Here is a 45327-nt window from a genome sequence, read left to right as displayed (position 1 = left end):
CCTGCTCTGCATCGGCAAACACCCGCACCGGCAGCTTCTCGTAACGCGTCTCTTCCAGTAAATTTAATCGCGACATAATAGCAAAAATTAAGAAGTTTCAATTTTATACTCCCATTTCTGGGCTCACTAGTGACTTTGATAGCATTGCACCCGGGCAAAAGGCATGCGTTAGCAGTGGAGAGAAGATCAAGCGCGTTTATACTTCCACGTCCACCAAAGTGCCAGCCTGTGCCTCAGATAGCAAGCGTTTACATGTAAGCGAATAAAGGAACAAGGCCTTACCGGGAGAAAAGCGCACAGGGGTCCCAATCCCTTTTGGTGCAAAACCACGATAAGTATAGCTACTAATTCCTTGCCCCAACACTATACGCCTGTTACAGTAAGCCCTAACACCCTGCCATACTTATAGTACGCACAACGCCTGCCAAAGGCATTTCTCTTGCCTTTGTAGTTCTGTAAAGCAGATGCCTTGATCCGGTAAATCCGCCGGTTTATACTTGCTGACGGCGCAACAACGTGCTATAGAATTTACTTGGATGCGGCCACCCGCCTGGTAGTAGCATGCAGCGCTTCTTCTTCTCCGGTAGCTGTCCGGCTGGTCAGGAGCAGGCAGAGGTAAGTGATCAGACCATTGATAATGATCAGTTCAAAGCCCATCGAATAGCCGATCCACGCCATGGAATGACTATCGAGCACATAAGTGAGCAGCGGCGACAACAGGCAAATGAACGGCACCAGCTTGTCTGCTACGGTGCGCCGGGAGGTCATGCCAAAGACAAACAAGCCAAGCAAAGGCCCATACGTATAGCCCGCTGCCCGGAAGATGGCATTTACCACTGAGTCGTCGTTTATCACCCGAAATACCAGAATCACCAGCAGCATGATCACAGAAAAGACCACATGTACGATGTGCCGCATCCGGATGAGCCGGCGATCGTTGCTATCCTCCTTTTTATCAAAGTTCAGAAAATCGACACAAAAGGAGGTGGTGAGCGCAGTCAGTGCTGAGTCGGTAGTGGCAAAGGTAGCGGCTGTTAATCCCAGCATAAACACAATGGCCGGAATGATATTCAGGTGGTGAAGGGCGATCTCGGGAAAGAGGTGATCAGGCGTCCGGAGCGCGGCCACATCGATGTTATTGGCGGCGGCGTACTGGTAAAGCAAAGCTCCTACGCTCAGAAAAAAGATGTTGATGGCAGCAAACACGACGGTAAAAGTGAGCATGTTTTTCTGCGCCTCCCCGATGTTTTTGCAGCTCAGGTTCTTCTGCATCAGGTCCTGATCCAGGCCGGTCATGGCAACGGTTACAAAAATGCCACCCAGAAACTGCTTAAAAAAGTTGTTCCTGCTCCCTAAAAAATCATCCCAGAAAAATATTTTAGAATAGGAGCTTTGCTTCACAGCCTCAAACGTGCCCATCAGGTCCAGGTGCAGGCTGCGGGCTATAAACCAGATCGAGAGCAGCACCGACGAGAGCAGGAAAACCGTCTGCAGCGTATCGGTGATAATGATGGTTTTAAGGCCACCTTTGAAAGTATAGGACCAGATCAGGACGAGGCAGATAGCCACCGTTACGCCGAAAGGCACATTCCAGGCATCAAAAATAAACTTCTGCAGCACAATAGCCACCAGGTATAAACGGAAAGCTGAGCCAATAACGCGGGAAATCAGGAAGATCGTGGCGCCGGATTTATAGCTCCAGAATCCCATTCGCCGCTCCAGGTAAGTATAAATCGAGACCAGGTTTAAGCGGTAGTATAAGGGCAGCAGCACGGTAGCGATCAGCACAAAACCGACGGCATTGCCCAGTACGAACTGAAAATAGCCGAAGCTACTGTTGCTTACCGCCCCCGGCACCGAGATAAAGGTAACCCCTGAGAGCGCTGTACCGATCATGCCAAAGGCTACAAAGTACCACTTGGAATTGCGGTTGGCGATAAAGAAACTGGAATTATCAGAGGCGCCTTGCGAGGTGAGGTAAGAAATACCAATCAGAACGGCAAAATAACCCAGCAAAAACGACAAAAGAACAATGGGAGGCATAGGCTTCGGGTATTTAAAGAGCTTTTAAGTATAGCAGGATTTAGGCATCCCAATATAGCGAACTCTAAAACGACAAATGCAGTGTGTCTTTATAAAAAGACAGGACCGCGGCTTCAGGAGGGCAGCACAATCGCGCTTTCGATGGCTTTTCGCACACTGCCATACTTGTCGAGCAGGGCTGCGGCCGTTTGTTTGTCCTTTCCGGTTTCATCCATCACCATCCGGACGCCCCGGTGATAGAGTTTATGGTTGCTCAACTGCATGTCTATCATTTTATTGCCTTTCACACGGCCCAGCTGAATCATAACGCTGGTGCTCAACATGTTCAGCACCAGCTTTTGCGCCGTGCCAGCTTTCATGCGCGTGGAGCCGGTCAGGAACTCAGGCCCAACCACGACCTCTACCGGATACGCGGCCTCAGCAGCTACCGGGCTGCCGGCATTGCACACAATGCAGCCGGTGGCTATCCCCTGCTGGTTGGCTGTTTTCAATCCGCCGATCACGTAGGGTGTGGTACCGGAGGCAGCCAGCCCGATCACCATGTCATCCGCATCGATGTTGAACGCCTGCAGGTCTTTCCAGGCCTGCTCCATGTCGTCTTCGGCAAATTCTACTGCCTTCCGAATAGCCCCGTCGCCCCCTGCAATCAGGCCTACGACCCAGTCGAAGGGCACGCCAAAGGTAGGAGGACACTCAGAAGCATCCAGCACGCCCAGGCGCCCGCTGGTACCGGCACCAATGTAAAACATACGGCCCCCTGCCTGCATTTTTTCTGCCGCCACCGTAGCTAGTTGCTCTATCTGCGGAAGTGCCCGTTCTACGGCTGCTGGCACTGTTTTATCTTCGTTGTTGATATGCTCCAGCATCTCCCGGATGGTCATCTGCTCCAGGTTGTCGTAGTGTGATTCGCTCTCTGTAACTCTATTCATTTCTCTATGATAAACGCTATACTGGTTCGATTAAGCCTATCCATATGGATGGGCTCTACTTATTGTCAGGTTTAAATTGCAGGCAACTGATCTTTCCATCCATGGTGCTCACTACCACCTGGTTTTTACCAAGGGGCATCACCGGGTTCATCAGGCTGTTGGAAATTTTATGCTTCCACAGCACCTTGCCTGTTTGCCTGTCTACGGCACTGGCCATACCCGAATGTGATGGCACATACACGATCCCCCTGCTTTCTACGATGGCCGAAGGAGCCAGTTCATAAGGCAGTTGCAGTCCCGATTTCCAGGCAAGTTGCATGGAGTCTGCTGTCGTAGAAACGCCGTACAGTTGCCCGTCCATTGTTTTCACGTACACCAGCTTTCCATCGGCCGATAAGCCCATGGACTCGCGCACCCGCACACTGTCTCTTTTTTCGCGCCACTGTACCTGTCCGGTGCCGGCGTCTAAAGCAGTCATGTACCTGTCCGGCGCAACGATGAACACGTTGCCGTTCGCCGCAACAGGGTAGCAGGCAGCCGGTGAAAACATGCGATTCGTCGCTCCATTGTTCCACTTCCAGGCCAGTTCTCCTGTCTTTTGGTCTAAGGCATAAAAGTCATTGTTCCAGCAGCCAAAGTATACGTTGCCTTCATAAAGCAATGGCTTGGTCACCACAAAGCCTTTCACCTGGTCAAAGTCCCACTTTACATTTCCTGTGCGCAGGTCTAATGCTCTGAAGTGGCCATCGGAGCCGCCGACATAGGCAGTTTTATCGTGTATAACTGGAGACCCAAGTACAGGTTTTGATGTAACTGTTTTCCAGGCCAGCTTTCCGGAGGCAGCTTTCAACCCATAAATGTTGTTATCAGAGGAGCCTACCACAACATAGCCATGGCCCACAGCCGGCGTCGAATAAATTTTCCCTTCAGTTTTAAATACCCACTCCCGCTTGCCGGTTTTGCTGTTCAGGGCATATACTTCTCCTTTGGTATTGGTGGCGATGACCAGATTCTTATAAGTAGCAGTTCCGGCTCCCACATCGCTGTCGTCCTGGTATTCCCAAAGTGTTTTTACCTGATCATACTTCTGATTAACCCCATAGGACGGACGCGCATACGTTATTTTGTCCTGGTTAAAATGGTGATTGCTCAAGGCCACCTTTTGCCAGACCGGCATGGATTCCAGCAATGGTTTTCGTACAGCGAAGCTGGCCGTGTCGTTGGCAACCGTAACAATGTTATACCCGCCCACACTGTCTTTTGCCCGCAGGTTAGAACGGCCCATTACGCCGGGTATTCCTTCAAAGCTATACTTGTGGTTCTGATGGCCGTGGCCACATAAAATCAGCTGCACATTGCGTTGCTTTAACCGGTCAAGGGCTTCGTACCAGTTGTTCTGTGCTGAGTCCTGCGGATAGTGATTGAGGTAAATGACCGGCATTGCCGGATCTTTCATGTTCGTTATCACCGAGTCGAGCCATACGATGTTCTCGCGTGGCACTTGTCCCGGTCCCATGCGCATGTTCGGGCCGGAGCTGGTACCTGCAAACAGGTAGCCGTTGTAAGTAAAAGCAAAAGTTTCGGCACCAAATACTTTTCGGAAGGTGTTGCTGCCGCTCTCCGACCAATTTGCATCGTGGTTACCTGCAATGATGTGCCATGGCTTATTCAGTCCATCCAGAATTTGCTTCGCCAGCTTTAGCTCGTTATCTGCGCCAAACTCGGTTATATCGCCGGTAATGACAACAAATTTCAAGGAGTCATTGGCGTTGATGTCTGCTACAGTCCGCCGCAGGTCTTCTTCGGCCGTGTTGCCGCCGATGTGCGTATCTGTTACAAAGGCAAAGCTGAACTGCTGCGCATACCCCATCACCGGAAGAAGTATAACTGCCAGGAGCAGGAAAGTATGTCTAATCTTAGTCATAGGCTTAATCTTCTTCTACAAAAGTATACTCTCAAAAACTATTGACCTTGTTCAGGAGTGTTGTACCGGCCAATTTGACTAGCTAGAGAATTTTGATAAAACACGCACGAAAGCGCAGCAATTAAAAACAATTCCTCTACTTAGAAGCTTAAAAATACGAATTTTAGCTTAAAAGACGTGCTACTGAACAACTATTTTAATTAAAACCCGCACAAATACGCAAACTATCACACATTGAATCTAGCGGTGGATAGCCATCAGTTGATATTAAGACAGATAAATACCATCCCTGAAACTATCACCTTCGATTATCTTTTTCCCTGATGCCTTCTAAGTAATGGAGGCAATATCAACTCCTATAAGCTATAGGCGCTATTATCGCTGTAGTTCCATCACAAAAGGAGACCAGCTAATCCGCCTTCCCTCGCTTCCTGCCTCTCCGATCATTTGATCTTCTTAACAAGCGCACTTGCTGTGGTACTTTCATTCTTCAACCTGTCAATGGCCGTTACGATGTAGCGGTATGTATGCCCCGGCACCATTCCTTCGTCGATGAAAGAGGTTAATGTATGGTCGAAGCTAACTTTTACGACATTTTGCGGGTTGCTCAGGTCCAGGGGCTCGTCGTCTTTGAAGCGGTATACCACATAGCCATACACGTCGCTGCTGCCCGCAGGCATCTCCCATTGCAACTTTGCCTTTTTGCGCGAGGTGAAAAACAGGAACTTCTTTTCATGCAGATTGATTGGCGCAGCCGGCTCCTTTTCATCCAGCCACGGCATCACGGGCTGGAGCGCCGGATACTTGTAAAACTCCTGCTGCAGCGAATCCCGAAAGCCAGCCAGGTTGTTGGTCAGTGATTTGGAGCTGAAGTAGACGCTGCCCTGCACGGCATCGTTCTGCCGCAGGTAACGCACCTGGTTCGGAAGTTGCTGCTTATCGCGCCAGCCCTCACGGTCCTCCATCGCACGATAGACGCCCTGCCCAATGTACAGGTGTTTGCCGCCGCTGTTCGCGCTCCACCAATCCAGCAGTTTCTCGTAAGGCGCAGCGGGATAATAAAAAGGGAAGTATAACTGCGGGTTCACATAATCTACCCAGCCCTCCTTCGCCCATTTCCGAGCATCGGCATACAACGAAGTATAACCGGAAAAGCCATTGCTCTCAGATCCGCGCGGGTCCTGCGCTTTGTTACGCCAGATACCAAAAGGGCTGACCCCGAACTTAACGAAGCTTTTAGCAGCATGAATGCTGTCCGACAAAGTATAAATTAGCGTGTCTACGTTGTTCCTGCGCCAGTCACCAATGTCAGAAAAGCGGCTGCCATACTGCAGGTAAGTAGCTGAATCCGGCAAAGCAGCTTTTTCCGGGTATGGGTAAAAGTAATCATCGAAGTGCACGCCGTCGATGTCATAGTTGCGCACCACATCCATGATCACCTGCACAATGTAAGCCCGCACCTCCGGCAGCCCGGGGTTGAAGTATTTTTTGCCGCCATAGGTAAAGAACCACTCCGGATGGGTGCGGGTAATGTGAGTGGCACTGGTGTGGGTATCATCCAGATCGGTGGTGGCACGGTAGGGGTTAAACCAGGCATGCAGTTCCATGCCGCGCTTGTGCGCTTCCTGTATGGCAAACGCCAGCGGATCGTAAAAAGGCTCAGGTGCCTGCCCCTGTTTGCCTGTCAGGAAGCGGCTCCACTCCTCCCGTCCTTTGGCATAAAAGGCGTCGGTAGCAGGCCGCACCTGCAGCAAAATGGCGTTTATTCCTGTTTTCTGATGCGCATCCAGTAACTGGATAAGCTCCTGCTGCTGTTGTTGTGAGTTTGTTTTCGGATCCGGCCTGGAAGGCCAGTCAATGTTTTCGACCGTTGCCACCCACACGCCCCTGAACTCCCGTTTGGGTGGTGCTTGGCGCTGTTGGGCGTAGAGAGTATTGGCACTGAAAAAAAAGGCAAGAAGCAGCGTATAAATTCTAATCATTTTGCGGGTGGGAAAGGTTTAAAAAAGCCCTCCGGCTGCTGGTGCAACGGAGGGCTTTTGAAAAGTGATATTTACTACCAGCCTGGGTTTTGCTTGAGCTCTACCCCCTGATCTTTGTATAATTTAATCTGATCTATCGGCAAGGGATTCAGGTAAACTTTCACATCAGTGAATCTGCGCTGTGAGGCTGCTTTGGTCGCCGGAATAATATACCCTTCCTCCCCATTGTCCAACACTACGCTAGACTGAAGCTTTGGATAATCTGCTTTTCTGATCCAGGCACCACGGTTAATGTCGGTGTTTGTTTCTGTATCTGTATATTCCAGCTTTTTCCATCTCCTCAGGTCATCCAGCCGGAAACCTTCCATCATTAATTCTACCCGGCGTTCTCTGCGTATCTCCCAAAGTATAGGTGATACAGAAGGGTCTCTTGCCGGATCATCGTATGCCACACCGTTAACTACAGGCTGATCACCTGCCACTTGGAGCGCAGGTATGTTAATTCCTGGCCTGGAGCGAAGTTTGTTGATCGATTTATCCAGATCCTCATTGGTCAGTGCAGGCCCACCCACGGTTGCTAGTTCAGCAGCGGCTTCTGCATAGTTGATCAGTACCTCTCCATAGCGAATTACCGGCGCATCTGTTGGGTTTAAGTTAGAGCTTCCTTCCGGCGTATTTGCAATGGCCTCATTCAGGAATTTATGCGTGGCATAACCGGAAGTAGAGTAATTGGCATCAATACCATTCAGGCGCAGTTCATCAGACACAAAAGTCTCTGCAATACGCGGATCTCTGTTCGCCATTACATTTTCAATGCCATGATCGCCCTGATATAACGGAGAAAGCGCTATTGGTAATCCGTCTTCAGCCAGGTAAGCCTCAATTGCATCTTTAGAAGGACCGGTTTGCGGTTCCTTGTTATTGTAGCTGTTCAAAGCATGGGTTAATACACCTGGTTCATACTCGCGGTAAAGTATAACTTCCGGGTTACCAGCCAGGCTAAGGGAGTTGAATACCGTTCTATAGTCTCCTAAGGAGTATCTACCGGAGTTTATTAACTGCTCTGAGGCCCACTTTGACGCTTCCAGGTATTCTGCTGCTTTGGCGGCATTGTTCTCCTGATACTTCTGCCAGGTTCCTTCAAACAAAAATACGCGCGACATAAAAGCAAGCACCACGTCTTTGTTCACGGTTAGTCCTTTTGCACCATCTGTCAATCGTACATTTTCAGCTGCGTACCGGAAATCAGCAAGTACTTTATCCATCACAAAAGTACGCGGATCACGGGACTTATACAGTTGCTCGGCATCTGTGCTTTCCAGTTCATCTTCGTACCACGGAACGTCTCCGAAACTATTAACCAGGTCCGCATACTCCATTGCCCGGAAGAACCGCCCTATACCAGTCCAATGTGCTTTAGCCTCGTCACTCATAGGCGCTGTCTGTACCCTGTTGATAAACAAGTTGGCTTTTCGCACCCAGGCAAAGGACCATCCGCCACCGGAAGCTGGCACGTTCTGTGTAAACTGCGGGGGGCTGGTAGGGGCAAAATCATCATTTAAGCTTTGGCCCGAAAAGTAGTCTCCCCAAGTATAGCCCGAGCCATACCCTGTAAAGTATGCAGGATAAAATCCGTATGCGAACGTGCTTACGTTTTTCTCACTGGTCCAGAAGGATTCATCTGTCAGTTGGTCTAGCGGTGGTGTTTCTAAAAACTCTTTCTCACAGCTACCTAAAGCAAGCGAAAGAAAGAGGATCGCAAATATTTTAGTCTTCATTTTTCTCGATTTAAACATTAAAAGGTTGCTTGCAGTCCGAAAGAAAGCGTTCTTCTGTAAGGATAAACTCTGCCGTAGGTGTTTGAGTCGTTCAAACCAGCCTGCGTGTAATCAACTTCCGGGTCAATTGGAATATCCAGGTTGTCAAACTCAAACAGGTTTTCGCCGCTGAAATAAACACGAAGCCTATCCATCTTCACTCTTTCGGTCAGGCGCTTCGGAAGCGTATAACCGATGGTCACATTCTTCATGCGCATGTAGGAGAGGTCCAGCAGGTATTTTGTCTGTGGCAGGAAGTTCCGGCCATTGTTTGACTGTCCTGCATCTGTAGGGCGTGGATAGAAGGCATCTGGGTTTTCAGGTGTCCAGTAGTCTAACTGATGGGTATACCAGGCTTCTCCTGGTCTGTATCCTGGTATAACCAGCGGGCCATTTGCCCACAGATCGCGCTTACCAACTCCTTGTACAAAGAAACTCACATCAAAACCTTTCCAATCGGCACCAAGGCGCAGGCCATACTGGTAGCGGGGCGTAGAGTTTCCGATCACTTTCATATCGCCATGGTCATCTACCGTTTGGGAGCCACGATCAATCACCCCATCGCCATTAAGGTCTTTATACTTCACGTCGCCCGGTCCATAAAAGAACCAGCCACTTTCAAATATAGATTGAGAAGGCACTCCGTCTTTCAACACATACTTCCCATTCTGCAACAGCAGGTTGCCGTCCGCATCTTGCTGAAAATCGTTGTTGGTAAAGAAGCGGTCTGTTTCATATCCCCAAATTTCTCCCAACATTTTGCTTTCGTAATAGGAGTTGATGCCCATAGTAGTATTGGCATATTTGGTAATCTTCTCCTGGAAATCTGACAGCGTACCTGTTACATTGAAGTTAATTCCGTTGCCAAATGTATGGTTCCAGTCCAATGCAAGCTCCCATCCAGTTGTTTGCAGCTCTCCATAGTTTCTCTTTGGCGGAGATGTACCAAAGGAACTTGGAAGGGTTTCCCCATTCGTTTGCATATCTTTAGTCGTTCTTCTGTACCAGTCATAAGTAACCCCAAAGTTGTTGTTAAAGAACCTGGAATCAAATCCAAAGTCCAGTGTGGCAACCGACTCCCACGTAAGCGCATCCGAAATATAACCCGGCGTGGTAACAGTAGGCATGTTTTTACCGCCAACTACCCAACCTGAATTAACCGGGGTCATGGTTCTGTAAATGTTGTTTATGTCTGCATTTTCATTGCCGATCTCACCCCAGGAACCCCTGAACTTCAGGAACGAGAGTACTGGCTCGGCAAACTGCATGAAAGGCTCTTTGGTAATAACATAACCAGCAGACATGGAAGGAAAAAAGCCCCACTTTTTACTTGGTGACAAGCGGGAGGAGCCATCATATCGCCCGTTGAACTCTAACAAGTACTTATCCAGAAAGGAATAGTTAATACGGCCAAAGAAGCCAAGGTTTGTAAACTTGTTATGGGCTCCGCTTACGAACTGGTCTCCTGTTGCCAGGTCAATCTCACCCTTGTCGGGATCCATCAGTTCACGTCTTTGTGCAGACTGGAACCAGTTTTCATATGCTTCTACATCACTACCAGCAATCACTTTAAAGGAGTGGTTGCCAAGATCTTTCACATAGGTGGCAAAGGCTTTTCCTGTATTTCTTTTATTCCACCAGGAGTTATACTGCACCCGGTTGTAGGACACGCTGGTATATGGCGCAAAGGCTAAATCCGGACCTGTTGACCAGAAATTATAAGCGGATACAGAGCCCCCTGTCTGGTGTTCGTTGGTGTTATAGCCGGTATAAGTATAATCAGCATCAATGGTAAGGCCCTTTACTAATTTAAAGGTACCTCCCACATTTACACGGGTCATACCGGTTGTGCTCTCGTTCATTTTAGCCTGCTCCACTTCCGTGATAGCGCTTCGGAAAGGATGCCCTTCGTAAGTGCCGTAAGGATACACGGCTGGCCACCTATAAAGGTAGTACCATGGGTCATACGTTTCGCTGGAGTAGTAGAACGGACGTGTAGTGAGTGTGTTGGAGTATAGAACTTTAGAGCGGATATCCAGCCAGTCTGTAACGCTTGAGTTAATTCCCAGTGTCAGGTTATAGCGGCTAAACTTATCTGGGTTCACTTTCAAAACACCATCCTGATTCAGATAACCCAAACCCAGATGATAACTGGTTTTCTCACTACCTCCTGAGAGAGAAACGTCGTGTTTCTGCTGAGGGGTCCAGTCTTTCATAAACATTTCGCCGGGATTCCAGGGGCGATAGAAGAATAAGCGGCCATCTCTTATGTCAAAATCACGGCCGAGCACCATCTCACTACCTAAGTTCTGTCCACCATACTGCTGCTCCCACTCGCGCATTTTCGCGATAGAAGTCTCATCAATGTACATCCCTACCACACCAAAAACGTTGGTGGAAGGATTTGTTCTTCTTAATGCTTCAAAAGCCATCTCGGCCCCTTCGGCAGCAGGAGCAATCTCCGGGGTAGTAGTGGGTGTAGCCCAGGAGAAGTTGTTGGAGTACGTAACACGTGGCGGTGAACCTTTCTTTCCCGTCTTTGTAGTCACTAATATTACGCCCCAGGCAGCTCTGGAACCATAAATAGAAGCCGAAGCAGCATCTTTCAAAACCGATATCGACTCAATGTCTTCCGGATTGATCATTTGAAGGCTTTCAATTTCCACATTGTCAACCAATATCAGCGGCTGGCCACCGCCTGAGTTGCTTAACGTTCCTGTTGCACCTCTTAGCTTGATAATCGGGTTCTGCCCTAGCGCACCACTGGAAGTCGTGATGGTGAGACCAGGAGTTGTGCCCTGTAAGCCACGGGCTACGTCTGTTATAGGTCTTGACTCCAGCACCTTTGTATCAACCGTTGACACGGCACCTGTAAGATTAGCTCTTTTCTGCGTGCCATAGCCTACGACTACTACCTCCTGAAGCGCTTTGGCATCAGGCCCCAACTTAACATCAATGGTGTTAGATTCTCCTACCGTCTTTTCTTGCGGCAGCATCCCAATAAATCTAAACACCAATACACTTCCGGGAGCGGCCTGGATACTATAGCGGCCTTCAGCATCTGCAGAGGTACCATTGGTAGTACCTTTTACTACAACGCTTACCCCTGGCAGCGCAGTCCCATCCTCGGCAGAAGTTATCCTGCCCGTAACTGTCTTGCTTTGAGCAAAACCGGCCTGCGCTATAAGTAAGCACAAGGCCAACATCGTGAACCGTAATAATATTCTCATAATTAACTGGTTAGTGAAGATTTAAAATTTTACAGGATAAAGAATACTGGTCATTGTATGGCTGCTATAAGCGTAAAAAATACAAATCAGGGATAAAGGAGGTATTTCTGGCGCATCACTTTAAACTGGCTCAGGCCAGGCTCCCAGCTCCTGCAGATCTCTGCTTCTGTTGCGCCGGCTATGATCTGCTGCTTCAAAAGGGTGGTGCCGGCCAGTTTATCAAAATTGCCGATCTGGTTGCTCTGCTTAGAGTCAAAGAATTTTTCTTTGGAAGGATAACCCTGATATAGCTCCATCAGCCAGGTCAGGTTGAGATGCTTCGTGGCACGCAGCTTTTCTATATCTGCTTTTCGCAAGTCCAGCCCATAGCACTTCTGATCCTGGTGCAGCGGGGTTTCGCTCATACCTTTAATGCTGACAGGTGTAAAGGAGAAAGTATACTTACCTTTCAAAGCCGGACTGCCTAGTACGGTAAAAGGAAAGTAAGTACCCCGGCCCTGGCTGATAACGGTTCCTTCGAACAGGCAGAGGGAAGGATAAAGTAAGATGGATTGGGGGGTATTCAGGTTAGGAGATGGGCTTACAGGTAAGGTATAAGGCATATCATGCGCGTAGTTCTTTACTTTGATGATCTTTATCCTGCATTTGATACCATTAGCCAGCCATCCTTCCCCGTTAATCATCTGCGCATACTCTCCCACCGTCATGCCATGCGCGATCGGCACCGGATGCATGCCAATGCCGGATTTCAGGCGCATGTCCAGCACAGGGCCATCTACCAGGTAGCCATTCGGGTTTGGCCGATCTAAAATCAGCAGTTCTATTCCATTCTCAGCACATGCCTCCATCACCCGGTGCATGGTACCGATATAAGTATAAAACCTTGCCCCTACATCCTGAATATCAAACACCATCAGATCGATGTCGGAGAGGTTTTCTTTCGTGGGCTTTTGATTTTTACCGTACAGCGAAACAACCGGGATACCGCTTTTGGGATCTACGCTATCCTCCACTTTCGCGCCGGCGCTTGCATCGCCACGGAAACCATGCTCAGGACCAAAGATCCGCACGATGTTTACACCTAACGCTTGTAAGCTGTCTACACTCGTGCTTTTACCAATAACAGACGTAGGATTTACGACCATCCCTATTCTCTTCCCTTGCAGGTAAGACAGGTATTCGCTCACCTGATCTGCTCCCGTAACAATCCCCTGGTTCTTGGAAGCCGCTCCAGCCTTCCCTGTGTTAAGAATAGCTTCTTGTGCATGTACTTGCAGGTGGCAAATACCCCATAACAGCAGGGAAAACGTTACTTGCTTTAAAATGCTGAACAGAAATTTCATGCGACAAGGAAATTAATAAACGCGCAATAGCGCTGCTTGCTGCCTTTTATTTCAAAAAAGCTCCTTCTACACCAGCTATACTTGCTGTAATTAGGGCAACCTAAAGCTATTGAAAGCTATTGCATCAACATGCAAACAAAGTGCAACAACTCTGAACAAGCGGCATAAACAAGCGCGTTAAGTGCTTACTCACTAAATCATAAGCCAAAATAAGATACTTGTTTGCTATTTACCTAACGTTTTTGCAATTATTTACTTTAAACCTGCATAAATAAGCATACCGGAAAGTAATACATGTTGGTGTAAAAACCAAGCATATGTTAATGTAATGGGCTGATTTTTACCAAAAGACATTTAAAGAGAGCGTAAGACAGCAGAAAAGCGCAAGCCCAAGACAGGAAGTAAACAGCTAAAGTAACATTATGAACGGAACGAGTTGCACAAAGCAGCACATCATTCGAAACGGAACTAGCGGATTAACTAAAAATCTGTTTGTACTGGTGCGCTATGCAACCAATAACGTTATTTGTGGGTCTCTCCTACAGATGTACTGATAAGCGGCTTATTGTCGTTGTACAAGGAATAAACCCACACTCTAAAACTTTTATCATTAGTACCATGCAAAACATTTTCAGCAGAGCATTGCTAAACAAGTTTACCCTGCTTTTATTTAGCGTAGCAGCTATTTCTTTAACCAGCTGCAAAGACGATGACTATGTGGCTCCTGAGCCAGTGCCGGTTACGTATGTTTCCTTTTACCAGGGCTCTCCCGATGCACCTGATCTGGATATCCAGCTGGATAATAAAGTAATCAACAACAGCGGCTTTAAATACGCCGGCTATTCCGGGTATCTGACCTTATCGCCTGGCGAGCATCAAATCAAGTATACTCCTGTGAGTGGAGCAAATGCATTTGTGGATTCCACATTGACTTTCAAAGAAGACAAAGCATACTCTTTATTTACTGTTAACCGTCAGCAGAACATGGAGCTGCTGGTACTGCAGGATAGCATTATCACACCAGCATCGGGTAAAGCAGCCCTTCGGATTGTTAATCTATCGCCTGATGCCCCTGCTGTAGATGTGAGTACTTCCGGAGCAACTGCTACATCCCTTGCTTCAGCCGTAAACTTTAAAGGTGCCACCCAGTTTCAGGAGTTAGCATCAGGCAGGTATACCCTGCAGATAAAAGCAGCAGGCACCAACGACGTGCTGTTAACTGCAACAGACGTGCAATTAACAGAAGGCAAGACTTACTCTTTGCTCATTCGCGGCTTTGCCACTCCGCCAGCTGGCAACACAAACGGGCTTACTGTACAGGTAATTAATAATTATTAACACGCATAAAGTCTCTTAAACTAAAAAGGCCAGCCGCAGTACTGCGGCTGGCCTTTTTAGTTTAAGAGACTTGTATTTCCCGGTCTTAAATCTGCGCTGGGCCGATCTGCTCTACCAACGTGACAAAGTATACCTGGATGCGGCCTTATACTTGTGGCCTTCACTCACTTTACAGCTATTCTCCTTTTATACTTCCCTTATATCATGCCAACTCATGCTCCTATAGCTTGCAGGAGCAGATCCGCAGGCCGCATGATTCGAATAGAATAAATAGAGGAGGTAAATATGCGGGCAGAGATTGGTATAAGATAGCGAAAAAGCCATGCAAAAGCCTGAAAAGCAAAGCGCCACCCCGTGTAATACGAGGTGGCGCTGACATAACTGTGGAGTAGCAGGGATTCGAACCCTGGTCCAGACAAGGAAATCAACGGGCTTTCTACATGTTTAGGTTCATTCGGATTGTCGGGAGTTTGCAAGTATAAACCAAACTTATGCGCCCTCCTTAGATGCTTTGTTTCGCCTGTGCACCACACCTTTACACAGACTAGAGAAACGAGTCGAAGCCTCTGATGTGCAAGCAGTTTCACGGAGCCTGCACGAGACTATGGCAATTGCTTAGTACCTAGACTAGGCAGCCATGGCGTAATTAGATTCGCCAGTTATTGTTCGAACGGATTTTTTACAGGTGGTACGTTCATCACCCGACATGCTTACACGCAATCTGCACAAGCTGTCAATTCCAGTCTACCCCAGTAAATAAAGAACGAGTACTCGTTTTATACTTCAAGAAGTATAAAACAAAGGTAAGCATTTTACCGCATACTTCCTTCGGTTTCTGTACAGGTATAACACCTTTTTCTACCCTAAGGTTTCATCGGCAAGTATAAACCGAAAGCGGGCGCCGCCGAAACCGGCAACGCCCGCTTTCGGTTTCATGGTTTGGATGAAGGGTTCTAGTTGGTTCGGCTGGAGGTGGCAGGGCTAGCCGCTGCTGTGCTACCAGCCACACCTGGGGCTGCGTAAAAGTCTGCGACAGCATTGGTGTACTGGCAGTAATCGATGGGTCGGATTTTCTGGAACACCGTTGGCTGCTTTGCTCCCACCGGCACCAGCATCAGCGAGCTCTTACCCCCTACTGTTACTCTTTCAAAAGCCACGCCTTCGCGGTTGTCAAACTTCACGTCAAAGTAGTATAGGTAAGGGTATACCCATTTCACGTACCCGGCTTTGCTCGTGCCGGAAAGGCTCCTGATCTCCAGCTTGTCGTAGTGTTTGGCGATGGCCTGCTGAAACTCCACTGCATTCAGCGGCACGTTGTTCAGCACCGGCATCACGTCGAACTGGCCGTCCAGCAGCGTCCATTTCTTCAGGTCCGGCAGGTATACTTCCAGCAGCACATGGCCGGCACCGGATTCGATGGTCTCTGCGTCTTTCATCTTGAGCCCCAGCACGCGGGCGGGCAAGCCCATAGCGTTCAGGCAGGTCGTGGCCACAATGCCATACTCTACGCAGCGGAACTGCTTGCCTTCCTTCGCCTCGGAGAGGATCGTGAGCGCGTCCGGGTTGCTTGGCTCGTTCATGCCATTGTGTTGCCACTGCTGGTGCACCCAGTGCACCATTCTGAGTGCTTTCTCGGTGTCGTTGGCGGCGCCTGCCACAACAGCGTCCAGGTTATACCTGGTGCGCAGCTCCTGCAGGTAGGCATTGTCTGCGTTCTGCTCATACTGCAAGGTATACGCCGGCGCTTTTTTGCTTTTGTCGAAAGCCAGTGCCTGAAAGCTGTAGCCCTGCAGCTCGGTCAGCGCATAGTCTTTGCCGTTCAGCAGCACATAAAACTGGTTCGGTTTACCCGGCTTCACGTCGAAGCGGATGGAATCAGAATCCGTGTAGAACGCCACCTGCACTTTTTTGCCGTGCACCGGCACTTTCAGCACGTCCGGCGAGAGCTGCGGCGAAACGTTCCAGTTTCCTCTCACCCATTCGTTGCCGATGCGGTAGTCGGCCACGCGGCCGTGCGCCTCGATGACGGGCAGGCCTTTGTAGGTTTTCTGGGCAAAGGCGGGCGAAAGGGTAACCAGCGCGGCGGCCAGTACTGCGAGTGTTTTTTTCATTGTTTTGTTTTGTATAGTAGGTTGAAATAAAGTTCTATTCTGTGCGCAGCGAGGTAACCGGCGTGGCCACCGCTGTTTTGATGGCGTGGAAGCTAAGCGTGAGCATGGCGATGACCAGGGTGGTGACAAAGGCGGTGGCAAAGATCCACCAGCTCAGCTCCGTACGGTCGGCGTAGTCGTTGAGCCAGCTGCTCATGAAGTACCAGCCCAGCGGCAGCGCAATGGCATTGGCGATGAGCACCAGCTTCAGGAAGTCCTTGCTCAGCATCAGCACGATGCTCGCCACCGAGGCGCCCAGCACCTTGCGGATGCCGATCTCCTTAGTGCGCTGCTCGGCGGTGAACAGGGCCAGGCCAAACAAGCCCATGCAGGAGATAAAGATGGCGATGCCGGCGAAGTACTTGGTCAGCTCCCCAATGATGGCTTCGCTCTTATACATGCGCTCGTAGTCGTCGTCCATGAAGTGGTACTCGAAGGGGAAGGCCGGGTTCTGGCGCTTCAGCAGGCCTTCCAGCGAGGCCAGGGTCTCTGTGGTCTGGCCCGGGGCTACACGCACAAACAGCGTGTTCTCGTCTTTGGGCTGCAGGCGCATGATGAGTGGCTGCACCGGGTAGTGGATGGAGGTGGAAGAGAAGTTCTTGACCACGCCAATGATGTGGCCCTCGTTGCCCCAGCGCAGCCACTCGCCCACCGGGTCTTGCAGCTGCATCAGGCGCACAGCCTCCTCGTTCACAATGAAGGCCGCCGTGTCGGTGCCATAGTCTTTAGAGAAATCGCGGCCCTCCTTCAGGCTGATGCCCATCGTTTTGAGGAAGTCATAGTCCACGGTCATCACGCTGAACAGGATGTCGGCGTTGGGGTCTTTGCCTTTCCAGCCGATGTCGCCGGTGGAGTTGCCTACCATCAGCGGGTTCTGGTTAGCCGATGTGACGGCCAGCACGCCGGGCGTGTTCTGCAGCTCCCGCTTGATCACGTCATACCGGTTGTTCATCTCTCCTTCGATCGGCACGTATACCAGGTTCTCGCGGTGCAAGCCAATGTTTTTGGTGCGGATGTAGTGCAGCTGCAGGTATACCACCAGCGTGCTAATGATGAGCAGGCCAGACAGGATGAACTGGAACACCACCAGGCCCTTGCGGAACACGGTTACTTTGCGGTTCAGCTTCACCGTTCCCTTCAGCACCACCGCCGGGTTAAAGGAGGAGAGGAAGAAGGCCGGGTAGCTGCCCGACAGCACGCCGGTAAGGATGGCTACGCCCAGCAGCAGCAGGAGCAGCTTCGGATCGGCCAGGTTCAGCTCAATGAACTTGCCGGTCAGGTCGTTGAAGTGCGGCAGCAGGATGCCCACCAAATTTACAGCGATAAACAGCGCCAGGAAAGCCACCAATACTGACTCCACCATGAATTGGCGGACAAGCGCCGGCTTGCTGGCCCCGATGGCCTTGCGCACGCCCACCTCTTTGGCCCGCTTGGCCGACCGCGCGGTGGCCAGGTTCATGAAGTTGATGCAGGCAATCACCAGGATAAACACCGCCACAATCACAAACAGCCGCACCGTGTCGATCTGGCCGCCGCCGCCGTTAAAGTCGGAGTACAGGTACATGTCTTTCATGGGCTGCACAAACAGCTCGGTGTTCGACTCCTTTACATGACTTTTGTGCACGCCCTTTATTTTGGCGTTGAAGGCCTCCAGGTCAGTGCCGGGCTGCAGTTGCACAAAGGTGCGCAGGGCGTTGCTGCCCCACTCCTTCAGCCACTCGCTGCCGGGGCTGTTGATCCAGTCCTGCACCGGCATCACGTAATCGAACTGCTGGGTAGAGTTCTTCGGCACGTCTTTCGCCACGCCAGTCACTTTGTAGCTCTTGTCGTTGTTGATCTTGAACACCTTGCCCATGGCGTCAGCCGGCGAGTCGAAGAACTCGCGGGCGATGGTCTCGGAGATCACCACGGAATTGGGTTGCTGCAGCGCCTGCTTGGGGTCGCCGTAGAGCAGCGGGAAGGTGAAAATCTCAAAAAACTCAGGGTCGGCGTAGCGGCCGCTCACCTTCAGCGCTTTGTCGTTGAGGGTAAAGAGCTGCTTCCACTCCCAGGTGGTGCTGCGCACGGCATGCTTCACCTCCGGCAATTCGGCCTCCAGCGCCTCCGCCAGTGGACCGGGCGTGGCATCCACCGTGAAGTTGTCACCGCCGGGGTAATGCTGCACTTCCATCACGCGGTACAGGTTGTTGATGTCGGCATGGAAGCGGTCGTAGCTCACTTCGTCCTGCACCCACAGCAGGATTAGGATGCTGCAGGTCATGCCCAGCGCCAGTCCCAGCACGTTAATCAGGGAGAAGACCTTGTGGCGCATCAGGTTGCGGTAGGCCATTTTGAGATAGTTCTTGAACATAGTTTTGTGTGTTAGGAGGTATCGGAAATTCGTTAGCTGATCAAAGTATAAGCGCCTGTTAAGGGATGGCGCTACACAGCCACAAGAAATTTGCATGCCATTTTCACAAATAACTGTTTTTAAGCAAATTACAAAGCAATCACCCGCCACACCTGTACGCTTTCGATACACTTTCCTTTGATACACCTGTGCGCCTGCGATACAGCTTTTGTGCGCCAAGACCTCGCAGCGTGCGCAGCTCCTGCGAGCGTCTGGGGAATTAGAAAGTTAAAGAGTTAAAAGGTTAATCTTCTAGCGCCAGTGGTTTTGCTATGTAGCACCAGACGCTCGCGGGTCCAAGGACGCCACGAGGTCTTCGGCTTGTAAGCTTCACCCTCTACTCTACCCATCTACATATTCATTTACTTCATCCTAACATCTGACAAATACTGATTCAGACATTATCAAAGGAATTGTTATCTTCGACCTATAAATCAGCTCAGAACAAGTATGGCCCAGTTAAAAAATGCGCGGGTGCTGGTGGTGGACGACGAGACCGACGTGCTGTTTGCCTTTAAGATGCTCCTGAAACCGGAGGTGAAGGAGGTGGTGACGGAGAAAAACCCGGACAACCTGCTGGCCCTGCTGGCGCGGGAGCCCTTCGACGTCATTTTCCTGGACATGAACTTCAAGAGCGCCCTGAACACCGGCAACGAGGGCCTGTTCTGGCTCAGCCAGATCCTGGAGAAGGACAAGGACGCCACCGTCATCCTCATCACCGCCTATGGCGACGTGGAGCTGGCTGTGAAGTCGCTGAAGATCGGGGCCTTCGACTTCATCATCAAGCCCTGGCACAACGAGAAGTTGCTGGAGACGCTGCACAATGCCCTGGAGTCGCGGCAGCAGAAGAAGCGCGGTGTGCAGGCCCCCAGCAGCGCGCCCAAAGCCGCGGACGCGAACGCCATATTGGGGCAGTCGGAAGCCTTGCAGGAAGTGCTGCGCAAGATCGAGAAGATCGCGCCCACTGAGGCCAACGTGCTCATACTTGGCGAGAACGGCACGGGCAAGGAACTGGTGGCGCGGGCGCTGCACCAAAAGTCGTTCCGCGCCAACAAGCCCTTTGTGAGTGTGGACATCGCCGCGCTCACCGAGACGCTGTTCGAGAGCGAGCTGTTCGGCTACAAGAAAGGCGCCTTTACCGATGCCAAGGAAGACCGCGCCGGTCGCTTTGAAGCAGCCAACGGCGGCACCCTGTTCCTCGACGAGATCGGCAACATCTCGCCGGCCATGCAGGCCAAGCTGCTCACGGTACTGCAAAACCGCCAGGTCATCCCGCTCGGCTCCAACACGCCCGTGCCCGTGGATATCCGGCTGGTGTCGGCCACCAACGAGCCGATTTACGAGCTGGCCGCCAAAAACCAGTTCCGCAAAGACCTCATCTACCGCATCAACACCGTAGAGATCACGCTGCCGCCCCTGCGCGAGCGCCACGGTGATGTGGAGCTGCTGGCCCGCCACTTTGCGCAGTATTACGCTACCAAAAACCACAAGCCTGTGCCCGAGTTCTCGGATGCGGCCTTGCGCAAGCTCAACAACCACTCCTGGCCCGGCAACATCCGGGAGCTGCAGCATGCCGTGGAGCGAGCCATCATCATGGCCGAAGGCAACGTGCTGCAACCCGAGGACTTCAGCTTCTCGGCCATGGAAGCGCCTGCCGCCGCCCAGCCCGCCGTGGCCTTTGCGCCCGACATCACATTGCCGCTGAGCGAGATTGAGCGCGAGACGATTATCCGCGTGATTGAGAAGAACAAAGGCAACATCTCCAAATCGGCCAAAGAGCTTGGCCTGACCCGCACCGCCCTATACCGTCGCCTGAACAAGCATGATATTTAAGCGCCTCGAGTTCGGGCTCTTCGTCCGGCTGCTCCTTATCTTCGGGATGATGTTCCTGACGCTGCACTACCTGGTGCAGTATACCTGGCTGCAGATTTCGTCGGGCATTCTGGTGATGCTGGCGCAGGTATGGGAGCTGGCCAGCTACATCACCCGTAGCAACAACGAGCTGGCCAAGTTCCTGCAGGCTGTGCGGCAGCGCGACTTCTCGCAGCGCTTCAACGAGCACACCACCAACAGTTCGCTGCGGCAGCTGCATACCACCTTCAACCTCATCAACGACAGCTTTAAGCAGCTGCACATCGAGCGGGAGGCGCAGTTCCAGTACATGCAAACGATTCTGCAGATGATCGACACGGGCATTATGGCGCTGGACGAGGAGACGGGCGAAGTGGAGTGGGTGAACGACGCGTTCAAGAACATCCTGCACCTGCCCTACCTCAAGAGTCTGAAAAGCCTGGAGCCGCGCTACCCGGCGCTGTACGAGGCCATTCGTGTTCTGAAACCCAACACCAGTAATTTGCTGAAGCTGAAGCTGCCGGAGGGCACCTCGCAGTTGCTGCTCTCGGAAACGCCTTTCACCCTGCAGCACCGCCACCTGCAGCTTATCGCCCTCAAAAACGTGAGCGCCACCGTGGACGCCACCGAAACCGAGGCCTGGCAAAAGCTGCTGCGCGTGATGACGCACGAGATCATGAACTCCGTGGCACCCATCGCCTCGCTGGCCGACAGCCTGGAGCGCCACCTGCACCTGGAACGCGAGAAGCTAGAAGAGGAGCCTGACGCCAGGCCGGACCCGGAGCTGCTGCAGGACACCGAGGAAGGTGTGGGCATCATCAAGAAGCGCAGCGAGGGCCTACTCCGCTTCGCGCAGTTTTACCGCAACCTCAACAAACAGCAGGAGCTGATGCTGACCACCGTGTATGTGCAGGAGCTGTTTAAAAGTATAAACGGCCTGATGCGCCCGCAACTGGAGGCGCAGGGCATCGCGCTGGAGTGCCACGTCACTCCCTCCGACCTCACGCTCTACGGCGACGTGAACTTGCTGGAGCAGGTGCTCATCAACCTCATCCTCAACGCCAAACGCGCCGTGCTGGGCCGGCCCCACCCGCAGGTCACCCTCACCGCCCAACAGCTCGACAACGGCAAAGTGTTGATAGAAGTGCAGGACAACGGCACCGGCATTCCGGAGGAGCTGCTGGAGAGCATCTTCATCCCCTTCTTCACCTCCCACAAAGACGGCTCCGGCATCGGCCTCAGCCTGGTCAAGCACATCATGCTGCTGCATAAAGGAAGTATACAGGTCGAAAGCCAGGAAGGGGTGGGAACGGTGTTTAAGCTGGTGTTTTAGAAGTGTCGCAGACCTCGCAGCGTGCGTGCCTGCCCCGAAGCGTTTCGGGGCAGGCACGCACGCTGCGAGCGCCTGGCCGGAACGGTTGCGCTTTTCTCTCTTCAGCTCATTTCCTTCTACCCCCGTTCAAGGCAAACACCAACCTACAGAACAACTATTTGTACTTCAGGTATGCGCATGTGCTTCTTTTACCAGCAGGTCTTCAACCTAGTTTCTAACGTTAAAAAGCCTGTTTTCCGTCCCTCCCCCGATGATGAGCATAGGGCCAAGGAGCGGCGCCAGAAACCGGCCGTCCCAGTCGGCATACGTTATCATCACCAGGCCGGCATTAAGCACGATAAAGCTGACGAGAAACACAAACAAGGCTGGCTGCGCTTTAGCAAATGCATAGCTGTTCTTGAAAACCAAAGTATAAACTACACCCAGAAAAGCGATGAGGTACAGGTTGTGCCCCCATGTATAGTAGGGCCTGACATCGGCAAACAGGAAGAACAGCTTGGCCAAGGCTAACTTCACAAAATACAGCACATCCGAGCGAACCAAGTCATACACCAGCGCCAGCGACAGGTCGTTACTGTCATAAACCAGTTTAGCTGTTGGGTGAAGCACCACACCGCGGTAGCCGCTGATAACTTCCCCGTTGAGGTATGACATCTTGAAGAACGTAGCAAAAGCTGCCATGTGCGCGTTCAGGAACAGCAGGCCTGGCACGATGGCCAGCAGGCACAGCACCAGCAACGTCCGCGACAGCACCTTTTGCCGCCGCCACCCCGCCACAATGACGTACAGCAGCAGCGAGGCAAGCAGGATGAAGCCGTTCGGCCGCATCAGCATGGTCAGCAGCACGCACGGCACAAGGAGCGCCAGGCTGGCTTTATACCGGCTTTGATGCAGCAAGTGTGCGCTGATGAGGATGCCGCTGGAGAAAAGCGACTCGGTGAGCAGGTACACGTTCCATACCTGCACCTGGAAGCTGGTGGCAAAAAGTAAGGCAATGAGGAGAGCCTTCCACCGGCTGCCGCTTACCTGCAGCACCAGGTAAAACAGGCTCCCCAACGCCACCAGCGCCACGCCCATCTGCAGCAACACCACGGAAGTATAGCCCGTGTGCAGCACATCCGCCAGAAAAAGAACGAGGCAGTAGCCGGCATACCAGTTCACGTACCCTGTGGGCCAGACGCCGGCGCGCAGTTCCTCTGCAAACGCAATGTATCGCCTGGTGTCATACATGATTTTTGTGCCGAACCTGTGGTACAGAACAGCTTGCACCAGCAGAAAGACCACCGTTAAAGCAAATAAAATGTGCATCTTTGTACGCCTGTGCACAAGGCTCTGGAAATAGGTTAAAGCTGGCTTCAAGTGCTAAAAAGCTTGAGTGATGAACTATAGGATTGCTACCATCCGGCAGGCAGACGCAGTTTAGACGCATTGGCGGAACGTGCCGTGCGATCGCCTAAAGTAGCACAAATATCATGATTAAATAGTGCTGTAAAAACAGTTGAGCTGCTTCCGAGAAGCTAAGACGTAGCGGCCGAATCAAGACGATGTATAAGGGAAAGAAAGTTGTAGTGGTGATGCCTGCCTATAATGCGGCCAAAACGCTGGAGCGCACGTACCGCGAGCTGGACTTTTCCATCATCGACGAGCTGATACTGGTGGACGACCACAGCACCGACCACACCGCCAAAGTGGCAGCGGCTTTAAACATCCGGCACCTCATCACCCACGACAGTAACAAAGGCTACGGCGGCAACCAAAAAACCTGCTACGACAAAGCGCTTGGCTTAGGAGCCGATATCATTATCATGCTTCACCCGGATTATCAGTATACTCCGCGGCTGATTCCGACAATGGTCACGCTCGTCGGCGGCGGCTTGTACCATGCCGTGTTTGCCTCCCGCATTTTAGGGAAAGGCGCTTTAAAGGGCGGCATGCCTCTGTACAAGTACATCGCGAACCGGGCGCTGACCTTTGTGCAGAACCTGCTGATGGGCCAGAAGCTTTCGGAGTACCACACCGGCTACCGGGCCTACTCTAGGCAGTTGCTGGAGGCGGTGCCGTACCACGCCAACTCCGACGACTTTATCTTCGACAATGAAATTGTAGCCCAGATTTTTGCCAACGGGTATGAGATTGCGGAGGTCACCTGCCCCACCCGCTACAACCACGACAGCTCCTCCATCGGCTTTTTCAGAAGCGTGAAGTATGGCTTTGGCGTTTTAAACGTATCAGTGCGCTACTTCCTGCACAGGAACCGCTGGCTGAAATGGGAAAAGCTCTCCTGATACTTGTGTTGCGCATACTTTTACGCCTCCTCCTGCCACCATTTCCACTAAACATTTGTTACTACAAACAACGTCCGGCTTCGTGGATAACTCTATGGATAACGGCTGGATAAAAAGCACTCCCATCTCAGCTTCGGATTGATTATCTTTGTACTAATGGAAAATTTCGTAGTATCAGCGCGCAAATACCGCCCAACCACGTTCGACAGCGTGGTGGGGCAACACCATATCACCAACACCCTGAAGAATGCCATCAGCAGCCAGCACCTGGCGCAAGCGTTCCTGTTCTGCGGTCCGCGCGGCGTGGGCAAAACCACCTGTGCCCGCATCCTGGCCAAGACCATCAACTGCCAGAACATTACCCCGGAGGTGGAGGCCTGCAACGAGTGCGAGTCGTGCCGCAGCTTTAACTCCAACAGCTCCTTCAACATCCACGAGCTCGATGCCGCCTCCAACAACTCGGTGGAGGACATCCGTAACCTGGTGGAGCAGGTGCGCTATGCCCCGCAGACGGGCAAGTATAAAATCTATATTATAGACGAGGTGCACATGCTCTCGAACCAGGCCTTCAACGCATTTCTGAAGACGCTGGAGGAGCCGCCGTCGTACGCCATTTTCATACTTGCCACCACAGAGCGCCACAAGATTATCCCCACCATCCTGTCGCGCTGCCAGATTTTCGACTTCAACCGCATCCGCATCGAGGACATGGTGCGCCACCTGGGCAGCATCGCCACGAAGGAAAGTATAGCCGCCGAGCCGGACGCACTGCACCTGATTTCGCAGAAGGCGGACGGCGCGCTGCGCGATGCCCTGTCGATTTTCGACCAGATGGTGACGTTCTCGGGCAGCCAGGTAACCTATAAGGCGACGGTGGAAAACCTCCACATCCTGGACTATGACTACTATTTCCGCCTGACGGACCACCTGCTGATGCAGAACCTGTCGGGTTCGCTGCTGCTGTTTGATGAGATCCTGAAGAACGGTTTCGACGCCCACAACTTCCTCATCGGCATTGGGGAGCACTTCCGCAGCCTCTTGGTTTGCAAAGACCAGGCAACGGTGCAACTGCTGGAAGTATCGGACAACATCAAGGCCAAGTATGCCGAGCAGTCTGGCAAGTCCAGCGTGTCGTTCCTACTTTCGGGCCTAAACCTGGTGAGCGCCTGCGACACCAACTACAAGAGCAGCAAAAACCAGCGCCTGCACGTGGAGCTGTGCCTGATGAAGCTGGCGCACCTCAACGCCGCGCTGAGCTTTGCGCAGGATGGAGCAGCCGCAAAAAAAGCTAAGGTAGCAGCCCCGGCACCAGCCGCTACCGGTACAAGTACAGGTGCCACGCCATCAGAAAAGATGCAGCCGGCGCACCAGCCAAACCACGTACCGTCGGAGGAGTTGCAACAGCCGACGCCAGGCAATGTACCGTCTGAGAAGCTGCAGCCAGCACACAGGGCTACACATGTGCCGAGTGAGGAACTGCAACAGCCGCCCAAGCCGCAGCACGTAACACCAGACGCACACGTTGCGCCGGCCAACCCGCAGACGCCTCCGGGCGCCAGCCCTATTCCCAGCGCCCATACGCCCCGCGCCGGGGTGCAGCTGCCGCCGCCTAAAAAGCTGAGTAAGCTGCCCAGCCTCAAAGACCTGCAGAGCCCACAAACTGCCGGGGCCGATGTAGCCGTGGCCGAAGAAGAGGAAGACACCAATTATGGCGCTGTTGTTCCGGTAGACGAGGCCCGGCTTAAAACGGTATGGCATGTCATCCTGCGACGCAAAAAGGCCGAGAACATGATGGAGTTCACGCTCCTGAACCGCCAGTACCACCTGGGGCCGGAGAATGAGATCGTGCTGCACCTGGAGAACCACGTGATGATGGACCAGTTCACCGCCCTCCGCCCCGATATTCTGCGGGAGCTGAAAAAGGAACTGAACAACCGAAGTATAAAGCTGCGGGCCGAGGTGATGGAAGTGCAGCAGGAAAACAAGCTCTACACCTCGCAGGACAAGTTCCAGTACTTGGCTGAGAAATACCCCCTGCTAATCGATTTGAAACAACGAATCGGGCTGGACACGGATTTTTAGCGGGATTGAAAAGTATAAATTGTCAGAAGTAACAATAGCTTTCGGCACCAGACGCTCCCGGGTCCTGAAGTCACTGCGAGCGTCTGGTGCCGCTGCTTTATATTTACTCCACTTGAAGTAGAGCGATCTTGTCAAGCGTCGTGTTAGAACTTAACCCACCCCTAGCCCCTCCGAGGAGGGGAGTTGGCTGTTGAGGGAGAGAAAGGTTCTTGTTTTATAGTTGCGGCTTCGCATGGTGGTCCTGTTTTGGCCTTGCGCGCCAGTGAAGTCTCTGACTTCACTGGCGCGCAAGTCACGAATCTGAAGATTTGCGCCAGTAAGTTAATATACTTGGGTTTGAAAGTATAGCTTCAGCCATGTGCGTCATTTGACGATTTTTTGTTTGAGCGTTCAGCGAGTTCAAAATCGTCTTGATTCTTTTGCTTACTTTTCTCATCAAGGAGAAAAGTAAGGCCCCGCCGGCGAGGCGAAACACTGGCAAAGCATCAAAAGCCAAAGAGATTCTTCATATAATAAATTCAACGCTCTTACTTCAGCAATCCGCAACACCACCCTTTCTACATTTTTCACTATATTTATAGTCATACTTTACCATCCAAAACTATGACTATAAAAAGAGGATTATCACTGTTGTTGCTGGCGCTGGGCATCACGTTCACGCAGTGCAAGCAGGAGGCGTACCAAACCAAGTCCATGGATACTACGACGACCGTGGCGCCGGCTCCGAAAGAAAAGGAGTACAAGTATGAAACGGTGCCCGGCGACCCGCTGAACGCCCGCATCTATACCCTGGACAACGGCCTGAAAGTATACCTGACGGATTACGAGGAGGCGCCGCGCATCCAGACGTATGTGGCGGTGCATGCCGGCAGCAAAAACGACCCGGCGGACGCGACCGGCCTGGCCCACTACCTGGAGCACATCATGTTTAAAGGCACCACCAAACTGGGCACTGCCGACTGGCCGAAAGAAAAACAGGAGCTGGACAAAATCGAGGCACTGTACGAAAAATACCGCCAGACCACGGATGCCGCCATGCGCAAGCAGATCTACCACCAGATCGACAGCGTGTCCGGTGTGGCTGCCACGTACGCCATCGCCAACGAGTACGACAAGATTACCACCGCCATGGGCGCTAAGGGCACTAACGCCTATACCTGGGTGGACCAGACGGTGTACGTAAACGACATTCCGAGTAACCAGTTGGTGCCGTGGGTGCAGGAGGAGGCCGTGCGCTTCCAGGAGATGGTGCCGCGCCTGTTCCACACGGAACTGGAGGCGGTATACGAAGAAAAGAACCGTACCCTCGACAGCGACGGTCGTAAAGTGGCCGAGGTGATCAACAAGGCGCTTTTCCCGACCCACCAGTACGGCACCCAGACCACCATCGGCACTATTGAGGATTTGAAAAACCCCTCCATCGTCGCCATCCGCAAGTTTTTTGACACCTACTATGTGCCCAACAACATGGCCATCGCCATGTCCGGCGACCTGGACTTCGACAAGACCATCCGCCTGATTGACAAGTACTGGGGCGGCATTCCCAAAAAACCTGTGCCCGAGTTCCAGGTGGCGCAGGAACAGCCCATTCAGCAGCCGATCGTGAAGGAGGTGTTGGGGCCGGATGCAGAGAACGTGTCGCTGGCCTGGCGCACGCCCGGCATCAACAGCCATGAGGCGCTGGTGGTGCAGATGATCAGCAACCTGCTATACAACGGCTCTGCCGGCCTGATCGACCTGAACCTGAACCAGCAGCAGAAAGTGCTGCAGTCGTACGCCTACGACACGCCGATGCACGACTACGGCACTTTCCAGATGTCGGGCATGCCGCGCCAGGGACAGTCGCTGGACCAGGTGCGTGACCTACTGCTGCAGCAACTCGACAAGATCAAGAAAGGCCAGTTTGACGAAAGCCTGATGACAGCGGTGGTGAACAACGACAAGATCAGCACCATGAAGGCCTACGAGGACAACAGCGACCGCGCCGACGCCTTCGTGACCGCTTTTATTTATGACATGCCGTGGCAGAAATTTGTGAACCGCCGCGACGAGTTTGCCGCCATCACCAAAGAGGAAGTGATGGACGTGGCCAACAAGTACTTTAACGATGGTTACGTGGTGGTGTACAAGCGCACCGGCCAGGACCCGAACGCCCAGAAAGTAGACAAGCCCGCCATTACGCCGGTGGCCGTGAACCGCGACGCGCAGTCGGATTATTACAAGTCCTTTATGGCTAAGGAAGACAGTGTGCCGCCACTGCAGCCGGTGTTTGTGGATTATAAAAAAGACCTCACCGAGACCAAGCTGAAGCAGGACATCCCGCTGCTCTACACGCACAACAAGGACAACGGCCTGTTCCAGCTGTACTACATCCTGGACATGGGCACCAACAACGACCAGAAGCTGGGCATGGCCGTGAACTACCTCAAGTACCTGGGCACCGACAAGTATAGCGCCGAGGAGCTGCAGAAGCAGTTTTTCCAACTGGGCACCTCGTTTGACGTGTTCACCTCCGGCGACCAGGTGTACGTGAGCCTGACGGGGCTGGACGAGAACTTTGAACAGGGCCTGAGCCTGTTCGAGAGCGTGCTTGCCAACCCGCAGCCCGACCAGCAGGCGCTGAACGACATGGTGGCCGGCACGCTGAAAGCCCGCCAGGACGCCAAGAAAAACAAAGGCGTGATCCTGCAGCAGGCGATGGTGAGCTACGCCAAATACGGCCCGAAAAACCCCTTTAACACCGTGCTGACGGAGAAGCAGCTGAAGGCCGTGAAACCGCAGGAACTGGTGAGCATCATCAAGAGCATCCCCACCTACGAGCACCGCGTGCTCTACTATGGTCCACGTGAAACAGACAACCTGGTGACGGTGCTGAACCAGGAGCATTTGGTGCCCGCCACGCTCAAGCCCGTGCCCGCTGAGAAAGTATACACCGAGATCGACTTCAAGCAGCCTACCGTGTACTGGACCGACTATAACATGGTGCAGGCCGAGCTGCTGTTTTTGAGCAAGTCGGTGCCTTACAACGCCGATATTATACCTGTCGTGCGGCTCTACAACGAGTACATGGGCGGCATCGTGTTCCAGGACCTGCGGGAGTCCAAGGCGCTGGCCTACTCCACCTATTCTTTCTACAGCCCTGCCTCCAAAAAAGGCCGTGCCAACTACCTGCTCTCCTACATCGGGGCACAGGCCGATAAGTTGTCAGAAGCCATGGCGGGCATGCAGAACCTGCTGACGGATATGCCGCTGGCCGATGCCAACTTCCAGAATGCCCGCGCCTCTTTGCGCAACAGCATCTCCACGGAGCGTATCACCAAGGCCGGCATCCTGTTCGACTACGAGCGCGCCAAAAAGCTGGGCCTCACCCACGATATCCGCCAAGACGTGTACCAGAGCGCCAACGCTATGACCTTCGACCAGATGCAGGAGTTCCAGCAAAAATACATCAAAGGCCAGCCGCAGGCCATCCTCGTGATCGGCGCCAAAGATAAACTGGACTTCAAAGCCCTGGCCAAGTATGGCAACGTAAAGCAGCTGAGTTTGAAGCAGCTGTTTGGGTATTAAGGTAGATTTTAGAAGCTAATAGTTAGACATTAGATAAAACAAAAGCGGCAGCCATACTTAGGCTGCCGCTTTTGTTTTATCTATAAGAATATTCTGCTCCTGCCGCAAGTTTAGTACAACGGCTGGTGGCATAAGTGAACTAACATCACTAATCTTAAATTTAGGCTTTTGTTTATAAGGCTGTTTTGGCTTTTTCTGCAGCCGCCCATATCAACCCTGTTTGCCTTGCGCGGCTATTTGCTCCTTCACATTTTTCGTTGGTTACTTGTCATTTCCTCCCTCCTTAATCAGACCTACCCTTCAGAAATAACTTCGTACTGTATTGGTTTAAAGGCGTAGTTATTTGACTGCTCCGCAGAACAGGCTGTCAGGCCAACGATCAGGTCCATTTTAGCTTCCAACAGCACGAAGTCACCAGCCTTGCTTTGCGGCGGATCTACCGACAGGGTTCCGTCTGGCGCAAACTGCACGTTCATGAATATATTAAAAGCCGTGGGAATGTCGTCGGGGGTGATGCCATACTTGTCCAGGTTAGTGTACAGGTTCTCGAAACAGCTGGGGTGGTAATCAGGATTGTTGTAGAGGATCTGGAACGTCTCGGGGCTGCAGGGGGCCAGCAGAAAGTCGTTGCGGCCATTGGTATCTTCCAGGATCTCCATCATCTTCCGGCTGCGGTTGCTCCACAGGTGGTGCCCTTTGGTGATGAGGATCGTATTCTCGAAATCGAGTGTTTTGCCTGATGATATTTTCTCGCGTAAATCGTCGGCATTAAACAGCACCATGTCGCTTACCTGCTCCCCCTGCGGGTCAGTCACTTTCAGTTTATCTCCCTTCCGGAGTTTAAAGGCAGCGCCTGTTTGCTTCGCTATCGTATTAACCATTATTGTCTTTTTTGTTTTGGTGCGTTAAACCTGCATGAAAGGGGCATTTCCAGTTTTCTTCTACTTTGCGACCACTGTATTGCGGCGCTTCCGGGCCATCACCAAAATCGTTTAGCATGGGGTTGATAGCGCCGTCATAAGCGATCTCCCGCTCCCGGATCACCTTTTTCATGTTTTCATACACTCCTTTTTCGCGCAACTGCTCAAACTGGCGGTGCAGGTTAAAGGCCATAGCCGTGTAGCTCATTCTCCTGGCTTTGCGACTGGCATTGGGGTGCAGGCCCACAATAAAAAAGGCGGTGCTGTTAAAGCTGAAGCTGAAGTTGTCATCTTCGGGATTACTGCTCACGGCCGGGTCCCAGGGCTTACCACCCTGCTCGCTGTTGTGCAATTGCTGCAACTGTTGCCATAGTTTCTTTTCGAACTCCAGCTCCGTAGTTGCCTCATCGGTAAACACAGCAATCAGCGTCATGTATTCGCTTTCGGCAGCCATGGTTTCGGCGCTATATTTTTTCAGGTCTTCGGCTAGCTGCTGCGTGGTGGCGTCTTCGGCCATACGGCCATAGATGCCCAGGCGGTACTGGCTGGAATTGAAAGCTGCTTTGGCGCCTACACAAGGGTAATCTGTATCGCTTATTTTCTCACTTATACTTGCATTCACTTCCTTCGCCCGTTCGTTAGTCCAGTTATCTGCATCTTCTGGGTTGAAGTAGGATTGTTGTTTTGATTCTTTTGTATCCATGTCAGAGTTTTGTACGTGTGTTCTACAGGTGCACATCCGGAAGGCTCCATTTGTTGATACCTGTAGGGTAAAACTTTCCTCTATTACGTCGAAACCCTGCTACAAGATAAGAACGTGTGCGATTTGGTGAAGTTATGGTAGTGCTACGGGCCATATCATCCAAATCAAAAGGCTGCCCAATTTCTCAGGCAGCCTTTCCTTCTATACTTATACTTCTCGCTTAAAACTCCGCTAGAATCTTGTTCAGCGTTTGGCTGGGTTGCATGGCTTTGCTGGCTTTCACGGCATCGGTGTGGTAGTAGCCACCCAGGTCTACGGGTTTGCCTTGCGCGGCGATTTGCTCGTCCACGATTTTCTGCTCGTTGTCGGTCAGGTCCTTGGCCAGTTTGGAGAAACGCTCCTTCAGTTCCTGGTCTTTGGATTGCTCGGCCAGCGCCTGCGCCCAGTACAGGGCCAGGTAGAAATGGCTGCCGCGGTTGTCGATGCCGCCCACTTTGCGCGACGGCGACTTGTCTTTCTCCAGGAACTCAGCGTTGGCTTTGTTCAGGGCCTCGGCCAGCACTTCGGCTTTCTGGTTACCGGTCTTCTGCGCCAGGTCCTCCAGCGATACGGCCAGGGCCAGGAACTCGCCCAGCGAATCCCAGCGCAGGTAGTTCTCTTCCTCAAACTGCTGCACGTGCTTTGGCGCAGAGCCGCCGGCGCCCGTCTCAAACAGCCCGCCGCCATCCAGCAACGGCACGATAGACAGCATTTTGGCGCTGGTGCCCAACTCAATGATTGGGAACAGGTCGGTGAGGTAGTCGCGGAGTACGTTGCCGGTTACCGAGATAGTGTCTTTGCCCGCTTTGGCGCGCTCCAGCGAGAAGCGCATCGCCTCTACCGGCGACATAATGCGGATATCCAGCCCGTCGGTGTCATGGTTTTTCAGGTACTTTTCTACTTTTTTGATGAGGTTGGCGTCGTGCGCCCGGCTCGGGTCGAGCCAGAAAATAGTCGGTGTATTGGTGATTCTCGCTCTGGTTACCGCCAGCTTCACCCAGTCCTGAATCGGCAGGTCTTTGGTCTGCGTCATCCTAAAGATGTCGCCCTCCTCTACTTTCTGCTCCAGCAGCACGTTGCCCGAGGCATCCACCACACGCACGGTACCGCTGCCGGTCATCTCGAAGGTCTTGTCGTGCGAGCCATACTCCTCCGCTTTCTGTGCCATCAGGCCAATGTTTGGCACCGTGCCCATGGTGGTGGGGTCAAACGCACCGTTCTCTTTGTGGAATTTAATCACCTCCTGGTAAATACCGGCATAACTTCGGTCCGGGATAATGGCAAGGGTATCGTGCAGTTTGCCGTCGGTACCCCACATTTTACCTGACGAGCGAATGGCCGCCGGCATGGAAGCGTCGATGATCACGTCGCTGGGCACGTGCAAGTTGGTGATGCCTTTGTCGGAGTTCACCATCGCCAGTTCCGGGCGCTTCTCATACTCAGCTTTGATAGCTTGCTCAATTTCATTCTGCTTGTCTTGCGGCAGGCTTTTGATCTTGGCGTATACATCGCCTAAACCGTTGTTCGGGTTCACGCCGATCTCTTTAAAGGTGTCGCCATACTTATCGAACACGTCTTTGAAGAAGACGGTCACCGCATGGCCGAACATGATCGGGTCCGACACTTTCATCATCGTCGCCTTCAGGTGCAGCGACAGGAGCACGTCTTCTTTTTTAGCCTCTTCGATGGCGTTCTCCAGGAACGAGCGCAGCGCCTTTTTGCTCATTACGGCCGCATCGATCACTTCGCCTTCGGTCAGGCTGGTTTTCTCTTTCAGCGTCTTGGTGGTGCCGTCGGCGGCAACAAACTCGATCTTCACGTCGCCGGCTTTCTCCACTACTGTGGATTTCTCGCTGCCGTAGAAGTCGCCGCCTTCCATGTGGGCTACTTTGGTTTTAGAGTCGGCGCTCCAGGCGCCCATCGAGTGTGGGTTCTTTTTGGCGTACTGCTTCACTGCATCGGCCACACGGCGGTCGGAGTTGCCCTCGCGCAGCACCGGGTTCACGGCGCTACCCAAAATTTTGGCATAACGCGCTTTTACTTCTTTCTCTTCGTCGTTCTTCGGCTCTGCCGGATAATCCGGGATGTTGTATCCTTGCTCCTGCAGCTCTTTGATGGCGGCGTTTAGCTGCGGCACCGAAGCACTGATATTGGGCAGCTTGATGATGTTGGCCTCCGGTGTCTTCGCCAGTTCGCCCAGCTCGCTCAGGTCGTCGCTTTGCTTCTGCTCAGCTGTCAGCTTTTCGGGGAAGGCGGCAAGTATACGGCCAGCAAGGGAGATGTCGCGCGTCTCCACGTCGATGCCGGCGGCGTTGGTAAAGGTCTCTACAATAGGTAAAAAAGAGCGCGTTGCCAGGGCAGGCGCTTCGTCGGTGATGGTATAAATAATCTTGTTTGATTTTGTCGTCATGTTATTCTGTTTCGTTACGGTGAATCACTAACTCTCATGTTGTGCTGCCTGCTTCGGGATCAGCTGTAAGCTCCTGTTTTGCAACAGCAGGTTTAAATAGCAAATATAAGGTTCTTTTTATTATTGGCTAGGCAGAATACAGGCTTTGCATAGGAGTACGTGTTTGCCTGACAATACCTCCTCGTCTTATTTATATAGAGCGGCTTTCCACGTTTTATAAAGACAGCCCTGCCGCTAAGATCATCCGCTACAGCTGGCTTGCGCTCTACCTGGCGATGCATGTCTTGTACACGGGCAGAGAATAACCCATCACTGCTCTAGACAGCTATTCGGTCGCCTTTCCCTTATTGTACTCCTGCAGCAGTTGCATTACTTTCTCGTCGCTTACCTGCCCAAACTCCCGGTAAAACTGCCCCACCGACTGAAAAAAGGGTGGAATAAGCAGGCAGACCACCTCATCCACCATACCCAGCAGGGTGTCAATTACTGCAAACGGCGAAACGGGCACGGCCACCACCACTTTGCGCGGTAGCTGCTTTTTTACCAGTTCGATGGTGGCCATCAGCGTTTTGCCCGTGGCAATGCCATCGTCTACCACAATCACCACCTGGTCTTTCAGCTCCAGGTGCTGCCGGTCGCCCATAAAGAGCTTATATTTCTGTTGCAGGCCTTCCCGTACACGCTTTATTTCCGCTTCCAGGTACTCGGGAGGCACATTTACCTGCTCATCCAGCGTCACTGTTTCCAAGCTCACGGCACCAATGGCAAATTCTTTGTTCGCCGGGTGTCCGATCTTTTTGGAGAGGGCGATATCCAGCGGCATATGCAGGGCTTTGGCAATGGGCGCCGCGACAGGTACGCCACCGCGCGGGATAGCCAGCACCACGCCTTTCTGCCCGCTATACTTTGCCAGCCGCTCTGCCAGCAGTTCAGCGGCCTCTTGCCGGTTTTGCAACATCTCCATGTTCTTTAATTTAGAATAACTTACATTTGAATGGCTGAATAGAAAATGTAACCCTTAAAGATCTTCTCGCTTTCAGCGGCACCTGGTCGATTATTCGGCTATGCTAAGGTCAGTCATTCAGCCATTCAAAATTCACTAAGGTCTGTTCTGGCGCAGGGGCTGCTGCTTCTCCGGCTCCACATACTTTCTGAACCAGTCGGTAGCCAGTTGTGCTGCCATCAACAGGGCACCCGGTTCCTCGAACCGGTGGGTGGCGTCCGGCACAATCTCGACATCCCTGATGCACTGCATCTGGTTTTGTGCCTGTATGTTCATCTCCAGCACCGCCTCATCTTTACCGCCTACAATGAGCAAGGTCGGCACCTGCAGGTCGGGCAGCACCGTATCCGCCAGGTCAGGGCGACCGCCATAGCTCACCACAGCGAGGGCAATCTCGGAACCTTCGGCAGCAGCGGCTCCAATGGCAGCAGCAGCTCCGGTATCAGCGCCCATATAGCCGATGTTGAGTTGTGCCGTGCGCGGGTCTTTCTCCACCCAATAGGTAGTCTGGATGAGGCGCTGCGTTAACAGCGGTATGTCTCTGCTGTTTTTGACGTCCTTGTTCTCTTCTTCTGTGATCAGGTCGAATAGCAAAGTAGCAAAACCGGAGCGCTGTAGGTGTTCCGCTACCAAGCGGTTCTGCTCGTTGAGGCGGCCGTTGCCACTGGCGTAGGAGAAAATTACCAGCCCTTGGGCGTCTTCCGGAATGGCCAAATCTCCCACAAGTGACACGTTTTCCATGTTAATGCGGACGCTTTCATTGAAAGTGTAGTTTATCATAGCTTGATAAAAGTGTAAGTATGCGTGTATAGTAAGTTACGACCTGCCACGGCCAAGGTTAACCTGCCGCAACTTACCCCAACCCTGTTTGCGTACAGCAGGTACTAATTACACCTGCATGCGCTACTTTATCTATCTGTCCGGATGCCTTCTTTTGCTGAGTAGTTGCCAGCCGCAATCGGACCAGTCGCATCAGAGCAAAAGTATCCCCTCCGCTCCAGAAGCTGATTTGCAGCAAACACCCGGCACTGATACTGTTCGTTTCGAGGCTGCCTTCGCCCAATTCCTGGTGGCGCTGCAGGCCCGCGACACGGCGGCCGTAAATACCTTTATTGATCCGCAGGCAGGTTTCTGGCTCATAGAGCAGCCGGGTGCGGTGCCGGCCTACACGCATTACGCATCGGTAGAACAGGTGAAACGCCATTACCAGCAATTGCCTTTCTGGTCTGTTGCTGCACAACTGGATAGCTGCCGGTTGCAGCAGCGCGACAGTTTCCCTGCTTTCGATTGTGCCCTGATGGATAACGGCGGCTCCGGCTATGCTGAAGATGGTTGCTTTTATACCAACGGCAGTGCCTTCCAGGGAAATGACATGTGGAAGTATGCCAGCCTAGGCCCGCAGCAGGAAGCACAGGTGCAGGCCTTACAGCAACGGGTGCAGCGATCGGTGCTGCATACCCGCAGTTCCTTCCGCTTCCACTTTGGTTACGATGGCAACCGGTGGCGGCTGCTTTTCGCGGACCTGCGCGTACCTTGCAGCGCGTGATGAGAATGTTGAATAATTGAATACTGAATAACTGAATGGAAAATATAGAGGTATAACGCTAAAGCGGAGCGGGTTAAAGTATAAAACCAGGCCGCTGTAGCACGCATTGACATTCGCTGATTCAAAATTCAGTCATTCAACATTAAACTATGGCCTACTATAAAAACTTTGATGCACCCCCACCCGATCCGGATATACTGAAACGGCTGACAGCACAGCAGAACGCGATGCAGCAACGCATCATCTTACAAAAGCCAGACTTTGAGCTCAAGTTGATTGCCGGCTGCGACTCTTCTTTTATCGGCGAGGACACCATTCTGTCGGCCTTTGTGCTACTCTCCTACCCGGAGCTGGAAGTAGTGGAGAAAGTATGGCATCACGGGCCGGTAGAATTGCCCTACATTCCGGGCTTTTTGGCTTTCCGCGAAGCGCCTAACCTGCTCAAAGCCTATGAAAAGCTGCAGCAAAAGCCCAACCTGATCATGGTAGACGGACACGGCATTTCGCACCCACGCCGTCTTGGAATTGCTACGCACCTGGGCCTGCACCTGAACAAACCAACCATGGGGGTAGCCAAAAAGGTACTGGTAGGCAAGTATGCTGAGCCTGCTCCAACCAAAGGCGCGGTGTCTCCATTAATATATAGAAATGAGGTGATTGCCAATGTGCTGCGCACCAGAGACAAGGTAAAGCCGGTATTCGTATCGCCCGGGCACCTGATGGATTTGGAGACAGCTACGGAAGTGGCAATGGCATGTGCTATTAAGTATAAACTGCCTGAACCTACGCGATTAGCGGATCATTATGCAGCGGTGTTTAAAAGTGAAGTGAAGTAAATTCTATGGTGCAGTTCCTGCAGCAGAGTGAGCAGCATTTGCTGCATTAGGGCAGCCAATTACGCACAGCAAAAGTAAAACCTTACAACTCTATACGGCCAAAGCAGTAGAGAAAACCATCCTATAAAAGAACCCCATGAAAGAATTTACAGGGAACACAGAAGCGGAAGTCTGGCAACAAGTGGCCGCCGATATGGCAGCACAGAAAGGTGTCCTCCGCTATACGGCCATGCTTACTCAACAGGGCCGGCAGATGCTCTTCGATCTGGATATTGATTTGGGCGGCGGCTTTGAAAGCGGCATCTCCACCACCACTTTTAAAGCCGCCGTGCCGGCACAAATTCCTTTACGGTTTCACTTATACGAGCAGGACCTGCTGCACGAGATTGGCAAAGTGCTAGGGATGGAAGATGTGAAGCTGGGCTACCCCGAATTCGACGATGCTTTCATCGTACAGACCAATCAGCCCGAAACACTCAAGAAGATTTTTGCGAACGAAGAGACCCGGCGCATTTTACGAAAGCATTCTTCAGCCAGCTTAAAACTGGACGTGGAAGACGACACTCCTAATGCAGCTATACTCCGTTTTCGAAAAGATGAAGCCATTGGTGAGCTAACTGATCTCCAGGAAGTATACCACGTGATGTGGGAAATTCTGGTGCAGTTAGCCTGAGCTACCTGCCCGCCCCTGCTGAAAACCCCACAGTTGAAGAGCTGGCGGGGCTTCTTTTTAACAGCTGCCATTTTGACCTAAACTTTATAGAAATCAAATCTTATACCTGACATAATTACAGTTAAACCATCCAAAATCCCATTGGTGCGTAACTTGCTAGTATAGGAGCAGGAGTAAAACTACTGGAAAACAGACAAAGACATGAATTTTAATAACTATACCATCAAAGCACAGGAGGCCATCCAAAAGGCCACTGAGATCGCCGGCGGCAACCAGCAGCAGGCGATCGAAACCGGGCACGTGCTCAAAGGGATTTTACAGACCGACGAGAACGTGACCAACTTTCTGTTGCAGAAGCTGAACATCAACGGCCATATTCTCAACAGCAAGCTAGATGAAATTGTAGCCGGTTATCCCAAAGTAACCGGAGGCGGAGGTCCTTATTTAGCGAACGACGCGAATGCGGCCTTACAGAAAGCAACTACTTATTTAAAGGAGTTTGGCGATGAGTACGTGGCCATTGAACACATGCTGCTGGGGCTGCTGGCAGGTCGTGATAAAGTGGCCGGGCTGATGAAGGACGTGGGCTTCAACGAGAAAGACCTCAAAAAAGCCATCAAGGAACTACGCGGCGGCACCAAGGTAACCGACCAAAACGCCGAGGCCAAGTATAACTCGCTCAAGCGCTACGCCAAGGACCTGAACGAGCTGGCACGCTCCGGCAAGATTGACCCGGTGATTGGCCGCGACGAAGAGATTCGTCGTGTGCTGCAGATCCTGAGTCGCCGCACCAAAAACAACCCGGTGCTGCTGGGTGAACCGGGCGTGGGTAAAACCGCGATTGTGGAAGGCCTGGCACAGCGTATTGTGGCCGGCGACGTACCGGAGAACCTGAAATCGAAAACGCTGATGAGCCTCGACATGGGTCTGCTGGTAGCAGGTGCCAAGTATAAAGGGGAGTTTGAGGAGCGTCTGAAAGCCGTGATCAAAGAAGTGATCGATGCCGAAGGAGAGATCATTCTCTTCATCGACGAGATCCATACCCTGATCGGTGCCGGTGCAGGTGGCGAGAGCGCCATGGACGCGGCCAACCTGCTCAAGCCAGCGCTGGCACGAGGCGAGTTGCATGCCATCGGTGCCACGACGCTGAAAGAGTACCAGAAGTATATTGAGAAAGACAAAGCTTTGGAACGACGTTTCCAGGCCGTGATGGTGGACGAGCCAAGCGTGCCGGATGCCATCTCGATCCTGCGCGGTATCAAAGACAAGTATGAGCTGCACCACGGCGTGCGCATCAAGGACGATGCGATCATTGCCTCGGTGGAGCTGTCGAACCGCTACATCACCGACCGCTTTTTGCCCGACAAGGCCATTGACCTGATGGACGAGGCCGCGGCCAAGCTGCGCATCGAGATCGACTCGCTGCCCGTGGAGCTCGACGAGATCCAGCGCCGCATCATGCAGCTGGAAATTGAGCGCGAGGCCATCCGCCGTGAAAACGATAAAGACAAGGAAACGGTGCTTTCCAAAGAGATAGCCGACCTGAGCGGCAAGCGCGATGATCTGAAAGCTAAATGGCAAAACGAAAAGCAGATTATCGAAGGGCTGCAGCACGAGAAAGAAAATATTGAGCAGTATAAGCTGGAGGCGGAGCAGGCTGAGCGTGCCGGTGATTACGGTCGTGTAGCCGAGCTGCGTTACGGCAAGATACAGGAAGCCGAGGCCAAGCTGAAGCAACTGCAGGAGCAGGTACGCCAGATGCAGGGCGAAAACCCCATGCTGAAGGAGGAGGTAAACGCCGAGGACATCGCCGAGGTGGTAGCCAAATGGACCGGCATTCCGGTAAGTAAAATGCTGCAGAGCGACCGCGAAAAGCTGTTGCACCTGGAGCAGGAACTAGGCAAGCGCGTCGCGGGACAGGAAGAAGCCATTGAGGTGATCGCCGATGCCGTGCGCCGCAGCCGTGCCGGTATGCAGGACCCACGCCGCCCGATTGGTTCGTTCATCTTCCTGGGCACCACCGGTGTAGGTAAAACCGAGCTGGCCAAGGCCCTGGCCGAGTACCTCTTCAACGACGACAATGCGATGGTGCGCATCGACATGAGTGAGTACCAGGAGCGCCATGCGGTAAGTAGGCTGATCGGTGCGCCTCCGGGATATGTGGGTTACGACGAAGGGGGCCAGTTAACAGAGGCGATCCGCCGCAAGCCGTACTCCGTGGTGCTGCTCGACGAGATCGAGAAAGCGCACCCCGACGTGTTCAACATCCTGCTGCAGGTGCTCGACGATGGCCGCCTGACAGACAGCAAAGGCCGTGTGGTGAACTTTAAGAACACCATCATCATCATGACCTCCAACATTGGCTCGCATATCATCCAGAGCAATTTTGAGACGATGAACGAGTATAACCACGACGAGGTGATCGAGCGCACCAAGGAGGAAGTGTTCGACCTGCTGAAAAAGTCGGTGAGGCCGGAGTTCCTGAACCGCATCGACGAGCTGGTGATGTTCCGTCCGCTGAGCCGTGGCGACATCCGCAAGATCGTGGATATCCAGTTCCGCCACATCCAGGATCGTCTGGAGGAGACCGGCATTCAGCTGATCGCCACCGACGAGGTGCTGGATTACCTGGGCGAGCAAGGCTTCGATCCGCAGTTTGGTGCCCGTCCGCTGAAGCGTGTGCTGCAGCGCCAGATCCTAAACGAGCTGTCTAAAGATATTCTTTCGGGCAAAATCAGCAAGGATTCTGTGGTGGAAGCGGTGCTGGAAGACGGCCGCATCCGCTTCGTGAACGTGGACGTAGAGATCCCTACAGGCGAATAAGAAGTATAAATTTAAAGTTTAGTTGCGCAAAAGCCCTGCCCTTGGCAGGGCTTTTTGTTTTATTCCCGCCGTCAACTATCCTAAGTAGTTGCTCCTAACAGGAGCTGCTTAGGTCAGGCTGCTAAAGAACTTTGTGCCTAAATACGCGCTACAAGTAGTTTAATTTCCTGTAAATCAACCCATCTTAAGAACTAACGTATCTCTTTATCTAAATATTAAATATGTTATACTTCTACTAACTATGCTTCAAATGCTAAAGGAAAGGCTGCATTCTACAATGAACGCCTTTACAGGTAAAATCAGTACAAACAATGGAGAATTTGCCAGACGCATCCTGTACAGGCACCAGACATTTTGGAATGCCCCTGATGCTGAACTAGTCAGGAACTCCGCAATGCATCCGAGCGCCTCGCTGGAAGAATGGCAATCGGTAGACCATTGGCAACGGAAGCTGAGTAACAAGTATAATGCTCGCTTATTTGCTCAGATGCACGGCTGCCGTGTAGCAGCACTTTATTGGAGAGGCAGAGATCTGAGTCAGCTGGACTTCAGCAGCCTGCCGGATCAGTATGTGATCAGGCCGACCATCGGCCACTCCTGTAATCTGGTTTTTCTGATGGACAAGCACATGAACCATATGGATAAGCGCTTTTACTCTGAAGCGGATCTTAAAAAAATTATGGCCGCAGCCCTGAAGCAAAACCCTTACCAGACGTTTCTGATCGAAGAGTTCGTCAGAAGTGAGCAAGGCGAGTATAAAATACCTGTCGATTATAAACTCTCTCTTTTTAATGGGGAGCTGGCTGTGATCAACGTAATCAACCGAATGAGCCCAAAAGCGGGGCTGTCGAGCAGTTATGACGAGAACTGGAACATGCTAGAAGATATTTGTCAGCTCTACCAACACGCTCCTTACCAGGAGCCGCCAGCATGCCTTCCGGAAATGATCAGCTTCGCGAAAAAGCTTAGCAAAGCTTATGAAATATTTATCAGAATAGACTTTTATGCCACGGATAAAGGCGCCGTGTTCGGGGAGTTTACCCCCACACCCGGGCGGGGAAATGGTTTTACGGCTAAGGCAGACCAAATGCTGTCAGACTATTGGAACAAATACTGTCCGGACTTTATCTAACATTGCTGTTTTTTTGGAGTACGGCTATACGTTATGCTCCGCTTATTCCCATTTCTGAACCCAAGTCATCGCCTGCTCTTTCTCTGCCAGGTCAAAATACTCTATGCCTTTTTTCTTTACCGGGCTGATCAGGTTGGCTGCCCACTCCTGCCACTGCTTCTCGCCCACCATGGCTACGCGGCCATAATCGAGGCCATGCACCACGTCAAACAGGCCGTTTTCGATGGCTGCGATAGGGCTTAGCTGCGTCAGGTCCCCAGGTCCACCATTTCATAGTATGAGCGCACCTCTTTATACTTGCCCATCAGGTCGCGGAGCAGGTTGCGGTACAGGTCAAAGTCCTGAATGGTTAACTGTCCGCTCACCTGCACGGCCAGCAGGTTATCCTGCGTTTCAGGTAATACCATTATCATACTTTATCTATTAGATGAACAAGTATACATCTTCCGGTTTATACTTATCTTTGGAGCCTACTTACCTATAGTTACTCTTTTACCTTTGCGCGCCGACTCTCTGGCAGCTTCCAGTATTTTAGCTACCGTGAGATTGTTTTCCAGCGATGATAAGTCTTGCTCCGGTGTAATGGTGCCTTTCACCACAGCAGCGAGGTAGGAGATGGCATCCTGGTAGGGAGCAGCCAGGGGCTCTACCTGTTCGATGGTAAAATCGTCGTCTGTTGCTTTTTTTGCCCGTAGGGTGTTCTGGTTAGCCGCCTGCAGGTAAGCCGTCTGGCCAAATACTTCGAGGTCTTTGATGTTGTAGGGCCAGTTCCAGGAAGATTCGATGATGCCTGTCGCCTGGGGGTACTCCAGGATAAGCGTTGCCTCATCGTCTGCTTTAGGATATACCTGCGGCTTCAGTTGGCGGGTTACAGCGGTGACCGCCAGCGGCGCCTGCCCCTGCATCAGCCATGTCATCAGGTTGGCGCCATAACAGCCCAAGTCCATGATCGCGCCGCCGCCATTCTTTACCGGGTCTGTGAGCCAGCGCAGGAACTCTTTAGAGCAGCCGAGTTCCTTCGGGCCGATATTGCCGGCATGCACCACCATCTTTCGGATCTCCCCTACCGCTATCCGATGACTCACCATGATGTATAGTTCCTGGTTGCTGGGGTACCAGGTGGTTTCATAGTTTGTGAGCAGGTGTATCTGGTGCCGGCGGGCAAGTGCCGCCATGTGTTCCGCATCTTGCAGGGTAGTAGCCAGTGGCTTTTCCATCATTACGTGCACGCCTAGTGGTGCACAGGCTTCTACCACCCCAACATGTTCTGCTGTGGCATTGTAGGCGAGCACAGCGTCCGGCTTTCCATACTCCAGGAGGGTAGGCAGATCTTTGTAAAACAGCGATGCCGGCAATTGGTAGCTCCGCCGGTAGCGTTGCACAAGCTCCTCATTCTCTTCGGCAATACCCAGCAGCAGCACATCCTCCTTTGCCAGGCGGTCCAGCGCCCCTTGTACATGATCATGGCTTAAGCCTGCCAAAGCTACTTTTAGCGGCTGCTGCAGCTTGCCCGAATAGGCATCTTTAAAGACCATCGCTTAACCTTTTCTATTACGCTAACTCCTGCAAGATCCTCTGTAGCTATCCGGCAGCACCCCGCACAAATGAACCTGCGCCTACCTATATGGAAAACATCTCCGGAATAATTTACTCTTTGCCTGAATTTTAGTTAGCGTTATCCAGAAATTTATGCTTAGCTATAGCAGCTTCCGGTGGCTGCAGAAGGGACAGCGGCATAAGACAGCTGTTTCCCTTTGGTGCCAGAGATTCTCCGGATATGCTCCTTACACCACCCACACAAAATGAGACAGTTTTGTTGTGCTCCTGCCATTCAAATAAAAAGGAAATAAAATTATTTAAACAAAAACTAGCACGTCTCCGTTTTCCAGAGCGCCTGTAAGAATACTCTAAAATTCAGAAAATTATAAGACACGCCTTTACCCCATGATTCAACTTTTTAAAAGAGGAATTCAGTCGACTCTTAAAGCATTTTTTAGTGCCTTTGAAGCAGAAAAAAATGAATTTGAAAAACGCATACTGCTGCGACACGATACCTTTTGGAACCATCCGGATGCAGAGATGATCCGGAACATGCCCATGGGTGCAGATGAACCTATTCAGAAGTGGAAAAATGTAGCGCACTGGCAACGGAAACTCAGCAACAAGTATAACGCCCGCGAATTTGCACGCATGCATGGCTGCCGCGTTCCTGCACTTTACTGGCGGGGCAGAAACGTAAAGGAAATAGACTTTGAGAAGCTTCCGGAGCAGTATGTCATCCGGCCCACCATCGGGCACTCCAGCGAAAGGGTATACCTGATGAACAAATCAGTCAACCTGATGGACAAGCACATTTATACACCGGATGCGCTACGGAAGAACCTGTCTAAGGCAATTGCCCGGAATAAATACCTCGAATTCCTGATCGAGGAATTTGTCCGGGATGAGAAAGGAGTGCACCGTATTCCGGACGACTATAAAATAGCCGCTTTCAACGGAGAGATTGCCGTAATTGATGTGATTAACCGCACCAGCCCCAAAACCGGCTTTTCCAGCTGTTACGACGAGCACTGGAACCGCGTGCCAAACCTGGCCGGTTTTTACCAGCCGGCGCCGCTACAGGAGCCACCTGCCTGCCTGCAGGACATGCTCGCTTGTGCCAGAAAGCTAAGCAAAGCCTATGAAATTTTTGTGCGTATAGACTTTTATGCAACGGATAAAGGCGCCGTTTTCGGGGAGTTTACCCCCACACCAAGCCGCGGCAAGGGCTTTACACCGGATGCCAATAAGCTGCTGGTAGATTACTGGGATAAATTTTGCACCGGTATGATCTGATTCCGGCCATAAACTGTCAGCATTATACTTGCTGCTTTACGGCTCCTCCATTGATCACGCAACATGCTCAATAAGAGTAGCAACCCCGCTCTACCTATAATGGCTTATCTATAGCACATGCCCATGGATGGGACCTGTAGTATA

Annotated in this window: 30 protein-coding genes and 1 other RNA gene; 12 read left to right on the top strand and 19 right to left on the bottom strand. The window is 52.1% G+C overall.

Annotated elements, in window-relative coordinates; all coding sequences use genetic code 11:
- Positions 1-528 precede the first annotated feature (528 nt).
- From ABDW72_RS16800 to ABDW72_RS16770, 7 genes are all read right to left on the bottom strand, one after another.
- On the bottom strand, positions 529-2043 hold the full coding sequence (locus ABDW72_RS16800) for a sodium:solute symporter (protein ID WP_347159758.1): 1515 nt from the start codon (positions 2041-2043) through the stop codon (positions 529-531).
- Between the two features lie 113 nt (positions 2044-2156).
- Positions 2157-2972 (bottom strand): N-acetylmuramic acid 6-phosphate etherase, encoded by an 816-nt coding sequence (gene murQ, locus ABDW72_RS16795; protein WP_347159757.1) that lies wholly within the window; start codon positions 2970-2972, stop codon positions 2157-2159.
- A 55-nt stretch (positions 2973-3027) separates the two neighbouring features.
- The gene (locus tag ABDW72_RS16790; RefSeq protein WP_347159756.1) at positions 3028-4896 is read right to left on the bottom strand and encodes an outer membrane protein assembly factor BamB family protein; all 1869 of its coding nucleotides are present in this window, start codon (positions 4894-4896) and stop codon (positions 3028-3030) included.
- A 443-nt stretch (positions 4897-5339) separates the two neighbouring features.
- Complete coding sequence (locus ABDW72_RS16785; RefSeq protein ID WP_347159755.1) at positions 5340-6878, bottom strand: glycoside hydrolase family 10-like protein; 1539 nt, start codon at positions 6876-6878, stop codon at positions 5340-5342.
- Positions 6879-6952: 74 nt separating this feature from the next.
- The gene (locus ABDW72_RS16780; RefSeq protein ID WP_347159754.1) at positions 6953-8656 is read right to left on the bottom strand and encodes a RagB/SusD family nutrient uptake outer membrane protein; all 1704 of its coding nucleotides are present in this window, start codon (positions 8654-8656) and stop codon (positions 6953-6955) included.
- 17 nt (positions 8657-8673) lie between these two features.
- Positions 8674-11925, bottom strand: a complete 3252-nt coding sequence (locus ABDW72_RS16775; RefSeq protein ID WP_347159753.1) for a SusC/RagA family TonB-linked outer membrane protein — start codon at positions 11923-11925, stop codon at positions 8674-8676.
- An 86-nt stretch (positions 11926-12011) separates the two neighbouring features.
- Entirely contained in the window at positions 12012-13268 is a 1257-nt protein-coding gene (locus ABDW72_RS16770; protein WP_347159752.1) for an exo-beta-N-acetylmuramidase NamZ family protein, read from the bottom strand.
- 618 nt (positions 13269-13886) lie between these two features.
- Here ABDW72_RS16770 and ABDW72_RS16765 point away from each other — a divergent pair.
- Positions 13887-14606, top strand: coding sequence for a DUF4397 domain-containing protein (locus ABDW72_RS16765; protein ID WP_347159751.1), 720 nt, complete (start codon positions 13887-13889; stop codon positions 14604-14606).
- 381 nt (positions 14607-14987) lie between these two features.
- Here the strand turns inward: ABDW72_RS16765 and ssrA are convergent.
- The 3 genes from ssrA to ABDW72_RS16750 form a co-directional block, all read right to left on the bottom strand.
- Positions 14988-15357: a transfer-messenger RNA gene (gene ssrA / locus ABDW72_RS16760) on the bottom strand.
- A 202-nt stretch (positions 15358-15559) separates the two neighbouring features.
- Positions 15560-16717 carry a transglutaminase-like domain-containing protein gene (locus tag ABDW72_RS16755; protein ID WP_347159750.1) on the bottom strand — a complete coding sequence of 386 codons (1158 nt, stop codon included), beginning with the start codon at positions 16715-16717 and terminating at the stop codon, positions 15560-15562.
- Positions 16718-16751: 34 nt separating this feature from the next.
- Positions 16752-19106, bottom strand: coding sequence for an ABC transporter permease (locus tag ABDW72_RS16750; RefSeq protein ID WP_347159749.1), 2355 nt, complete (start codon positions 19104-19106; stop codon positions 16752-16754).
- Between the two features lie 489 nt (positions 19107-19595).
- Here ABDW72_RS16750 and ABDW72_RS16745 point away from each other — a divergent pair, with 489 nt between their 5' ends.
- Together ABDW72_RS16745 and ABDW72_RS16740 are read left to right on the top strand one after the other, a co-directional pair.
- A complete protein-coding gene (locus tag ABDW72_RS16745) occupies positions 19596-20978 on the top strand; it encodes a sigma-54-dependent transcriptional regulator (protein ID WP_347159748.1) in 1383 nt (460 codons plus the stop codon).
- Entirely contained in the window at positions 20968-22329 is a 1362-nt protein-coding gene (locus ABDW72_RS16740) for a sensor histidine kinase (RefSeq protein WP_347159747.1), read from the top strand. The genes ABDW72_RS16745 and ABDW72_RS16740 overlap by 11 nt, the downstream gene beginning before the upstream one ends.
- 207 nt (positions 22330-22536) lie before the next feature.
- Here ABDW72_RS16740 and ABDW72_RS16735 read toward each other — a convergent pair whose 3' ends face one another.
- Positions 22537-23637, bottom strand: a complete 1101-nt coding sequence (locus ABDW72_RS16735; protein WP_347159746.1) for a hypothetical protein — start codon at positions 23635-23637, stop codon at positions 22537-22539.
- 236 nt (positions 23638-23873) lie between these two features.
- Between ABDW72_RS16735 and ABDW72_RS16730 the strand changes: the two genes are divergently transcribed.
- From ABDW72_RS16730 to ABDW72_RS16720, 3 genes are all read left to right on the top strand, one after another.
- Complete coding sequence (locus ABDW72_RS16730) at positions 23874-24614, top strand: glycosyltransferase family 2 protein (protein WP_347159745.1); 741 nt, start codon at positions 23874-23876, stop codon at positions 24612-24614.
- A 156-nt stretch (positions 24615-24770) separates the two neighbouring features.
- Positions 24771-26696: a DNA polymerase III subunit gamma/tau gene (locus ABDW72_RS16725; protein WP_347159744.1), complete on the top strand. Its 1926-nt coding sequence runs from the start codon at positions 24771-24773 to the stop codon at positions 26694-26696.
- A gap of 603 nt (positions 26697-27299) precedes the next feature.
- Positions 27300-30263 carry a M16 family metallopeptidase gene (locus ABDW72_RS16720; RefSeq protein ID WP_347159743.1) on the top strand — a complete coding sequence of 988 codons (2964 nt, stop codon included), beginning with the start codon at positions 27300-27302 and terminating at the stop codon, positions 30261-30263.
- Between the two features lie 293 nt (positions 30264-30556).
- Here the strand turns inward: ABDW72_RS16720 and ABDW72_RS16715 are convergent, their stop codons facing one another.
- From ABDW72_RS16715 to ABDW72_RS16695, 5 genes are all read right to left on the bottom strand, one after another.
- Positions 30557-31144, bottom strand: coding sequence for a DUF1989 domain-containing protein (locus ABDW72_RS16715; RefSeq protein ID WP_347159742.1), 588 nt, complete (start codon positions 31142-31144; stop codon positions 30557-30559).
- Positions 31137-31886 carry a guanitoxin biosynthesis heme-dependent pre-guanitoxin N-hydroxylase GntA gene (gntA, locus tag ABDW72_RS16710; RefSeq protein WP_347159741.1) on the bottom strand — a complete coding sequence of 250 codons (750 nt, stop codon included), beginning with the start codon at positions 31884-31886 and terminating at the stop codon, positions 31137-31139. Before gntA ends, ABDW72_RS16715 begins: the two co-directional genes overlap by 8 nt.
- Positions 31887-32106: 220 nt before the next feature.
- Positions 32107-34335: an NADP-dependent isocitrate dehydrogenase gene (locus ABDW72_RS16705; RefSeq protein WP_347159740.1), complete on the bottom strand. Its 2229-nt coding sequence runs from the start codon at positions 34333-34335 to the stop codon at positions 32107-32109.
- Between the two features lie 325 nt (positions 34336-34660).
- Positions 34661-35299 (bottom strand): phosphoribosyltransferase, encoded by a 639-nt coding sequence (locus tag ABDW72_RS16700; protein WP_347159739.1) that lies wholly within the window; start codon positions 35297-35299, stop codon positions 34661-34663.
- A gap of 135 nt (positions 35300-35434) precedes the next feature.
- On the bottom strand, positions 35435-36118 hold the full coding sequence (locus tag ABDW72_RS16695; RefSeq protein ID WP_347159738.1) for a dienelactone hydrolase family protein: 684 nt from the start codon (positions 36116-36118) through the stop codon (positions 35435-35437).
- Positions 36119-36236: 118 nt separating this feature from the next.
- Between ABDW72_RS16695 and ABDW72_RS16690 the strand changes: the two genes are divergently transcribed.
- The 5 genes from ABDW72_RS16690 to ABDW72_RS16670 all read left to right on the top strand — a co-directional run bounded on the left by ABDW72_RS16690 (position 36237) and on the right by ABDW72_RS16670 (position 42348).
- Complete coding sequence (locus ABDW72_RS16690) at positions 36237-36884, top strand: hypothetical protein (RefSeq protein ID WP_347159737.1); 648 nt, start codon at positions 36237-36239, stop codon at positions 36882-36884.
- A 149-nt stretch (positions 36885-37033) separates the two neighbouring features.
- Entirely contained in the window at positions 37034-37720 is a 687-nt protein-coding gene (gene nfi, locus ABDW72_RS16685) for a deoxyribonuclease V (RefSeq protein ID WP_347159736.1), read from the top strand.
- A gap of 136 nt (positions 37721-37856) precedes the next feature.
- A complete protein-coding gene (locus ABDW72_RS16680; RefSeq protein ID WP_347159735.1) occupies positions 37857-38393 on the top strand; it encodes a hypothetical protein in 537 nt (178 codons plus the stop codon).
- Between the two features lie 201 nt (positions 38394-38594).
- Complete coding sequence (clpB, locus tag ABDW72_RS16675) at positions 38595-41216, top strand: ATP-dependent chaperone ClpB (protein WP_347159734.1); 2622 nt, start codon at positions 38595-38597, stop codon at positions 41214-41216.
- Between the two features lie 277 nt (positions 41217-41493).
- The gene (locus ABDW72_RS16670) at positions 41494-42348 is read left to right on the top strand and encodes an ATP-grasp fold amidoligase family protein (RefSeq protein ID WP_347159733.1); all 855 of its coding nucleotides are present in this window, start codon (positions 41494-41496) and stop codon (positions 42346-42348) included.
- Positions 42349-42390: 42 nt separating this feature from the next.
- Here ABDW72_RS16670 and ABDW72_RS16665 read toward each other — a convergent pair whose 3' ends face one another.
- The 3 genes from ABDW72_RS16665 to ABDW72_RS16655 are packed head-to-tail and all read right to left on the bottom strand — an operon-like array spanning position 42391 to position 43883.
- Complete coding sequence (locus tag ABDW72_RS16665) at positions 42391-42552, bottom strand: SpoIIAA family protein (protein WP_347159732.1); 162 nt, start codon at positions 42550-42552, stop codon at positions 42391-42393.
- Positions 42553-42596: 44 nt separating this feature from the next.
- Positions 42597-42761, bottom strand: a complete 165-nt coding sequence (locus tag ABDW72_RS16660; RefSeq protein WP_347159731.1) for a SpoIIAA family protein — start codon at positions 42759-42761, stop codon at positions 42597-42599.
- A gap of 57 nt (positions 42762-42818) precedes the next feature.
- Positions 42819-43883, bottom strand: coding sequence for a Gfo/Idh/MocA family protein (locus tag ABDW72_RS16655; protein WP_347159730.1), 1065 nt, complete (start codon positions 43881-43883; stop codon positions 42819-42821).
- 409 nt (positions 43884-44292) lie between these two features.
- On the opposite strand from ABDW72_RS16655, the gene ABDW72_RS16650 reads away from it, so the two are divergent.
- Complete coding sequence (locus ABDW72_RS16650) at positions 44293-45183, top strand: ATP-grasp fold amidoligase family protein (protein WP_347159729.1); 891 nt, start codon at positions 44293-44295, stop codon at positions 45181-45183.
- Positions 45184-45327 lie beyond the last annotated feature (144 nt).

The organism is Pontibacter chitinilyticus (genome assembly GCF_039748935.1).
GTDB lineage: Bacteria > Bacteroidota > Bacteroidia > Cytophagales > Hymenobacteraceae > Pontibacter > Pontibacter chitinilyticus.
Note: the sequence above shows the minus strand (reverse complement) of the source record. Positions and strands in the feature narration are given on the sequence as shown.

What these genes read in the sequence shown, in the direction of transcription:
- ABDW72_RS16695 (WP_347159738.1), bottom strand. Translation starts at nt 36,118, where the DNA reads ATGATAAACTACACTTTCAATGAAAGCGTCCGCATTAACATGGAAAAC.
- ABDW72_RS16740 (WP_347159747.1), top strand. Translation starts at nt 20,968, where the DNA reads ATGATATTTAAGCGCCTCGAGTTCGGGCTCTTCGTCCGGCTGCTCCTT.
- ABDW72_RS16765 (WP_347159751.1), top strand. Translation starts at nt 13,887, where the DNA reads ATGCAAAACATTTTCAGCAGAGCATTGCTAAACAAGTTTACCCTGCTT.
- ABDW72_RS16745 (WP_347159748.1), top strand. Translation starts at nt 19,596, where the DNA reads ATGGCCCAGTTAAAAAATGCGCGGGTGCTGGTGGTGGACGACGAGACC.
- nfi (WP_347159736.1), top strand. Translation starts at nt 37,034, where the DNA reads ATGGCCTACTATAAAAACTTTGATGCACCCCCACCCGATCCGGATATA.
- ABDW72_RS16735 (WP_347159746.1), bottom strand. Translation starts at nt 23,637, where the DNA reads ATGCACATTTTATTTGCTTTAACGGTGGTCTTTCTGCTGGTGCAAGCT.
- ABDW72_RS16720 (WP_347159743.1), top strand. Translation starts at nt 27,300, where the DNA reads ATGACTATAAAAAGAGGATTATCACTGTTGTTGCTGGCGCTGGGCATC.
- clpB (WP_347159734.1), top strand. Translation starts at nt 38,595, where the DNA reads ATGAATTTTAATAACTATACCATCAAAGCACAGGAGGCCATCCAAAAG.
- ABDW72_RS16670 (WP_347159733.1), top strand. Translation starts at nt 41,494, where the DNA reads ATGAACGCCTTTACAGGTAAAATCAGTACAAACAATGGAGAATTTGCC.
- ABDW72_RS16730 (WP_347159745.1), top strand. Translation starts at nt 23,874, where the DNA reads ATGTATAAGGGAAAGAAAGTTGTAGTGGTGATGCCTGCCTATAATGCG.
- ABDW72_RS16775 (WP_347159753.1), bottom strand. Translation starts at nt 11,925, where the DNA reads ATGAGAATATTATTACGGTTCACGATGTTGGCCTTGTGCTTACTTATA.
- ABDW72_RS16800 (WP_347159758.1), bottom strand. Translation starts at nt 2,043, where the DNA reads ATGCCTCCCATTGTTCTTTTGTCGTTTTTGCTGGGTTATTTTGCCGTT.
- murQ (WP_347159757.1), bottom strand. Translation starts at nt 2,972, where the DNA reads ATGAATAGAGTTACAGAGAGCGAATCACACTACGACAACCTGGAGCAG.
- ABDW72_RS16690 (WP_347159737.1), top strand. Translation starts at nt 36,237, where the DNA reads ATGCGCTACTTTATCTATCTGTCCGGATGCCTTCTTTTGCTGAGTAGT.
- ABDW72_RS16785 (WP_347159755.1), bottom strand. Translation starts at nt 6,878, where the DNA reads ATGATTAGAATTTATACGCTGCTTCTTGCCTTTTTTTTCAGTGCCAAT.
- ABDW72_RS16755 (WP_347159750.1), bottom strand. Translation starts at nt 16,717, where the DNA reads ATGAAAAAAACACTCGCAGTACTGGCCGCCGCGCTGGTTACCCTTTCG.
- ABDW72_RS16780 (WP_347159754.1), bottom strand. Translation starts at nt 8,656, where the DNA reads ATGAAGACTAAAATATTTGCGATCCTCTTTCTTTCGCTTGCTTTAGGT.
- ABDW72_RS16750 (WP_347159749.1), bottom strand. Translation starts at nt 19,106, where the DNA reads ATGTTCAAGAACTATCTCAAAATGGCCTACCGCAACCTGATGCGCCAC.
- gntA (WP_347159741.1), bottom strand. Translation starts at nt 31,886, where the DNA reads ATGGATACAAAAGAATCAAAACAACAATCCTACTTCAACCCAGAAGAT.
- ABDW72_RS16725 (WP_347159744.1), top strand. Translation starts at nt 24,771, where the DNA reads ATGGAAAATTTCGTAGTATCAGCGCGCAAATACCGCCCAACCACGTTC.
- ABDW72_RS16680 (WP_347159735.1), top strand. Translation starts at nt 37,857, where the DNA reads ATGAAAGAATTTACAGGGAACACAGAAGCGGAAGTCTGGCAACAAGTG.
- ABDW72_RS16650 (WP_347159729.1), top strand. Translation starts at nt 44,293, where the DNA reads ATGATTCAACTTTTTAAAAGAGGAATTCAGTCGACTCTTAAAGCATTT.
- ABDW72_RS16770 (WP_347159752.1), bottom strand. Translation starts at nt 13,268, where the DNA reads ATGAAATTTCTGTTCAGCATTTTAAAGCAAGTAACGTTTTCCCTGCTG.
- ABDW72_RS16660 (WP_347159731.1), bottom strand. Translation starts at nt 42,761, where the DNA reads ATGATAATGGTATTACCTGAAACGCAGGATAACCTGCTGGCCGTGCAG.
- ABDW72_RS16655 (WP_347159730.1), bottom strand. Translation starts at nt 43,883, where the DNA reads ATGGTCTTTAAAGATGCCTATTCGGGCAAGCTGCAGCAGCCGCTAAAA.
- ABDW72_RS16705 (WP_347159740.1), bottom strand. Translation starts at nt 34,335, where the DNA reads ATGACGACAAAATCAAACAAGATTATTTATACCATCACCGACGAAGCG.
- ABDW72_RS16715 (WP_347159742.1), bottom strand. Translation starts at nt 31,144, where the DNA reads ATGGTTAATACGATAGCGAAGCAAACAGGCGCTGCCTTTAAACTCCGG.
- ABDW72_RS16790 (WP_347159756.1), bottom strand. Translation starts at nt 4,896, where the DNA reads ATGACTAAGATTAGACATACTTTCCTGCTCCTGGCAGTTATACTTCTT.
- ABDW72_RS16700 (WP_347159739.1), bottom strand. Translation starts at nt 35,299, where the DNA reads ATGGAGATGTTGCAAAACCGGCAAGAGGCCGCTGAACTGCTGGCAGAG.